The organism is Streptomyces sp. NPDC001108, assembly GCF_053598535.1.
Genome location: NZ_JBSFKL010000002.1, coordinates 741,465 through 799,135 on the forward strand (window position 1 = coordinate 741,465; position 57,671 = coordinate 799,135).

Consider the following 57,671-nt stretch of genomic DNA (forward strand, 5'->3'; position numbering starts at 1 on the left):
ACGCTGCTCTACGAGTGGCTGATGATCTCGCTGCTCGGCCAGACGCTCGGCAAGATGGCCCTCGGCCTGAAGGTCGTCAAGGAGAACACCGGCATGAACCCGGGCCTCGGCTCCGGCTTCATCCGCTGGATCATCCCGATCGTCGGTGTCTTCCTCTGCTACATCGGCGCGCTGCTGGTCTACCTCTCGCCGTTCTTCGACAACTCCGGCAAGCTCCAGGGCTGGCACGACCGTGCCGCCGGCACGCTGGTGGTCAAGAAGTAACGCACCCCGCGCACGACACGAAGGGCCGGAACTCCTCGCGGAGTTCCGGCCCTTCGTGCGTGGGACTCAGTGGAAGAAGTGGCGCGTGCCGGTGAAGTACATCGTCACGCCGGCCTTCTTCGCGGCCTCGACGACCAGCTCGTCACGGACCGAACCGCCCGGCTGGGCCACCGCCCTGACGCCCGCGGCGGTCAGGATCTCCAGCCCGTCGGGGAACGGGAAGAACGCGTCGGAGGCGGCGTACGCACCGCGCGCCCGCTCCTCGCCCGCCCGCTCCACGGCCAGCTTCGCGGAGTCGACCCGGTTGACCTGGCCCATGCCGACGCCGACCGAGGCACCGTCCTTGGCCAGCAGGATCGCGTTGGACTTGACCGCGCGGCACGCCTTCCACGCGAAGGCCAGCTCCCTCAGCTCGGCCTCGCCCAGCGCCTCGCCGGTGGCCAGCGTCCAGTTGGCCGGGTCGTCGCCCTCGGCCTGGAGGCGGTCGGTGACCTGGAGCAGCGCACCGCCGTCGATCGGCTTGACCTCGACCGGGGCGGCCGGGGCGTCCGGGCAGCGCAGCACCCGGATGTTCTTCTTGCGGGCCAGGATCTCGACGGCGCCGTCCTCGTAGGCCGGGGCGACGATGACCTCGGTGAAGATCTCCGCGACCTGCTCGGCCATCGCGGTGGTCACCGGACGGTTGACGGCGATGACGCCGCCGAAGGCCGACAGCGGGTCGCAGGCATGGGCCTTGCGGTGCGCCTCGGCGACGTCGTCGGCGATCGCGATGCCGCACGGGTTGGCGTGCTTGATGATCGCGACGCACGGCTCGGTGTGGTCGTACGCGGCCCGGCGCGCGGCGTCGGTGTCCGTGTAGTTGTTGTACGACATCTCCTTGCCGTGCAGCTGCTCCGCCTCGGCCAGGCCGCCGGCGCCCGAGGTGTAGAGCGCGGCGGGCTGGTGCGGGTTCTCGCCGTAGCGCAGGACGTTCTCGCGCTGGTACGTCGTACCGAAGAAGTCGGGGAAGCCCGAGTCGTCGGCGGCGGCGTAGTCGTCCGCGAACCAGGAGGCCACGGCGACGTCGTACGCGGCGGTGTGCTGGAACGCCTCGGCGGCCAGCCGCTTGCGGGCGGTCAGGTCGAAGCCGCCCGCCTTGACGGCGGACAGGACGTCGGCGTACCGCTCGGGGCTGGTGACGACGGCCACGGACGGGTGGTTCTTGGCGGCGGCGCGGACCATGGACGGGCCGCCGATGTCGATCTGCTCCACGCACTCGTCGGCCGAGGCGCCGGAGGCGACGGTCTCCTTGAACGGGTAGAGGTTGACGACCACCAGGTCGAACGGCTCCACACCGAGCTCGGCGAGCTGCTCGCGGTGGGTGTCCAGGCGGAGGTCGGCCAGGATGCCGGCGTGGACGCGCGGGTGCAGCGTCTTCACGCGGCCGTCGAGGCACTCGGGGAAGCCCGTGAGCTCCTCGACCTTGGTGACCGGGACGCCGGCGGCGGCGATCCGGCCGGCGGTGGAGCCGGTGGAGACCAGCTCGACACCCGCCTCGTGCAGACCGCGTGCGAGGTCTTCGAGCCCCGTCTTGTCGTAGACACTGACCAGGGCGCGACGGATGGGCTTATTCACCGACATGACCGAGATGAACCTTTCGTCCCTCAATGCGATAGCCGTCGCGGGCGAGCCGCCCCACGGCCTCGACGAGCAGCTTGCGCTCGATTTGCTTGATGCGTTCATGGAGAGCGGCTTCGCCCTCCGGCGAGTCCTCCTCGGTCACCTCGACCACGCCCTGCGCGATGATCGGACCGGTGTCGACGCCGTCGTCGACGAAGTGGACGGTGCAGCCGGTGACCTTCACGCCGTACGCGAGCGCGTCGCGCACCCCGTGGGCACCGGGAAAACTGGGGAGCAGGGCGGGGTGGGTGTTGACGAACCGGCCGCCGAAGCGGGCGAGGAACTCCCGCCCCACGATCTTCATGAACCCCGCGGACACCACGAGGTCCGGGCGGTGCTCGGCCGTCGCGGCGGCGAGCGCGGCGTCCCACTCCTCCCGGGTGGCGTGGTCCTTGACCCGGCGGACGAACGTCGGGATGCCGGCGCGCTCCGCCCGTTCGAGACCGGCGATGCCGTCGCGGTCGGCGCCGACCGCGACGACCCGCGCGCCGAAGCCCTCGGGATCGTCACCGATGGCGTCGAGCAGGGCTTGGAGATTCGTACCCGAACCGGAGACCAGCACGACCAGGCGTGCCGGGGCGGCGGAGGGGGGCGGGGAGGCCACGGCTGGGCCCTTTCTCGCGTGGTGTTCCGGCGCGCTCCGCCCACGTCGGGAGCGGCGCGACGCTGATTTGTACGGTCGTACGAAAGAACCGAGCCCCTCGATACGGGGAACTCTACGAACCGGCCGACCGCCAGCAACGATACCGGCACCGCGGCGGGCCCCCGTGGGACGGGGGTCGGCGGCCCCGGGCGGCGGTGGCCGGTCCGGCGCCGCGGCCACCGGCGTTCCGGCCGCGCTCCCAGCTTTCGGCGGCTCCCGGCCGGGAGGTAGCGTCAGGGGACAGCGAACCGTCCACGGGGCGGAAATGACGAGATGGGGAAGACGTTCACCACATGCCGGACCGACGCCGCCGCACCGCCTTCCGCCAGCCGCTGCCCGAGCGGGACGCCTCTTCCCAGGGCGGGAGGGGTCCGGGCGGGAGCGACGACAACCCCTTCGCCCCGCCGCCGGAGAACCGGCCCGACCAGCCCTGGCAGCCCCGCCGCCCGGTGAACGTCGCGAAGGGCGACGGCAACGACGACAACGGCCGGAAGGACGGCTCCGGGAACGGTGAGGACTCCTCCGGGGACCGGCCCGCCTGGGGCCAGTGGAGCAGCCGCCAGCCCGGCCGGCAGAGCGGCGGCTTCGGCGGACGCCCGGGCCAGGGCGGGACGGGCGGCAACCAGAGCGGCCCCGAGGGCACCCTGGGCGGGCTGCGCTGGGACCCCACCGACCCCGCACAGCGCCGGGCGCGCTACGCGCTGCTCTGCGGCATGTGGGCCTTCTTCTTCGCGCTCTTCGACCTCCCGGAGATCGCCCTGCTGCTCGGCTCGCTCGCGGTGTACTGGGCGATCAGCTCGCTCCGGTCGAAGCCGAAGAGCCCGGCCGCGGGCGGTGCGGCGACCCCGGCACCGGGAGCCGCGCCGGGCGCCCCGGCGGCCCCGGTCGGCGGCAGGCAGCAGACCACGGCGGCGGTCAGCGGCCTGGTGACGGCGCTGATCGCGCTCTCGATCGTCGCCATGACCTTCACCGTGCAGCTCGTCTACCGCGACTACTACACCTGTGTGAACGACGCCCTGACCAAGGCGGGTCAGCTGTCCTGCAACGACCAGCTGCCGAAGCCGCTGGAGCCGCTCTTCGGCGTCAGGGACTGAGCCCAGCCCCTCCCGTGCTCCCGGACGGTCCGGCCTCCTCGGGCCGGGCCGTCCGCCCGTACCAGGGGTCGGCCGGCAGGAAGTCGTACGGCGCGAGGCCCGGGTCCGCGACGGGGGCGGACGGCGTCCCGGCGTTGCCGGAGCGGGCCGCGGCGGACGCGTACGCCGCGGCCCGCTCCCGCGCCCGCGCCTTCTCCCACGCCCGCGCCCGCTCCCGCTCGCGCGCCGGCACCGCGCCGGTCAGCCACCACCAGCCGCTGCGGACCGGCCCCCGCAGCCGCCAGAACCGCAGCAGCAGCGCGCCGGGCACGCCCAGCACCACCACCCAGGCCGCCGCCGCCGCGCCGGTCAGCCACCACACCGGGCCGAACTCCGCCAGCGCCCGGCTCCCCAGCGGCCCCCCGGCCGCCGCGGCCAGCACCGCCGTACCGATCCCGCACCCGATCCCGGCGACCGCGGCCACCAGCGCGGTCGCCCCCGGGCCCCACGCCTCCTCACGTTCGCAGTACGGCGGCGCGGCCCGCCGCACCGTGAACCAGGCGACGGTCACCCCGGCGGCGACCGGCACCCCGAGCGCCGCCCAGTTCGGGAGCGTCCCGGGGCCCTCGGCGGGCACCGCGGCCAGCAGCGGGAAACGGGGCAGCGCCGGGCGGCCGGAGAAGGCCAGCGGGGTGACCGTGGACGCCGTACCGAGGGCGAAGCCGGGGCCGAGCCCGTACGCCGCACCCCACACCGCCGCGTTCGGCACCAGCACCACCGCGAGCAGCAGCACCGCGACCCGGCCCGACCAGTCGCCCGAGAGCTGGACGAACGCCTGCCGGGCCGGGTGCGCGTGCCACACCAGCCCGACCGCGACGAGCAGCGCGCCGCCGCCGACCAGCATCGCCACCCCGGCCGCCGCCGCGCGCCACACCGTCCCCGCGCGCTCCCGGAGCCGGCCGCCCGCCAGCGCCCGGTGCAGGGCCGCCGGGGCTCCGGCGGGCAGCGCGACCGGATGCCCGGCCGCCGTCCAGACCCCGGCCGCCGCCGCGCCCGCCACCACGGCGACCGCCGGGAAGAGCGCCGCGAGCGGCCGCACGGACAGCGCACCGCCCCGCGCGTAGTACGCGACCGCCGCGCCGACCAGCAGATATCCGCCGACGACCGCCGCCAGGCCGACCGGCGCCGAGAGGGCGGGCCGCTCCTCGTCCGGCACCAGGACATCGCGCGCCGCGCGGTGCACCAGCCACACCGGCACCACGGCGAGCAGCAGCGGAACCACCCCCACCGGGGCGGGCACCCCGCTCGGCGTACCGGCCCTGACCAGCTCGGCGCCATGGGCGAGCAGCCAGAGCGCGGCCGCCGTGTGGAGGGCGCTCCCGGAACTCTCCCCGGAGTCCGGCGAGCTGATCCACAACGCCAGGACGAGAACGGTGACCGCGCCCAGCCCGAGCCCGGCCGCGACCGCTCCCCGCAGCAGGGCCAGGGGGAACGCGGCGGACCTGCCCTGATCCGCCGACAACATCGGGGCGCTTTCGGTTACTTGGCTCACACGGCCATGCTGCCAACGACACGCGCCTAATGCGCGTAACAGTCGAATACCCGCTGTGTCGCCCAATATATGTTTATGTGCTTTATTCCGTGGTGTAGCCCATTGGAGGGACCCGCATGACGCGGCGTCCGACGAACACTCCCTCTGACCGCCCCTCCCCCACCGGAACCCCCGACACCGAGCCCACCGCTGTCACCACCACCGCCCCCGGTGCCCCCGGAGCCCAGGACACCGAGGTCCCCGCCCCCGCCGATCCCCCCGGCGCCGGGGCTCGGGCCGCCGAGGCGTTCGACGCGCTGTACGCGCACTGCGCCACCGCTCTCTTCCACCAGACGTTCCTGCTGACCGGGCGCCGGGCCCTCGCCCGGGAGTCCGTCGCCCGCGCCTTCGCCCTGGCCTGGGAGCACTGGCCCGAGGTCGCGGTGGACCCGGACCCGGTCGGGTGGGTACGGGCGGCCGGGTACGAGTACGCCCTGTCGCCCTGGCACCGGCTGCGCCGCGCGCACCGCAGGCCCGACCCGCCCCCGCCCGAACCCGCCGCCCATGCCCTGCTCGACGCGCTGCTCGCGCTGCCGCCCTGCTACCGCCGCACCCTGGTGCTCCACGACGGCCTGGGCCTGGGGCTGCCGGAGACGGCGGCGGAGACGGAGGCGAGCACCCCGGCGGCGGCGAACCGGCTGCTGAACGCGCGGGCCGCGATCGACGCGCTGGTGCCCGCGCCGGCCGGCGGCGACGGGGCCGCCGAGCACCCGGCGCCGCTGGCCGAACGGCTCGGCGCGCTCGCCCTGACCCCGTCCCCCGGCCCGCTCCCCACGCCCGTCCGGGTCCGTACGGACAGCGAGCGCAGGGCCAGCCGGTGGACCCGGGCGACCTTCTGGTTCACCCTCCTGCTCGCCGGGCTGACGCTGTTCACCCTGGCGACGGCCCCGACCCGGCACGAGACCCCGGCGGCGCCCGCCCAGCGGATCGGCGGGGTGCCGCCGCGCGGCGGCCCCCGCGAGCCGGAGCCCCGGGAACTGAGCCTGGAGAAGAAGCTCCGCGGCGAACTCTTCCGTGGCCCGGCGCGGCTGGTCCCCGGCACCGGCTGACCGGGACGCCGGGACGCCCGGAGACGGAAAAACGGCGCGGGCCCGTACCCCTTCGATCCGAGGGGTACGGGCCCGCGCCGTCTGTGCGGTGACGCTCCGAGCGGTGCGGGAGCGGTCAGGCGCCGAGGATCTCGCGGGCGAGCTTGGCGGTCTCGGTCGGCGTCTTGCCGACCTTGACGCCGGCGGCCTCGAGGGCCTCCTTCTTCGCCTGGGCGGTGCCGGAGGAGCCGGAGACGATGGCGCCGGCGTGGCCCATGGTCTTGCCCTCGGGGGCGGTGAAGCCCGCGACGTAACCGACGACCGGCTTGGTGACGTTGGCCTTGATGAAGTCGGCCGCACGCTCCTCGGCGTCGCCGCCGATCTCGCCGATCATCACGATCAGGTCGGTCTCGGGGTCGGCCTCGAACGCCGCGAGGGCGTCGATGTGCGTCGTACCGATGACCGGGTCGCCACCGATGCCGACGGCGGACGAGAAGCCGATGTCACGGAGCTCGTACATCATCTGGTAGGTCAGCGTGCCCGACTTGGACACCAGACCGATGCGGCCGGGCTTGGTGATGTCGCCCGGGATGATGCCGGCGTTGGACTGGCCGGGGGTGATCAGGCCGGGGCAGTTCGGGCCGATGATCCGGGTCTTGTTGCCCTTCGACGTGGCGTACGCCCAGAAGGCGGCCGAGTCGTGGACGGCGATGCCCTCGGTGATGACGACCGCGAGCGGGATCCCGGCGTCGATCGCCTCGATGACGGCGGCCTTGGCGAAGGCCGGCGGCACGAAGAGGACGGACACGTCGGCGCCGGTCTTCTCCATCGCCTCGGCGACGGTCCCGAAGACGGGGACCTCGGTGCCGTCGAAGTCGACGGAGGTGCCGGCCTTGCGCGGGTTCACGCCACCGACGATGTTGGTGCCGTCACCGAGCATGAGCCTGGTGTGCTTCATACCGGTGGCGCCGGTCATCCCCTGGACGATGACCTTGCTGTCCTTGGTGAGGAAGATAGCCATGGTGTTGGAGTCCCTCGTCCCTTACTTCGCAGCCGCGGCGAGCTCGGCGGCCTTGTCGGCCGCGCCGTCCATGGTGTCCACGCGCTGAACGAGCGGGTGGTTGGCGTCGGAGAGGATCTTGCGACCCAGCTCCGCGTTGTTGCCGTCGAGGCGCACGACCAGCGGCTTGTTGACGTCCTCGCCCTTGGACTTGAGCAGCTCGAGCGCCTGGACGATGCCGTTGGCGACCTCGTCGCAGGCGGTGATGCCACCGAAGACGTTGACGAAGACGGACTTGACGTCCGGGTCGCCGAGGATGATCTCCAGGCCGTTCGCCATGACCTCGGCGGAGGCGCCGCCACCGATGTCGAGGAAGTTGGCGGGCTTCACGTTGCCGTGGTTCTCACCGGCGTACGCGACGACGTCCAGGGTCGACATGACCAGGCCGGCGCCGTTGCCGATGATGCCGACCTCGCCGTCCAGCTTGACGTAGTTGAGGTTCTTGGCCTTGGCGGCGGCCTCGAGCGGGTTGGCCGCGGCCTTGTCCTCGAGGGCCTCGTGCTCGGGCTGGCGGAAGTCGGCGTTCTCGTCGAGCGAGACCTTGCCGTCCAGGGCCAGGATGCGGCCGTCCTTGGTCTTGACCAGCGGGTTGACCTCGACGAGGAGGGCGTCCTCGGCGACGAAGGTGTCCCAGAGCGTCACCAGGACCTCGGCGACCTTCTCGGCCACCTCCGCCGGGAACGCGGCCTGGGCGACGATCTCGCGGGCCTTCTCGATCGTGACGCCCTCGACGGCGTTGACCGGGACCTTCGCGAGGGCCTCGGGGGTCTTCTCCGCGACCTCCTCGATGTCCATGCCGCCCTGCACCGAGGCCATGGCCAGGAAGGTGCGGTTCGTGCGGTCGAGGAGGTACGAGACGTAGTACTCCGCCTCGATCTCCGGAGACAGCTCGGCGATCATCACCTTGTGGACCGTGTGGCCCTTGATGTCCATGCCGAGGATGTCGGTCGCGCGGGCGACCGCCTCGTCGGGGGTGGCGGCCAGCTTGACGCCACCGGCCTTGCCACGGCCGCCGACCTTCACCTGCGCCTTGACGACCGACTTGCCGCCCAGCCGCTCGGTCGCCTCGCGGGCTGCCTCAGGCGTGTCGATGACTTCACCGGCCAGCACCGGTACACCGTGCTTGGCGAAGAGGTCCCTCGCCTGGTACTCGAACAGGTCCACGCGCGTCCGTCCCTTAATCAATGGTCTCGCGGTTGGTTTTCTGCGTGGGCGTGCCGCGAGGGGCAAAACGTGACTGCACGGTCACCAGGAAGGCGCACACGGTGAGCCCGGCACGCGGCATGTCCATCTCGCAGGTTATCCCCGAGGCCCGCAGGACCCTAAATCACAGATAGCGCCCGAGCGGTGATTACGGTCACAGACCCTGCTGGGCCCCGGGGAGCGGCGGGGCCGGACGCCCCCGCACCGGGCGGTGCGCCGCGCGGTGCCATTGGGGTGACGGCGGCGGTCCGGCGCGGGCCCGCGGACGCGGGTGTGGGCTCGGGCTCGCGTGTCTCTCAGTGGCCGGCCTCCTCGTCCGGCGCGAGGGCCGGTACGGGCAGCGGCCGTTTCTCGATGGCCGCCGCCATCACCTCGGGGAAGAGGTCCGGGGTACAGGCGAAGGCGGGCACGCCCAGGGCGGCGAGCGCCGCCGCGTGGTCGCGGTCGTAGGCGGGCGCGCCCTCGTCGGAGAGCGCGAGCAGGGCCACGAACTGCACCCCGGACGCCTTCATCGCGGCGACCCGCTTCAGCATCCCGTCGCGTATCCCGCCCTCGTAGAGGTCGCTGATCAGCACGACCACGGTGTCGGCGGGGCGGGTGATCCTCGACTGGCAGTAGGCCAACGCGCGGTTGATGTCGGTACCGCCGCCGAGCCGGGTCCCGAAGAGCACGTCGACGGGGTCGTCGAGCTGGTCGGTGAGGTCGACGACCGCCGTGTCGAAGACGACGAGGCTGGTCCGGAGGGTCCGCATGGAGGCGAGGACCGCGCCGAAGACGGAGGCGTGGACCACGGAGGCGGCCATCGAACCCGACTGGTCCACGCAGAGGACGACGTCCTTCTTCACCGACCGGGCGGCCCGCCCGTAGCCGATGAGCCGTTCGGGGACGACGGTGCCGTACTCGGGGAGGTAGTTCTTCAGGTTGGCCCGGACGGTGCGGTTCCAGTCGATGTCGTGGTGGCGGGGCCGGTCGGTCCTGGCCGAGCGGTCGAGCGCGCCGGTGAGCGTGGCCCGGGTGCGGGAGGCGAGCCGCTTCTCCAGGTCCTCGACGACCTTGCGGACCACCGCTCTCGCGGTCTCCTTCGTCGTCTCGGGGATGGCCCTGCCGAGCGAGAGGAGCGTGCCCACGAGGTGGACGTCGGGCTCGACCGCCTCCAGCATCTCCGGCTCCAGCAGCAGCGCCGCGAGGCCGAGCCGGTCGAACGCGTCGCGCTGCATGACCTGGACGACGGTGCTCGGGAAGTACGTACGGATGTCGCCGAGCCAGCGGGCCACGGAGGGGGCGGACGCCCCGAGCCCGGCCGCGCGGCCGGTCCTGTTCCGGGCGCCGGTGGCTCCCCCGTCGCCGTAGAGCGCACTCAGCGCGGCGTCCATCGCGGCGTCGCGGCCGGTGAGGGCGCGGCCGGTGCCCTCGGCGTCGTCCCCGCCCAGGACCAGCCGCCAGCGGCGCAGCCGTTCGTCGTTCGCGGTGTTCGTGGCGTCAGGGGTGTTCGTGGTCGTCGTCATGCCGTCGCCCCCCACTGTTCCTCGGTGTCGGTGCCGGAAGCGGTCCCGGCGGGGGTGTCGGAGGGGGTGGCCGTGCCGGTGCCGGTGCCGAGCAGCAGGAGGACCACGTCCTCGGCCGCGTCGGCCCTGGCCGCGTCCGTCTCCGGCCCGAATCCGGGCACCGTCGCCCCGGCACGGGCGCCCGGCGGTCCCCCGGCGCGGGGGCCGCGCGCCACCAGCTCGCCCAGGGTGCGGCGGACGCCCGGTTCGTACGCGGAGAAGGTGCGGCGCAGCAGGGGCAGCACATCGGCGAAGAGGTCGGCGGGCACGCCGGTGAGCCAGGCATCGACCAGGCCGAGCAGCCGTTCGTCGTGGACGAGCAGCATGCCGCCGCCCGCCGCCCCGCCGACGAAGCCCTCGATCCACGCCGCGGCGTCGGCCGGGGGCGTGCCGGGCGAGAGGACGAGCCCCATGAGCCGGGCCGCTTCGTCCTCCGCGAGCCGTCCCTCGTCGAGGAGCAGGCGGGCGGCGCGGCCCCGGACGGTTCCGGCGACCGTGTCCCGGGCGGCGAGCCGGTGCAGCACGGCCGTCCAGCGCTCGCGCAGCCCGTTCTCCCCCGCGCCTTCCGCCGTGTCCGGCTTCGCGTCCGTGCGGGTGTCGGCGGCGCCGGTGAGCAGGCCGATCGCGGCGTGGACGCCGTCGAGCCGGTCCCGCATGGTGGCGGCGCCCTCGATGTCCAGGCCGGTGCAGGCCGGGGGCAGCCCGACGCAGATCCGCTCGGCGAGCCCGGCCGCGACCTCGGCGAGCGCCGCGGTGCCGGTGGACCGTACGTCGCCGTAGCGCAGGGTCCGGGCGAGCGCGGGCAGGGCCTCGGCGAGGCGGCCGACGTCGGCGTCGAGCGCGGCGCGGTCGGCGAGGGCCCGCATCACGCCGGGCAGCGCGTCCGGAACCCCGGCGAGCAGGCACTGCTCGGCGAGCGCGGTGATCTCGGCGAGCGCGGTCGCCCCGGCGGCCCTGGCCCCGGCCCTCGCGGTGGCGGCCGTGAGCACGGTGGTGCCCCAGATGCCCGCCTCCGCCACCCGTACGTACAGCTCGGGCTCCCAGCGCAGCCGCCAGCTCTCCCGGAAGGTGCCGGTGGCGCCCCGGCCGGTGGCGGGCTCGCCCCAGTCGACGCCGAGGAGGCGGAGCCGGTGCAGCAGTCGGCTGCGGGCCGCGTCGTTGTCCTTGCGGAGGTCGAGCTCCAGCTCCCGCTCCGGCGCCTCCGGTTTGAGCCGGAGGGTGCGCTGCTGGCGGGTGAGGTCGCGCTGGAGGGGGACGACGGGGGCGTCGTCCGGCACCTCGCCGAGGGCCTCGCCGACGACCAGCCGGTCGTGGACGAGCGCGAGCGGTACGTCGGAGCCGTCGCACATCACGGACCGGACCGCGTCGGTCGTCTCGGTCAGCCCGGCGAGCGGGCGGCCGCGGAGCGCGGCCAGGGCGGCGGCGAGCCGGACGGCCTCGATGACATGGGCGGACGACACGAACCGGTCCTCCCCGCGCAGGAGGCCGGCGACCTTGGTCATCCATCGCTCGACCGGGCGGTCCCCGGCCTCGAAGAGGTGCCCGTACCAGCCGGGCGAGTCGATGCCCGCCCCGTAGCCGCTCCTGCGGGCGAGCCTGCGGTGCGACCAGGGCACCCAGGTCAGCTCGGCCCGGACTCTGGGCAGGCCCTTGAGCAGGGCGCGGTCGGCGGTGAGCGTGGTCCGCGCGGCGAGCGCGGGGACGTGCCAGGCGCCGCAGACGACCACGGTGTCCTCGCCGAACTCCTTGGTCGCCTTGCGCAGTTGGATGCGCATGTACGCCTCGCGCACGGCGTCGCGGGGGTGGCCGCCGTCGCCGTACGCCTCGCGCAGGGCGGTCATCGCCTCGGCGAGGACCGTGAACGGGGCCCAGGGGTCCGCCGTTCCGCCGCCCCCGGTGCGGTGCTCGACGACGTCCTCCCACCAGCGCTCGGGGTCGTCGTAGCCCGCCGCCTCGGCGAGCACCGCGAGGGGGTCGACGGGGACGCGCCCGGTCCCGTCACCCTCCCCGGCGGCGCCGCCGGGGCCGTCCGCCGCCTCCACCTCGGCTTGGTTCATGGCCAGGGAGTGTGCCGCCGGAAGGTCGATGAACCGGACCTCGGCGCCGTGGTCGAGGGCCCAGCGCAGGGCGACCCACTCGGGCGAGAACGCGGCCATCGGCCAGAACGCCGCCTCCCCCGGGTCGCCGACGACATGGGCGAGCAGGGCGACCGGTGGCCGCATCCGTTCGTCGGCGGCGAGCGGCAGCAGCGTGTCGGCCTCCGGGGGGCCTTCGATCAGCACGGCCCGCGGGCGGGCGGCGTCCAGCGCCGCCCGGACGGCCCGCGCCGATCCGGGACCGTGGTGCCGGACGCCCAACAGCAGCGGCCCCGGAGGGCGTTCCGCAGGGCGCACGGTCCCCGTCGCGGCGTGCCCGGTCCCGGTCATGCGGAGACCTCTCGGCAGGCGCGGTAGAAGTCCTTCCACCCGTCCCGCTCCCGGACCACCGTCTCCAGGTACTCCTGCCAGATCATCCGGTCGGCCGCCGGGTCGCGGACGACCGCGCCGAGGATGCCCGCCGCGACGTCCCCGGGGCGCAGCACCCCGTCCCCGAAGTGGGCGGCGAGGGCGAGGCCGTTGGTGACGACGGAGATCGCCTCGGCCGTGGACAGCGTTCCCGAGGGGGACTTGAGCTTGGTGCGCCCGTCCGTGGTGACCCCGTCGCGCAGTTCGCGGAAGACCGTGACGACGCGGCGGATCTCGGCCGCGCCGTCGGGGGCGGACGGGAGGTCGAGCGAGCGGCCTATCTGGTCGACCCGGCGGGAGACGATGTCGACCTCGGCGTCGGGCGTGGCGGGCAGCGGGAGCACGACGGTGTTGAACCGGCGGCGCAGGGCGCTGGACAGTTCGTTGACCCCGCGGTCGCGGTCGTTGGCGGTGGCGATGACGTTGAATCCGCGGACCGCCTGGACCTCCTGGCCCAGTTCGGGCACGGGGAGCGTCTTCTCGGACAGGATCGTGATGAGCGAGTCCTGCACGTCGGCGGGGATGCGGGTCAGCTCCTCGACGCGCGCCGTCATCCCCTCGGACATGGCGCGCATGAGCGGGCTGGGCACCAGGGCGTCGCGACTGGGGCCGTGCGCGAGGAGCCGGGCGTAGTTCCACCCGTAGCGGAGGGCTTCCTCGGGGGTGCCCGCGGTGCCCTGGACGAGCAGGGTCGAGTCGCCGCTGACGGCGGCGGCCAGGTGCTCCGACACCCAGGTCTTGGCCGTTCCGGGAACGCCGAGGAGCAGCAGGGCGCGGTCGGTGGCGAGGGTGGTGACGGCGACCTCGACGAGGCGGCGCGGGCCCACGTACTTCGGGGTGATCACGGTGCCGTCGGACAGGGTGCCGCCGAGGAGGTAGGTGGCGACAGCCCACGGGGAGAGCCGCCAACGGGCCGGGCGCGGGCGGTCGTCGGCTGCGGCGAGGGCCTTGAGCTCGTCGGCGAAGGCGTCCTCGGCATGCGGTCGGAGAGCCTGTGCGCCGGCGGTGGCAGTGGATTCGGACACGGTCGTGGATCCCCCCTCCGGGTCGGTCGACCCGATGCGTTCTCCACCGTGCACCACGGCACTGACAATCGCCCCCGACCGGCCGCCGGAGCGGATCGGGGCCGGCCGGGGCGCTGCTGACCCGCGGTCAGCCGACGACCGGCGACACGGCCACACAGCCGCCGGCGGCGAGCATGTCCTTCCCCTTCCCCTCCTCGATCACCTTGCCCTTGTACGTGATCGAGCAGGTGACCCCGGCCCCGTCCGCGTCGAGGACGATCGGGGTGACGCCGGGCGGCGTGATCCCGCGCAGGGTGACGGTCTTGTGCCAGGGCAGCGTGGGCGATGCGACCTTCTCGATCTTCGGGTCCATGGCCTTGCCGCCGCCGACGTGGAACTGGATCTCGTCGACGCCCGATCCGGTGACCTCGTAGGTGACTTCGTACTTCTCGTCGACCACCTCGTCCACGGCGTCGCCCACGGCCTTGTCGACGGACCTGTCGACCTTCTCGGCCGTGTCAGAGCAGGCGGTGAGGCCGATTCCGAGACCGAGGACGACGGCCGCGCAGGCGGCGGCGCGGACCGTGGTGCGGGCCGTGGTGCGGATGGGGCGAATGGTGCGGCTCATGGCTGGATCCCCCCGGATCGATGGGTCTGATACCCGCAGAGAATCGCAAAGGAAAGGTCAAGTCAAGTGGCGTGCATGACGGTGAATCAGCAGGTCAGGGGGATTGTCAGTGGGGCGCTCTACCGTCGTTGCCATGCTGCTATCTCACGGGGGAGAAACCACGCGCACCGCCGGGCCGGTGCCGCGCTGGACGGTGGAGCAGGTACTGACCCTCGCTCCTGACGACGCGTCGCGCCGGGCGGGGACGAAGCTCGGTGCGGCCGGTCCGTGGTCGGGTCACGGCTGCGACGGGTCGGGGGCGGTGTGGGGGCTGTGCGAGGGAAGCGGGGGCACGCCGTACCGGACGGTGGTGGACACCACGGGCCCGGCGTACGCGTGCAGTTGCCCGAGCCGGAAGTTCCCGTGCAAGCACGCGCTGGGTCTGCTGCTGGTCTGGGCGTCGGACGGATCGGTGCCGCCCGGGGGTGAGGTGCCGGACTGGGCGGCCGAGTGGCTGGCCGGGCGCCGGGACCGGTCGGCCGGGCGGCCGGAGCGGAGCGCGGCGGGCACCGCCCCGGCCACGGGCCCGGCCGACCCGGAGGCCGCCGGGCGGCGGGCCGAGCGCCGGGCCGCGCGGATCACCGGCGGCGCCCGGGAGTTGGAGGAGCGGCTGGCGGATCTGCTGCGGACCGGCCTGGCGGGGGCCGGTCGGCCGGGCTACGCGTTCTGGGAGGAGACGGCGGCCCGGATGGTCGACGCCCAGGCCCCGGGGCTGGCGGCCCGGGTGCGGGAGCTGGGGGCCGTCCCGGCCTCCGGCCCGGACTGGCCGGTGCGCCTGCTGGAGGAGTGCGCGCTGCTGCATCTGCTGGACAGAGCCTGGCTGGGTGTCGACCGGCTGCCCGGACCGCTGGCCGCCACGGTCCGTACGCGCGTGGGGCTGACGGCTCCCGCCGAGGGCCCGCCGGTCCGGGACGAGTGGCTGGTCCTCGCCCAGTACGACACCTCCGACGGCAGGATCGTCACGCGTCGCGTCTGGCTGCACGGAAGGGGCACGGGCCGCACGGCACTGCTGCTCTCCTTCGGGGCGGCCGGCCGCTCCCCCGGTCTGACCCTGCCGGTGGGCGCCACGGTCGACGCCGGGCTGATGTTCCGCCCGGGCACCGGCCGGCTCCGGGCCGAGCCGGCCGGGGAGTTCACGGTGGTGGAGCGGGCAGCCACGCCCCCGCCGGGCGGCACGGCGGCCGAGGCGGTCGGCGCGTACGGCGAGGCGCTGCGGGAGGATCCCTGGCTGGACGCCTGGCCGGTGACGCTGCGCGCGGTCATACCCGTGCCGTCCGGGGACGGCTGGCAACTGCTGGACGCGGCGGGCGGCGGGGGGCTGCCGGTCGCCCCGGCCGCCCTGTCGCGGCCCGGGCTGTGGAAGCTCGCCGCGCTCTCCGGCGGCTCCCCGGTCACGGTCTTCGGCGAGTGCGGCCACCGCGGCTTCGACCCGTACGCGGCCTGGCCCAAAGGGGTCGATGACGACGGTACGGGCGGGCCCGTACCGCTCGTCTGACCCGACCGGTCGAACACGACCGAGTGACCACGACCGAATGAACACGAACGAGGACGAGGACGAGAAGGGGGACCATCCATGCCCGGCACCATCGCATCCGCCCCGTGGGAGGAGCTCGTCACCACGGCGCTCCTCGGTACCGACCGCCGCCCGCCCACCGGGGGCTGCGGGCCCGCCGGACTGCTCGACGCGGCGGCGGCCCACACCGTGCGGCGGCGGGCGGGGCTGCTGCCCGCCCCGGCCGCCGACCGGCCCGGAACGGCGCCCGCCGACCCACGGCCCACACCGCCCCCGGCCGCGCGGCGCAGACTCGCCCAGCTGCTGGCCGACCGATCGGCACCGGGCGGCTCGGGCGGGCGGCGCGGCGCGGCCCCCGATCTCACGGAGCTGATCCCGCAGTGGCTGGCCGCCGCCAACCGCCGGGGTTTCCGGGCCCCGGCCGAACTGCTCCCGGCCCTGCTCGACGCGGCCCGGGCCCGGACCGACCTGCGTCCGCAGGTGCTGGCCTTCGCGGGCCCGCGCGGGCTGTGGCTGGCCCGGTTGAATCCCGAGTGGCGATTCGCCCTGCGCGGCGCGTCCGCCGGAGCGCCGCGCCCCCTCCCGGCGGATTCCGGGGCGGTCGTCCGGATGTGGGAGGAGGGACTGTTCGCCGAGCGGGTCGCGCTGCTCGCGGCCCTGAGGGCGCGCGACCCCGCCGGAGCGCTGACGCTGCTCACCTCCACCTGGGCCACCGAGCGGGCCGAGGACCGGCTGATGTTCGTCGACTCGCTGCGCACCGGGCTGTCCCCCGTGGACGAGCCCTTCCTGGAGCAGGCGCTCTCCGACCGCAGCCGCAATGTCCGCTCCACCGCCGCCGAGCTGCTCTCCGCCCTGCCGGAGTCGGCGTTCGGGGCCCGGATGGCGTCCCGGGCGCTGTCCTGCGTGAGCCCGGATCTCACCGGCGACGAACCATCGGTCGCCGTGGAGGCCCCGCACGAGTGCGACGGGGCGATGGAGCGCGACGGCGTGGTGGCGGCGCCGCCGTCCGGCCGGGGGGAACGGTCGTGGTGGCTCGGCCAGCTCGTCGAGGCGACGCCGCTCGCCACCTGGTCCGCGCGGTTCGGCCACCGCACCGCCCGGGAGATCGTCGCCCTCCCGGTCGCCGACGGCTGGGCCGAGGAGCTGCACGCGGCGTGGTGCCGGGCGGCGATACGGCAACGGGACGCCGCATGGGCCCGCGCGCTGCTCGGCGCCCCCGCCGCCCCGCCGTCGAGCGGCCCGGGAACGTCGTCGCTGGCCGAGCGCTCGAAGCTCCTCGGCATACTCCCGGCGGCCGAGCGGGGAGACTGGGTCGCCGGGTTCATCGCCGCGCACGGACTGTCCGAGGCGTTCCAGCTCCTGGGCGTCTGCCCGACCCCCTGGGCCGGTCCGCTGGGCCGCGCGGTCGTGGACGCGCTGGACATCGCCCGGGACGCGGGCAGCTACCCGTGGAGCTTCAGCGGTGTGATGGGCCTGGCCGAGCGCTGTCTGAACCCGGCGGAGGCGGACCGCCTGGAGGTCCTGACGACCACGCCCGACGAGTCGGCGGACGCCTCACCTGGCGCGGGCGGCTACTGGTCCGAGGCCTTCCAGCGGCTCGTCTCCACGCTGCGACTGCGCGCCGAGATGGTGGCGGAGCTGACCCCGCCCTGACGATCTCGCCCGGCCCTTGGTCTGCCGGTACCGGTACGGCCAGACCAAGGACCGGGCGAGACAGGCACCAGGCGGAACAGGCATCGGGCGGGACGGACTAATGGCCGACGCGAGGGCCCAAGCACGCCGAGGCGAACCAGATCCGGCCAGGCCCGATCAGGCCGGGCCGGACCGACGGGAACAGCCCGAGGACTGATCCCGCCGGGCACACGACCGAGGCCGAGGACGTACCCCACCGGGAACCAGGACCGGACGGGTCCGACAGGGGCCGACCGGGACCGTCCAGTAACGGACCGGACGAGCCATGAGCGGGCCCCGGGACCGGGCCGGGCCGGGCCAGGGAAACGCCCCGGCAAGGGCCCGGCCCGGGGAGGTCAGGCTTCCGCGTGGTGGCGGATGTTCGCGTTGATCCACTCGACGATCGCGGTCGTCGTGGCGCCCGGGGTGAAGATCTCCGCGACACCCTGCTCCTTCAGCGGGGCGATGTCGTCCTCCGGGATGATGCCGCCGCCGAAGACCTTGATGTCCTCCGCCTCGCGCTCCTTCAGCAGCTCGATGACCTTGGCGAACAGCGTGTTGTGCGCGCCGGAGAGGATCGAGAGACCGATCGCGTCGGCGTCCTCCTGGATCGCGGTGTCCACGATCTGCTCGGGCGTCTGGTGCAGCCCGGTGTAGATGACCTCCATACCCGCGTCGCGCAGCGCCCTAGCGATCACCTTGGCCCCGCGATCATGGCCGTCCAGCCCCGGCTTCGCCACCACCACACGGATCGGACCGGTCACACCCATCACTGCCTCCACATGCCTCTCCCGCGCCTGAAGGGCCGGGGATGTGAACGAACGTTATCTACAGCATCCCGCAAGCCGTCGTTTCGCGGTGGACGGGGAGGGGGAAATCACACAGTGGGACATGTTCACCGGGCACCGCCCCCCCGTACGCACACGGCACGCCGGCCGCGCGGGGACCGGTCGCCAGGGGAGCCGCGACGAGGTCGCCCGTACCAGCGTGCCGTCAGCCGCACGGCGCGGTGGTACGGCCGGCCCGGTCCGCCGGTCCGTCCGTACCGCGCGCCGGTGACCGCACAGCCGCCTCCCCCGCTCGTCGAAGCCGGAGGTCGGCCATGAAGGTCCTGCCTTTTCTTCCGTCACTGCCGCTCCCCCCGCCGCTCGGCCCGGGGCCGCGTCCCACCGGGCCGTCCGGCGCGCTGCTGAAGGCCACCGCCCTGGAGCTGGTGGCCCTCACGGCTCATGTACTCCTCTACCCGACCGGCATCACCGGTGAACGGCGGAACGCACCGTGCCCGGCCGAACCCCCCACCGCCACCACCGGCCCCGCCGCCACCGGCCGCGCCTCCGCCAGGACGCCCGCGCGGGCCCCCGCCCCGCCCGCCGGCGAGGAGCCTCCCCCGGTCGTCCTGGTGCACGGTTTCATCGACAACCGCTCGGTCTTCGTCCTGCTGCGCCGGGCCCTCGCCCAGCGCGGCCACCGCCATGTGGAATCGCTCAACTACTCCCCGCTGACCTGCGACATCCGGACCGCGGCCGAGCTGTTCGGGCGGCATGTCGAGGAGATCTGCGCCCGGACCGGGCACCAGGAGATCGACATCGTCGGGCACAGCCTCGGCGGGCTGATCGCCCGCTACTACGTCCAGCGGCTCGGCGGCGACCAGCGGGTCCGCACGCTGGTCACGCTCGGCACCCCGCACAGCGGCACCGCCGTCGCCCCCTTGGCGAGCGCCCACCCCATCGTGCGGCAGATGCGCACCGGGTCCGCACCGATCGAGGAGCTGCGCCTGCCCGCACCCGGCTGCCGCACCCGCTTCGTGAGCTTCTGGGGCGAGCTGGACCGGGTGATCGTCCCGCCCGAGGCCGCCCGCATCGACCACCCCGACCTGGACGCGGAGAACGTACGCGTCACCGGCATCGGCCACCTCGCACTGCCGGTGCACCCGACCGTGGTCGCCGCGATCCGCGAGGCGCTGGAGGAATCCGGCGGCCCGGCGACCGGCCCCGCCAAGGACGCGGGAGCAGCCTGAGCCGCACGGACCCCAACAGACCCACAGGCCCCACCAGTCCCAAGAACCACACAGGCCACACAGGCCACAGGAACGCACGAACCCCGTCGCCGACCCGGCCTTCGCAACCGACAGTGACGCCGCAAATAGAACAGCCTTCGAACATAGAGCCAAGGGTCTGTGCGCGGGCCGCCGAAAGGCGGCCGATTGCCCGTTTCCTGAGCCGCCGGGACCCGTGGAAGATTGTCGACGCCAGGTAGCGGCGGGTACAGTCGCGGCCACTGCTCCCCCTGGGATTCCCCCACCGGACCCCAGAGCACAGGTCCTGCTGCCGAGGCGAGAGAGAAGTTGGTGAACGACCAGCACCCCGACGCCGGGTACGCCGGGCACGACGGCGGAGCGACCGGCGGCTTCCACGGCGATCCGCTCTTCGGCTCGTTCCAGGCCGGTCACGACAGCACGTACGGCGGCGGTTACGGCGTCGGCCATGTCGACGGGTACAGCGGCCAGTACGACTCCACCCAGTGGGACACGGGAGCGCACCCGACCGCCTCGTACGACAGCTACGCCCCGTACGCCACACAGCCCGAGGCGCAGCAGTACACGGAGCCGCACTACCCGGAGCAGCAGTACGCGGAGGCGCAGTACACGACGGGCCCGGCCTACGGCACCACGGCCGTCTGGACGACCGTCGACTACGGCACGGACGCCACCACCTCCACCGCGGTCTTCCCCGGCATCCCGGCCCAGGGCGGTTCCCCGGAGAACACCGGGCAGTGGGACACCGGCAGCTGGTCCACGGACGGCCACTGGGCCATGAACGACGCGGCGATGAACAGCACGGCCGCGTACGACACCGGCGCCTACGACGCCACCGCCTGGAACACCGGCGCCGCGACCGTGCCCGCGCCCGAGCCCGCCTTCGACCAGCAGCTCACGCAGACCATGGAGACCGCGCGGCTGCCGCACGAGGCACACTCCGCACCCGAGGCACACCCCGCGCACGGCGACGACTACGCCGAGTACGAGCCCTACGCCGACCGGACCGCCTCCTACGCGTACGACCCGTACGCCCCCTACGCCCCGGACGGCGCGAGCGACACCGACGCCACGGATCGCATCACGGACGGCACCAACGGGACGGACGGCGGCGCCGACGACCTCGACGCGGCGGACGGTCCCGACGGGCTGGAGAGCACCGAGCTCGCGTCCGGTCCGCGCCGCTCCCCCGACCGCCCCGCGACCCGGGGCGGTGGCCGCGGCCGTCGTCGTACGCCCGCGAAGCGTTCCGCGCTGCTGACCGTCGCCATTCCGTCCGCCTGCGTGATGAGCGTGGCCGGGATCGCCGCGGCCTCGGTCGGCGGGCTCGGCGGGGACGACAAGAAGGACGACACCACGGCGCTGGCGGCGGCCGACTCCGTCAAGCCCGCCGAGGCCAACAACAAGCTGGACACCCAGCTCGCCAAGCTCAGCGCCAACGCGGAGAACTTCGCCAACCGCGCCAGCCGCACCCAGGAGCGCATCGACCTGCGCGAACGGCAGGCCGCCGAGAAGAAGAAGCGCGAGGAGGAGGCCGCCCGCAAGGAGGCGCTGCGTCCCAAGTTCGTGCTGCCGGTCAAGCAGCACGGGCTCAGCGCGTACTTCGGTCAGGCGGGCATCAACTGGATGTCCGTGCACACCGGCATCGACTTCCCGGTGCTGGAGGGCACGCCCGTGATGGCCGCGACGGACGGCACCGTGCGCACCCAGCTGAACAGCGCGTACGGCAACATGGCGATCGTCACCATGGCCGACGGCACGGAGACCTGGTACTGCCACCTCAGCAGCACCCGGATCCGCTCGGGCCCGGTCAAGGCCGGTGACGTCATCGCGTACTCGGGCAACACCGGGAACTCGACCGGCCCGCATCTGCACTTCGAGGTACGGCCCGGCGGCGGCGCCGCGGTGAACCCGCTGCCGTGGCTGCGCAGCCACGGCGTCAACCCGACCTGAACCGCAAACACGGAGGGGGCCCGAGCGAATGTGCTCGGGCCCCCTCCGCGTTTTCTCCGCCTACAGCTTCTCGACCGGGGCGTAGCGCAGCAGCAGCTTCTTCGGGCGCTCGTCGCCGAAGTCGACCGTGGCCTTCGCCTGGTCGCCGACGCCCTCGACCGCGGTCACCGTGCCGAGCCCGAACTGGTCGTGCGTGACCCGGTCCCCGACGGCCAGCGTGATCGTCGGCTTGTCCGAGGTCCGCCGGGTCGCGAAGCCCGAGGGGCCGGAGCGGGCGCGGGAGGCGGAGAGCGAGGACGTGATCCCCGAGGTCGGCCCCGCCGAGGCGGCCATCGGGCCCTTCCGCCGCCAGTCCAGGTGCTGGTCCGGGATCTCCTCCAGGAAGCGGGACGGCGGGTTGTACGACGGCTGGCCCCACGCGCTGCGCATCGCCGCCCGGGTCAGGTAGAGGCGCTCGCGGGCCCGGGTGATGCCCACGTAGGCGAGGCGCCGCTCCTCCTCCAGCTCCTTCGTCTGCCCCAGGGCCCGCATGTGCGGGAAGACGCCGTCCTCCATGCCGGTCAGGAAGACGACCGGGAATTCGAGGCCCTTCGCCGTGTGCAGGGTCATCAGCGTGATGACGCCGGAGCCGTCCTCGTCCTCGTCGGGGATCTGGTCGGAGTCGGCGACGAGCGCGACCTTCTCCAGGAAGTCGGCGAGCGTACCGGCGCCCTCCTCGCCCGCCTCGCCCCGCTCCTGCTCGAATTCGAGGGCGACCGCGGCGAGTTCCTGGAGGTTCTCGATCCGGGTCTCGTCCTGCGGGTCGGTGGACGCCTGGAGTTCGGCGAGGTAGCCGGTACGCTCCAGGACCGCTTCCAGGACCACCGCGGGACCCGCGCCCGACTCGACGATCGTGCGCAGCTCCTCCATCAGCGTGTTGAACCGCTTGACGGCGTTGGCGGAGCGGGCGGCCATGCCGTACGCCTCGTCGACCCGGCGCAGCGCCTGCGGGAAGGTGATCTTCTCGCGCAGGGAGAGCGCGTCGATCATCGCCTCGGCGCGGTCGCCGATGCCGCGCTTGGGCACGTTGAGGATGCGGCGCAGCGGGACGGTGTCCTCGGGGTTGGCGAGGACGCGCAGGTAGGCCAGGATGTCGCGGACCTCCTTGCGCTCGTAGAAGCGCACTCCGCCGACGACCTTGTAGGGCAGGCCGACGCGGATGAAGATCTCCTCGAAGACCCGGGACTGCGCGTTGGTGCGGTAGAAGACCGCCACGTCACCGGCCTTGGCGTCGCCCGCGTCGGTCAGCCGGTCGATCTCGTCAGCGACGAACTGCGCCTCGTCGTGCTCGGTGTCGGCGACGTAGCCGGTGATCCGGGCGCCGGTGCCGGCGTTGGTCCAGAGGTTCTTGGGGCGGCGGCTCTCGTTGCGTTCGATGACGGCGTTGGCGGCGGAGAGGATCGTCTGCGTGGAGCGGTAGTTCTGCTCCAGGAGGATCGTCGTCGCGTCGGGGTAGTCCTCCTCGAACTGGAGGATGTTGCGGATGGTCGCGCCGCGGAAGGCGTAGATCGACTGGTCCGCGTCACCGACGACGCACAGCTCGGCCGGGGCGTCGTTCTCGCCCGCCGGGCCGACCAGCTCGCGGACCAGGGTGTACTGGGCGTGGTTGGTGTCCTGGTACTCGTCGACCAGGACGTGGCGGAAGCGGCGGCGGTAGTGCTCGGCGACGTCGGGGAACGCCTGGAGCAGGTGGACCGTCGTCATGATGATGTCGTCGAAGTCCAGCGCGTTGGCCTCGCGCAGCCGGGACTGGTACATCGCGTACGCCTGGGCGAGGGTCTTCTCGAAGCCGTCGGCGGCCTGGCCGGCGAAGGTCTCCTCGTCGATCAGCTCGTTCTTCAGGTTGGAGACCTTGGCCGTGAACGACTTCGGCGGGAAGCGCTTCGGGTCGAGGTCGAGATCGCGGCAGACCAGGGCCATCAGCCGCTTGGAGTCGGCCGCGTCGTAGATCGAGAACGACGAGGTGAAGCCGAGCCGCTTGGACTCGCGGCGCAGGATGCGGACGCAGGCGCTGTGGAAGGTCATGACCCACATGGCGTTGGCGCGCGGTCCGACGAGCTGCTCGACGCGCTCCTTCATCTCGCCGGCGGCCTTGTTGGTGAAGGTGATCGCCAAAATCTGGCCGGGGTGCACCCCGCGCTCGGCGAGGAGGTGGGCGATCCGGTGGGTCAGCACCCGGGTCTTGCCCGAGCCGGCACCGGCGACGATGAGCAGCGGGGAGCCGGCGTGGACGACCGCGGCGCGCTGCTCGGTGTTCAGCCCGTCGAGGAGCGCCTCCGGGTCGATGACGGGGCGGGGGGCGCCGTCGCGGTAGTAGGCGTCCCGGGGCGGCGGACCGTCGAACACGCCCTCGAACAGCCCCTCCGGCACCACCTCGGGCGCGGTGTCCTCGGGGGGCGGCGGGGGCTCTTCCTCCGAGTGCTGGAGGCCGGCCAGGAAACTGTCGTCAAAGAGGCTGCTCATCGCTTGTCGAGTCTACGGGCTGGGCCCCGGCGCCCGGCGGGCGTTCCGGGAGACGGTACGGAGCGGCAGCGGGTGCCCACGCGGGGTGAGCGTCCGGGCCCCCGTCGCACAGGTCACGAAAATGTATCGGGCATTTCGAACATCAACCTTCCCAGTGGCACCACGGGTTGGCTAGCGTGCTCGACCGGGCGGCCCGACCCCCTTGCGGCGACCCACGCCGAACGGGCGCCCGCGCCGAATCCGGGCTGCCCGTACGGGAGTCCGGAGCCGGGGACCCACCATGCACTATCGGGGTGAATCGGTCCTTCCCCCACACATGGACCGTAGGGCAGCCTTCCGTTCGCCCGAACCCGACAGCCGGGGCGTTTCGTTTGGATCAGGCCGGATCAGGGAGCGGGGTCCGGTGCTGTGGATCGCAAGGCGGAGGAGGGAGTCGACGCGGAGCGTCGGCGAGTGACGACAACGCGGCGAGGCGCAGCACCGGGGCACGCGAGCCCGGCCTGATCCAAACGAAACGCCCTGTCCCGGTAGGCGGTTCACGGAAGGAGATGCCCCTCTTGGCATCGCACCGCAAACCGCGCGCCCGGGTGCGTTCCACCGCACCGGCCGTCGGGCTCACCACAGCGGCCCTGGCATCAGTGACTCTGCTCTCCACGCAGAGCGCGGTGGCCGCGCCGGATCCGAGGCCGAGCGTCGAGGACGTCCAGAAGCAGGTGGACGACCTCTACCGGCAGGCGGGCACCGCGACCCAGAAGTACAACCAGGCGAAGGAGGCGTCCTCCGCCCAGCGCGCCAGGGTCGACGCCCTGCTGGAGGACGTCGCCCGGCGCACCGACAAGCTCAACGAGGCCCGCAGGACGCTGGGCGCCTTCGCGGCCGCGCAGTACCGCAACGGCTCCATCGCGCCGACCGCCACGTTCTTCCTGGCCGACGACCCTCAGTCGTACTTCGACCAGAGCCAGCTGATGCAGCGGATGACCGATCGCCAGCAGAAGGCGGTCACGGACTTCCGCGTCCAGCAGGAGAAGACCGCGAAGAAGCGGGCCGAGGCGGTACGGAGCCTGGAGACGCTGACGACGGCCCAGGCCGATCTGCGCACCAGCAAGCAGAACGTCCGGACGAAGCTGTCCGAGGCGCGCACGCTGCTGTCGAAGCTGACCGCCGAGGAGAAGGCGCGGCTCGCGGAGATCGAGCGGAAGAAGGAGGCGGAGGCGGCGCGGAAGGCCGAGGAGCTGGCGAAGCGGCAGGCCGCCGCCAAGGCCGAGGCCGACCGCAAGGCCGCCGAGGACGCGAAGAAGTCCGGCGGCACGGGGACCGGAACGGGCACCGGATCCGGCACGGGCAGCGGCACCAGCAGCAAGGCGGAGCAGGTCCTCGCCTTCGCCCGCGCCCAGATCGGCAAGCCGTACGTGTGGGGCGCGACGGGCCCGGCTTCGTACGACTGCTCCGGGCTCACCCAGGCTGCCTGGAAGGCCGCCGGCGTGGACATCCCGCGCACCACCTGGGACCAGGTCAAGATCGGCACCCGGGTCGCGACGGCGGATCTGCGCCCCGGTGACCTGGTCTTCTTCTACGACGACATCAGCCACGTCGGCATCTACAAGGGCGACGGGATGATGATCCACGCGCCGAAGCCCGGGGCGAACGTGCGCGAGGAGTCGATCTACTACATGCCGATCTACGGCAGCGTGCGCCCGGCGTAGACCACCGCGGGGCCCACGACGGGCTCCAAGGCGGCTTCCATGACGGAGGCGCGCGCACCGTGCACCGGCTGCCGGGTCCGCCCGGCAGCCGGGAGCGGGGTCAGACCCAGAGCGTGGCGATGAAGATGTTGGCGAGCGTCAGCCCGCCGACCGCCGCGAAGGCGCCCTTGTCGACCTTCTCCTCGTCCCGCTTGATGTAGACGAGCGCGAGGATGACGACCAGGATCAGCAGCTTCACGCCAATCTTGATGTTGTTCACGTGGCCGCCGTCGGCCTCGCGCATCCCGACCAACGCGATACCGGTGACCAGCATGGTCAGCGCACCATGCAGCATCGCCGGGACGAATCGGGCCGCGCCCGTGCCCATCGCCTTCATCTGGGTGAGGAATCCACCCAGCAGGGAGGCGATGCCGATGATGTGCAGGGCGACGAAGACATGAATGAGTACGTCCATGAGGCCGCAGCCTAGCCAGGGCCATACCACCCCCCGACAGGCAGGTCCACCTTCACCGGGCAAACACGCCTCCGTGTCGCTTGACTCACACCTGTACCAATTGCGTTACTCTGGCGTAATTTTTCCGATCAATCGACGGCATTGCCACGCCAAAAACGAGCAATATGCGTCATTACGACTCCGGCCCGTGTCCCGGGTTTAGCGTCACTGGCGGACCGGGCGCCCCGCCCCGACGGGACCGGCCACTCCGCCGAACGTACCGGCGGGCCCGCCGGTACCCCCCGTCGGGCAGTCGTCAGGAAGGACGCACGCCCCCGTGGCAGCGCATCGGAAACCCAAGCAGCGCCTGTACACCGGCCCTGCTGCCCGCACCGCGGCGACCCTCGCCCTCACCGGGGCCGCCACCGCCGCCGCACTGCCCGGCCCCGCGGCCCACGCCGAACCGCAGCGCACCCCCGCCCAGGTCAAGTCCGAGGTGGACCGGCTGTACCACGAGGCCGAGATCGCCACCGAGCGGTACAACGGGGCGAAGGAGAAGGCCACCGCCGCGGAGAAGGCCCTCGACGACCTGCGCGACGAGGCCGCCCGCCGCACCGAGCGCCTCAACGCCTCCCGCGACGCGCTGGGCGCCTTCGCCGCCGCGCAGTACCGCACCAGCGGCCTCGGCCCGTCCGTGCAGCTGGCGCTCTCCTCCGACCCCGACCAGTACCTGGAACGCGCCTCCTACCTGGACCGGATCGCCGACCGCCAGTCCGTCGCGCTCGACCGGGTCCGCCAACAGGTCGCCCGGATCGCCACGCTCCGCGCCGAGGCCAAGGGCCGGCTCGCCGACCTGACCGCCCGCCGCGCCGAGCTGAGGAAGAGCAAGGCGACGATCACCACCCGGCTGACCGAGGCCCGCCGGCTCCTCGACCGCCTGACCCCGACCGAGCGCTCCTCGTACGAGAACAGCGACCACGGCTCGGCGGGCCGCGCCTCCCGCTCCCTGCCGCGCGGCTCCGTCCAGGCGCCCAGCGCCCGCGCCGCCGCGGCCGTCGCCTTCGCGTACGGGGCGCTCGGCAAGCCGTACGTATGGGGCGCCACCGGCCCCTCCTCCTTCGACTGCTCCGGGCTCACCCAGGCCGCCTGGCGCTCCGCCGGGGTCTCGCTGCCCCGGACGACGTACACCCAGATCAATGCCGGGCGGCGGGTCTCCCGCTCCGAACTCGCCCCCGGGGACCTGGTGTTCTTCTTCTCCGGCATCAGCCATGTCGGGCTCTACATCGGCAACGGGCAGATGATCCACGCCCCGCGCCCCGGCACCCCGGTCCGGATCGCCCCGATCGACCAGATGCCCTTCGCCGGGGCGACCCGGGTGGCATAGGCTCCCGACGCCGGTCCGGGCCGTCCGCCGCCACGGCGGCGGCCCACCACCGATCAACCGGCCCGAGGACGAACCGACATGCCCGTGGACGCCGACGTCCAGACCCACGCCCGCACGCTCGCCCAGCGCTCCCCGGACCACCTCCGGATCGGGCCGTTCACCGTGCGGTACAACCCCGACTGGTCCCTCAAGTACGCCAATTACGCCATACCCGACCAGGACGCGAAGCCGACCGCCGAGGACATCGACGCGCTGATCGCCGCCTTCCGGGCGCACGACCGGCTGCCCCGGCTGGAGTTCCTGCCCGGCTCGGCGCCCGCGGTCGAACCCGCGCTGCTGGCCGCCGGGTTCACCGTCGAGAACCGGGCCCCGATCATGGCCTGCGTCCCGGGCGGGCTGCGGACACCGAAGCCGGTGCCGGAGCTCGCGATCGACGAGCCGTCCACCGACGACGGGTTCGCCACCGCCGCGCTCGTCCAGCACCACGGCTACGGCGGCACCGGCGAGCCCGAGGAGGGCACGGCGCGGTGGCTGCGCACGGCGGCCGAGGGCGGCGGCGTCGCGGCCCTCGCCACGCTCGACGGCGTACCGGTCGGCGCGGGCGGCTGCTCCGTACCGGTCGACGGGCTCACCGAGCTGGCCGGGCTGGCCGTCGCCGACGCCTACCGCCGCCGGGGCATCGGCGCCGCGCTCTCCGCCCACCTGACGGCCACCGCGTTCGAGCGCGGCTGCCGGGTGGTCTGGCTGGAGCCGGCCGACGACGCCGTGGAGCGGATCTACGCGGGCATCGGCTTCGACCGGATCGGCGAGAAGCTGAACATCTCGCTCGACCCGGCCTGATGTCGCGGTGGGGTCCGGCGGCTCAGACCAGCCGCCGGGCCGTCGCCCACCGGGTCAGCTCGTGCCGGTTGGAGAGCTGGAGCTTGCGCAGCACCGCCGAGACGTGCGACTCGACCGTCTTCACCGAGATGAACAGCTGCTTGGCGATCTCCTTGTACGCGTAGCCCCGGGCGATCAGCCGCAGCACCTCGCGCTCGCGCTGGGTCAGCCGGTCCAGGTCCTCGTCGACCGGCGGCGCGTCCGTGGAGGCGAAGGCGTCCAGGACGAAGCCGGCCAGCCGGGGCGAGAACACCGCGTCGCCCTCCTGGACCCGGAAGACCGAGTCGACCAGGTCGGCGCCGGTGATGGTCTTGGTGACGTAGCCCCGGGCACCGCCCCGGATGACCCCGATGACGTCCTCGGCGGCGTCCGACACGGACAGCGCCAGGAACCGCACCGGGTTGTCGACGGCCCCCATCAGCGAGGAGCAGCGGCGCAGCACCTCGACGCCGCCGCCGCCCGGCAGGTGGACGTCGAGGAGGACGACCTCGGGGCGGGTCGCCGTGATGACGGTGACCGCCTGGTCGACGTCGGCGGCCTCGCCGACCACCTCGACGCCGGTCTCCTCCGTGCGGCCGATCTCGGCCTGGACGCCGGTGCGGAACATCCGGTGGTCGTCGACGAGCACGACCCGTACCCGGCGCTCCGGGCCGCCGGCCGCCCCCTCAGTGGTCATGGTCATCGCTCGCCCTCTCCATCTCCAGCTCGACCTCCGTGCCCCCGCCGGGCACCGAACGCAGCCGCGCCGTGCCCCCGTTGCGCTGCATCCGGCCGATGATTGATTCTCGTACGCCCATTCTGTCCCCCGGTACGGCGTCCAGGTCGAAGCCCGGCCCCCGGTCGCGGACCGAGACGAAGACCGTGCGGCCCTCGACCTCCGCGTAGACCTGTACGGCACCGCCCTCGCCACCGTACTTGGCGGCGTTGACCATCGCCTCGCGCGCGGCCTGCATCTGCGCGACGAGCTTCTCGTCGAGCGGGCAGTCGCCGACCACGACCACCTCCAGCGGGACGCCGTGCTTGTCCTCGACCTCGGCGGCGGCGCGCTTGACCGCCTCGGCGAGGGTCTCGGGCTCGTCGTCCTCGTCCTTGCCGGTGCCCTCGGGGTTGTACAGCCAGTTGCGCAGCTCCCGTTCCTGGGCGCGGGCGAGCCTGCGGACCTCCCCGGCGTCCTCCGCGCGGCGCTGGATCAGGGTGAGGGTGTGCAGCACCGAGTCGTGGACGTGGGCGGCGACCTCGGCACGTTCCTGGGCCCGGATGCGCATCAGGCGTTCCTCGGAGAGGTCCTGGGTCATCCGGACGAGATAGGGGCCGGCCAGCAGCGCGATGCCGGTGAGCACGGCGATCGCGGCGGTCAGGACATTGCCGAGCTGGGCGGCGGAGCCGCGGACGACGACGAAGACGGCCAGGCCCACCCCGACCAGGGCGACCCCGGCGAGCCCCCGGGCCAGGTGCAGGACCCGGCGGCGGCGGCCGACCTCCATCCAGCGGGCGCGGCGGGCGTTGTCGGCCTGCCGCCACACCAGGACGGAGCCGCCGCCGATCAGCACGGCGGGCCAGATGTAGCGGTTGGCGCCGCTGCTCATGTCGACGTTGCCGACGAAGACCAGACCGCCGAAGAACAGCGCGATCAGTGCGAAGACCTGGCCCTTGTCGGGCTTGCGGAATCTGCGGCGGCCGTCCGGGCCGGTCTCGAGGACCGGGCGGGGCGCCTCGACCCCGCCGACCCCGAGCGGTACGACGATCCAGAACACGGCGTAGAGGACCGCGCCGAACCCGTCCGCGAAGAACAGGCCGACGAAGAAGAACCGCACCCAGACGACGGGCAGCCCGACATGTCCGGCCAGGCCGCGCGCGACCCCGCCCAGGAACCGCCCGTCGGCGCTGCGGTACAGCTTCCGCGGCGGCGGCTCCTCAAGGTCTGCGGGGCGGGAGCCGGGGGCTCGGGTGGTGGCGGGCATGCACCGATCGTCACATGCCCGCGGGGGCCGGGGCATCAGGGTCGGCCCCCTAAGGTCCTTGGCCCTCGGGGCTGGCGGGGCCCGGGACCAATATCAGGGATCGGCCAGGGTCGGTCCCGGTCCCGGTCGGGGCGGCGGGCGGTCACCATGGAGCCATGACCGTTCCCCAGGACGCCGCCCCCGGTGCCGCGCCACCGCCCCCCGCTCCTTCGCCCCTGCTGCGGCGTACCCCGCGGCAGAAGGTCGTGGCCGGGGTGTGCGGCGGGCTCGGGCGGTACTGCGACGTCGACCCGGTGATCTTCCGGATCGTGCTCGGCGTGCTCGCGGTGACCGGCGGCATCGGGCTGATCTTCTACGGCTTCGCCTGGCTGCTGATCCCGGCGGACGGCGAGGAGGAGAACGAGGCGCGCAGGCTGCTGTCCGGCCGGGTGGAGGGCGCCTCGCTGGTCGCGGTGCTCCTCGCGCTGATCGGCTGCGGCCTCTTCCTGTCGATGCTGGGCAACGGCGGCACCCTGTCGTTCTCCGCGCTGCTGTCGCTGGCGGTCGTCGGCTTCGCCGTGTGGACGCAGAACCGCAGGACCGCGGCGGCCGAGGATCCGCACCGGCCGGCGGCGGCCCAGGCGGTGCCGGACGCACCGCCGGAGGTGCGGGCCCCCCCGTCGCCGGGCAGCCCGTCGTGGTGGCGCGACCCGATCGTCAAGGACGGGACGACGGGGCCGGTCGGCGCCGGTTATCTGTGGGGGCCGGCCGACGCGGTGCTGCCGCCGCGCGCGGACCGCCCGGCGGGCACGCCGGACTCCCCGTTCCGCACGCCCCGGCCGGAGCGCGGCACCCGCGGCCCGGCCTCGATCGGCGGGGCGGTCTTCCTGTGCGCGCTGATCGCGGGCGGGCTGGGGACGGGGCTGACCTGGGAGGGCCGGCCGTTCGGTACGAGCCTGCAGTTCGGGCTGGCCGCCGCGCTGGCGGTGTTCGGCCTCGGGATGGTGGTCAGCTCGTTCCTGGGCCGGACCGGGTTCGGCACGGTGCTGCTCGCGATGGTCACCGCCGTCCTGCTGGTGGGCTCCGCAGCGCTGCCCAAGGACATCAGCACCCACTGGGTGCGCGAGACCTGGCGGCCCGCCTCGGTGGCGGCGGTCCAGCCGCAGTACCGGCTGGGCACCGGGGACGCCCGGCTGGACCTCACCGGGCTCACGGTCCCCGAGGGCGAGACGGTCACCACCGCCGTGAAGGTCGGGGCGGGCCGCGCGGTCGTCGTCGTACCGAAGGACGTGACGGTGAAGGTGGCGGCGCGGGTGGCCGTGGGCGACATCGCGCTGCCGGTGAACCGGTTCGGCGGGCTGGCGGACGGGATCGGCCACGAGGCGGGCATCAACCCCGCCCAGGAGGTGCACCGGACCCTGCCCCCGCCACCCGGCGGCAAACCGGCCGGTACGGTCGAGCTGCGGCTCGACATGAGCATCGGAGAGCTGGAGGTCACCCGTGCCGATTCATGAGATCCGCCCCGGACGGGCGGTGGCGGGCCTGGTCATGATCGCCCTGGCGGTGGGGTACGCGGCGGACGCCGCGGGCTACTGGGACGCCCCCTGGACGTTCTTCCTCCCGCTGTTCTTCGGCGGGCTCTGGCTGGCCACCCTGGTGACCTGGGTGAGCTACCTGATCCGTCGCCGCCGCGCCGCCAGGACGGCGTCCAGGGAGAACGCCCCGGACCCGGCGAGCACCAGCGGCAGCCAGCCCATGAGATAGGCCAGGTCGTTGCCGAAGTAGTACGGGGTGATCGCCCAGCTGACGGTCAGCCACAGGCTCAGCGAGATCAGCGCACCGCCGAGCGCGGCGAGCCGCCCCCACAGCCCGAAGAAGGTGCCGAGGCCGACGAGGAGTTCCCCGATGGCGATGGCGTAGCCGAAGGTGCCGGGGCTCTTCAGCGCGAGGTCGACCAGGGCCGGGATCGCGGACGAGTCGCGCACCGCGTGCATGGTCTCGCCGATGGAGCCGGGGCCGGTGGCCCGGAAGAAGGAACGGTCGGTCAGCTTGTCGAGCCCGGCGTAGACGAAGGTGATGCCGAGGAAGAACCGCAGCGGCAGCAGGGCGTGCTCCCGTGCCGTCTCCCTGAGCCCCCGCCGCTCACCGAGGCCGCGTACGCCCGCTCCGTATCCCTGCATGTGCCTGCTCCGCCTTCCCCGGGGCCTGTCCCCGCACCCCCGACCTTACGCAGCGTGCGCGGGGAACGCGTCGTCGGAGGCGGTGTCAGTCCGTCACCTCGATCTCGACCGCGTTGGTCTCCACCCCGGCGGCGGTGACCACCTGCACCTCCACCACGCCCGGCTCGACCTCGACCGGGACCGGCACGGTGAGGACCCCGTCCGTCGGGTTGGCGAAGCCGCCGGTGACCGGGATCAGCGGCACGTGGACATGGACCCGGCCGATCCGGACGACCATCCGGGCCAGCCGGTCCGGTGTGCCGGCGCCGGGCGGTACGAAGCCCGCGCCCCGGATCTCGATGTCGTCGCCGGTGCGCACCGGCGCGTCCAGGTCCCCGGCCTCCCGGGCCCGGACCACCGAGAGGATCACCGGCCGGCCGCCCTCCACGTACTTCCCGGCGAAGTAGGCGAGCGCCGAGACGGTCACCAGGAGCGCCAGGCCCCAGGGCAGGTCCGGCAGTTGCTCGGGCCGCCGGGCCAGCCGGACCGCGGCGAACACCACGGCGACGGTGCTGATCAGCAGGTACTGCACATCGGTGAAGCTGGCCCGCCCCGAGTCGTCGGTGAACGGGTCGGCGGCGCGCGGCCGGTCCGCCCGCAGCTTCTGCAGCCGACCGGACAGCGTCCGTACCGTCACCACCCGGCGGACGACGACGGCGACGGCGCAGACCAGCGCCAGCACGGTCACCACCCCCGCGCTCCGGGCCAGGTCCAGCCCCTCGATCAGCGCGTCGCGCTCGGCGTGCCCGGAGGCACCGGCCAGCTGGAGCGCCAGGACGAGCACGGAGAAGACGGCGAGCAGCACCCAGGAGACGGCGACGGCCCGGGAGGTGGAGAGCCGGTTGTCCTCGCCGATCAGCGGGGCGAGGAGGCCGCCGCGGGCGCGGTGGAGGTGGGCGGCGCCGGTGAGCAGGGCGGCGGTGACGAGCCCGGCGAGCAGCCCCGCCGTACGGGCGTTGGTCCAGCCCGCGCCGATGGCGGTGACCGACTCCCCGACGAGGAGGAGGACGAGGGCGCCCCAGACCGTGATCAGGGTGCGCCGCCAGACCCGGTACAGCCAGGCGTCGCCCTCCTCGCGGCCGCGTTCGGCGACGGTCCTGGCCGACTGGGTCAGCTCGTCCGAGACCCACTGGCGGGTCGCGGAGACGGACTGCGCGACGCCGGGCGGCAGCCCCTGACCGGCGGCGAACCCGTCCCGTTTGGCCAGGAAGGCGGCCACCGCGCGCCGGTGGCCCTCGCGCGCCCCGTGCGGGCAGTCGCCGCAGGTGCAGCCGCCCCGGTGGGCGCCGCCCGCCCTCGCCTCGTCCAACACCACTGGGAACGCCGCCCTCTCCAGCCCGGTGCAGCCAACTCGGCTGCTATTGCAGCGAATTGTGCCGTACGGCGGGACTCCGGGCCGCATCGGGGCACGCTCGGGGGGCGTACCGTCAGAATGTGCGACTGATCCGCTGCCAGAGGGGCTGGTAGTTGATCCACCCGACCAGGTCGCTGCCCAGTTGGTCCCGGGTGGCGAGCGCCTCCCGGTGGCCGATCCGCACCGGCTTCCCGGCGGCCCGCGCGGCCAGTTGGACCTGGCAGGCGCGCTCCAGGGAGATGAACCACCAGGCGGCCGCGTCCACCGAGTCGCCGACGGTGAGCAGTCCGTGGTTGCGCAGCACGATCGCCTTGTGCCCGGCGAGCGCGGCGGCGATCCGGCGTCCCTCCTCCTCGTCGACGACGACCCCGGTGTAGGCGTCGTACAGGACGTGGTCCTCGTAGAAGGCGCAGGACTCCTGGGTGATCGGCTCGATCAGCTCGCCGAGGGCGGCCAGCGCCCGGCCGTGCACGGAGTGGGTGTGCGCGACGGCGACGGTGTCCGGGCGGGCCCGGTGCACGGCGGCGTGGACGGCGAACGCCGCCTGGTTGACGTGGCGGCGGCCCTCGACGACCTGCCCGTCGCCGTTGACCAGGATCAGCTCGTCCGGCGCGAGTCCGTCGAACGGGGCCCCGAAGGGGTTGACCCAGAAGCAGTCGGGGAACTCCGGGTCGCGCGCGGTGATGTGCCCGGAGACGCCGTCCTCGTAGCCGTACTGCCCGAACAGCCTCAGCGCCCCGGCCAGCCGCTCCTTGCGGTACGCGCGCTCCTCGGCCGGGGAGCCGTGCACGGGCGGCATCGCGAAGTGGAGCCGGTCCACGGGTACGGGGGCGGGGGCGGGTGCGGACTCGGTCATGGCGGCTCCTCGGAATCCCGGTCGTGGGAAACCGGAAGGTACCGCCGGTCTCCCCAAGTGACCAGGGATACGGAGGCGGGTGGCCGGGCGGGGGCACGGGTCGTCGCGCTTCCCGCCCCGCTCGGAGCCGGGTGCGCCGTCCATGGCCGCCGCGCGAACGCCGATGCCGCCGCCCAGGGAGATGGGCGACGGCATCGGCGTTGACCTGGAGGAACGACCTCAGGCGGAGGTCACTCCCACTCGATGGTCCCCGGCGGCTTGCTCGTCACGTCGAGCACGACGCGGTTGACGTCGGCGACCTCGTTGGTGATGCGGGTCGAGATCCGGGCGAGGGTCTCGTACGGCAGGCGCGACCAGTCGGCGGTCATGGCGTCCTCGGAGGAGACCGGGCGCAGCACGATGGGGTGGCCGTAGGTGCGGCCGTCGCCCTGGACGCCGACCGAGCGGACGTCGGCGAGCAGGACCACCGGGCACTGCCAGATGTCGCGGTCCAGACCGGCCGCGGTCAGCTCCTCGCGGGCGATGGCGTCGGCCTCGCGGAGGAGGTCGAGCCGGTCCTTGGTGACCTCGCCGACGATCCGGATGCCCAGGCCGGGGCCGGGGAACGGCTGGCGCTGGACGATCTCGTCGGGCAGGCCGAGCTCCTGGCCGACCATCCGGACCTCGTCCTTGAACAGCTGGCGCAGCGGCTCGACGAGCTGGAACTCGATGTCGTCGGGGAGGCCGCCCACGTTGTGGTGCGACTTGATGTTGGCGGTGCCGGTGCCGCCGCCGGACTCGACGATGTCCGGGTAGAGGGTGCCCTGCACGAGGAAGGCGACCTCGGGGCCGTCCTCCTGGAGGATCTCCAGCTGCGCCTGTTCGAAGACGCGGATGAACTCCCGGCCGATGATCTTGCGCTTGGTCTCCGGGTCGGAGACCCCGGCGAGGGCCTTCAGGAAGCGCTCGCTGGCGTCGACGACCTTCAGGTTGGCGCCGGTGGCGGCCACGAAGTCCTTCTCGACCTGCTCGGTCTCGCCCTTGCGCATCAGGCCGTGGTCGACGTACACGCAGGTGAGCTGGGAGCCGATGGCCTTCTGGACGAGGGCCGCGGCGACCGCGGAGTCGACGCCGCCGGAGAGGCCGCAGATGGCGCGCTTGTCGCCGACCTGGGCGCGGATCGCGGCGACCTGCTCCTCGATGACGTTGCCGGTGGTCCAGCTCGGCTCGATGCCGGCGCCCCGGTAGAGGAAGTGCTCCAGGACCTGCTGGCCGTGGGTGGAGTGCAGGACCTCGGGGTGGTACTGGACGCCGTAGAGCTTCTTCTCGTCGTTCTCGAAGGCGGCGACCGGGACCACGTCGGTGGACGCGGTGACGGTGAAGCCCTCGGGGGCGGCGGAGCAGGCGTCGCCGTGCGACATCCAGACCGACTGTTCGGCGGGGGTGCCCTCGAAGAGGGTGGAGCCGCTCTTGGAGACGGTGAGCGGGGTGCGGCCGTACTCGCGGGCACCGTTGTCGTCGACGGTGCCGCCGAGCGTGGTGGCCATCAGCTGGAAGCCGTAGCACATGCCGAAGACCGGGACGCCGGCCTCGAAGATCGCGCGGTCGAGCGAAGGGGCGCCCTCGGCGTACACCGAGGAGGGGCCGCCGGAGAGGATGATCGCCCGGGGGTTCTTGGCCAGCATCTCGGCCACCGGCATGGTGGACGGGACGATCTCGCTGTAGACCCGGGCCTCACGGACACGGCGGGCGATGAGCTGGGCGTACTGCGCGCCGAAGTCGACGACCAGGACCACGTCGGTGGCGGTGTCGGGGGCGGCGGGGGGTGCTGCTGGCACGGGCGGCCTTCCGGCGGTGAAGGGGGGTCTGTATAGGACGATTCTACCGGGGTCGCCGGGTCCGGCTTCTTCCCGCCCGTCCGGGACCGCCCCCGGCCGCGCCCCGGACGGGGCGTCTCAGCATCCGGGCGCCGTGTTGGTCCGGCCGCGCCGGGCGGGCCATACTGGTCGCATGCTTCAGCACACGACCTTCGTCTTTACCTATGGCACCCGGCCCGCCGGCTGCCATGGTCGTGTTGCTTGATCCCAGCAACGTTCCAGGCGCCCCGGGCCGAAAGGCCCGGGGCGTCTTGGCGTTACGGACCGTTCGGCTCGGGGCCCGCACCCATCGAGGAGCCACCACCATGAGCAGCATCACCACCACCGCCGCCACCGCCGCCGGCGAGAAGACGGCCTCCGGGAAGGCCACTGCCGAGAAGACCGGCGCGCACACCGAGGAGGCCGCCGCGCTGATCGACGACGCGCGGGCCCGGATCGACATCCTCGACGACCGGATCATCGGGCTCGTCCAGGAGCGGATGGCCGTCTCGGCCGTGATCCAGGAGGCCCGGATCACCTCGGGCGGCCGCCGGATCAACCTCTCCCGCGAGATGGAGATCCTCGGCTCGTACCGGAACGCGCTCGGCAAGCCCGGCACCTCGCTCGCCATGACGCTGCTGGAGCTGTGCCGCGGCCGGGCCTGACCGTCCGAGGGTTCGGGCGGGCGTTCGGACGGGCTCTCACCCGTACGGCGCGTGACCGGTTCCGGCGCGGATTCGTTGGTCCCGGTGTGTGACGGTGCCGACCGGGGACAGCCCCGGGAGGCGCACCACGCGTGACTCCGCCGGAGCGTGTGGCGCATTCGAAGGGTGCGCCGTGGGACCGCGCCCCGGCGTGCGTGACCGGTCGGCAGGGGACAGCAGTCCGGTCACCCCAGGAAACGGCCGGCTCCGGGGACGCCCGGGGCCGGCCGTTTCCGCATGAGCGGGGGCCATGGCCTCATCCGCAGGGCCGTACGGAACGGGCTACGGCTTCTTCTTCGGCGGCACGGCCGGGATTCCGAGGAACGGCAGCCGCAGCGCGCCGAAGGCGTCCTTCGGCACGGCCGGGGAGCGCGGTTCGACGGCGGTCAGCCGGGTGTACGCCTCGCCCTGGGCCGGGCGCTGGTCGGCCTCGCCCTTGTTGGGCCAGAAGGACATGGCGCGCTCGGCCTGGGCGGTGATGGTGAGCGAGGGGTTGACCCCGAGGTTCGCGGAGACCGCGGAGCCGTCGACGACGGAGATGCCGGGGTGCCCGTAGAGCCGGTGGTACGGGTCGATGACCCCGTCCTCGGCGCTGGCGCCGATCGGGCAGCCGCCGAGGAAGTGCGCGGTGAGCGGGGTGCCCATCAGTTCGCCGACGTTGGACCCGGCGAAGCCGTTGATCTCCTGGGCGATCAGGGTGGCGCCGCGGGTCGCCGCCTCGATCTGCGTCGGGTTGGGGGCGCCGTGTCCCTGCCGGGCGGTGAGCAGCCCCTTCCCGAGGCCGCGGGGCTTGCGGTAGGTCGTCAGGGAGTTGTCGAGCGACTGCATGACGAGCCCGATGATGGTCCGCTCCGACCAGCGGCGGTTGGAGAGCGACCGGGCGGCGAGCGTGGGGTGCTTGACCAGTTCGAGCAGCCAGCGGCGGACCCGGTGCGCGCCGTACGGCACCTGGAGGACGGTCAGCGCGCCCATCGAGTTGGAGCCCTTGCCGTACCGGACGGGTTCGATGTGGGTGTTCTCGTCCGGGTGGACCGAGGAGGTGATGGCGACGCCCTTGGTGAAGTCGGCCCGGGCGGTCCCGTGCTTCTTCCGGTAGCGGCGGTCGGTGGTCTGCGCGCCGACCAGGCCCTCGGAGTTGGTACGGGTCAGCTCGCCGAGCCGGGGCGAGATCAGGGGCAGCAGCCCGGTGTCCCTCATCCGGTGCAGCAGGGTCTGGGTGCCGTACGTGCCCGCGGCGACGACGACCTTGCGGGCGGTGAACGTCCGCCCCTTCCCCTTCTTCCGGTTGTCGGTGGGGAGGGTCCTGACGGCGTAGCCGCCCCGGGTGTTCTCGGTGACGGCGACGACCGAGGTCATCGGGTGGACGACCGCGCCCGCCCGCTCGGCGAGGTGGAGGTAGTTCTCGTTGAGGGTGTTCTTCGCGCCGTGCCGGCAGCCGGTCATGCACTCGCCGCACTCGGTGCAGGCCTTGCGGGAGGGGCCGGCGCCGCCGAAGAACGGGTCGGGGACCTCGCCGCCGGGCTTCGCCCGCGCCGTGCCGTCGCCGTCCTCGCCGTCCCCGAAGAAGACGCCCACCGGTGCCAGGTGGAAGGTGTCGCCGATGCCCATGGTCTGCGCGGCGGCCTTCAGATGGACGTCGGAGGGGGTCATGGTCGGGTTGATCCGAACCCCCAGCATCCGCTTGGCCTGGTCGTAGTACGGGGCCAGCTCCTCGCGCCAGTCGGTGATGTCCTTCCACTGCGGGTCGTCGAAGAACGGGGCGAGCGGCTCGTAGAGGGTGTTGGCGTAGTTCAGCGAGCCGCCGCCGACGCCCGCGCCCGCCAGCACCATGACGTTGCCCAGCAGGTGGATGCGCTGGATGCCGTACAGGCCGAGCGTGGGGGCCCACAGGAAGTTCTTCAGGTCCCAGGAGTTCCTGGGCAGTTCGGAGCGGGTGAAGCGGCGGCCCGCCTCCAGCACGCCGACGCGGTACCCCTTCTCGGTCAGCCGGAGGGCCGACACCGCGCCGCCGAAGCCCGAGCCGATCACGACCACGTCGTAGTCGTAGGCGGCGTCGTCACCGCCCGCCTCCGGAGCGGCGGACCGGTTCTGGGCAGGGCTGTCCTGGGACATGGCTCTCCTCGGTGCGGAACGGGCGGGCGGTGCGGCGGGGAGGGGCGCGGGCTCAGCGCAGACGGAACGCCTTCATCACCTTGAGGCTGGTGCTCATGAACGCGGCGTACTTCTCGTCGTCCATGCCGAAGGACGGGGCGAGCGGCATCAGCCGCTGCTGGGCGACGGTCTGCGCCTCGGTGTACTTGAGGATGCCCTCGGAGCCGTGCCGCCGGCCGAGACCGGAGTCCTTCATCCCGCCCATCGGCGACTGGACGCTGCCGTACGCGGGGGCGTAGCCCTCGTTGATGTTGACGGTGCCGGTCCGCAGCCGGGCGGCGACCCGGTGGCCGCGCCGGGAGTCCTTCGTCCAGACGCTGGAGTTCAGGCCGTACGGGGTGGCGTTGGCCTGCGCGACAACCTCGTCCTCGTCGGTGAAGCGGTAGACGGAGACGACCGGGCCGAAGGTCTCCTCGCCGCAGACGGCCATCGGCGCCTCGACGCCGTCGAGGATGGTCGGCTCGTAGAACAGCGGGCCGATGTCGGGGCGGGCGACGCCGCCCGCGACGAGCGTGGCGCCCTTCTCGACGGCCTCCTCGACATGCCGGGTGACGGTCTCCAGCTGGCGCTCGCCGACCAGCGAGCCCATGTCGGCCCCGTAGGCGAGGGAGCTGCCGAGCCGCATGGCCCTGGTGCGGGCGGCGAAGCGGGCCACGAAGTCGTCGGCGATCGACTCGTGGACGTAGAGCCGCTCGATGGAGATGCAGAGCTGCCCGGCGGAGGAGAAGCAGGCGCGGACGGCGCCCGCGGCGGCCTTCTCCACGTCGGCGTCCTCCAGGACCAGCATGGCGTTCTTGCCGCCGAGCTCCAGCGAGACGCCGACCAGCCGGGCCGCCGCGCCCTGCGCGACCTCGCGGCCGGTGCGGGTGGAACCGGTGAACGAGACGTAGTCGGCGTGCTTGACGACCTCGGGTCCGACCACCGGTCCCTCGCCGATGACCACCTGGAAGACCTCGGCGGGCAGCCCGGCCTCGATCAGCAGGTCACGGGCCCACAGCGCGGTCAGCGCGGTCTCGGTGTCCGGCTTCATCACGACGGCGTTGCCGGAGACGAACGCGGGCAGCGCGTCGCCCACGGACAGCTCCAGCGGGTAGTTCCACGGCGCGATCTGGCCGACGACGCCGCGCGGCTGGCGCAGCTCGGTGACCTTGGTGAGGGTCGGGACGACCCCGGTGTGCCGCTTCGGCTTCAGATAGGCGGCGGCCCGGCGCCCGTAGTGGCGGGCAGCGACGGCGACGGCCTGCACCTCCTCGTGGGCGTGCAGCCGGGCCTTGCCGGTCTCCAGCTGGATCAGGTCGAGCACCTCGGCCTGGCGGCTGATCACGAGGTCGTGGAAGCGGAGCAGTACGGCGGCGCGGGCGCGGACCGGCGTCGCGGCCCAGGCGGGCTGGGCGGCGCGGGCCCGCGCGAAGGCGTCCGCCACGTCCTCGGGAGTGGACTCCGGGAGGTCTGCCAGCTTCTCCCCGGTGAAGGGGGTGTGGTTGGCGGTGCGGCCCGAACCGGCCACCCCCCGGGTCAGCTGGGCGACCACCTCCGGGGTCACCACATCGGCGGCGGTGCGCGCGCCCTTGGGGGCGGCGGCCACCGGGTTGGTGCCGAGCGGGGCGGCGGAGGTGGACGTAGGGGCCTGCGAGTCCGTCATGAGGGCGAGAGTACGTCCAGCCGCACGCTTTGGGTACCCGTGGGTAACGGGTTTTCACACTCCCCACAAACGAGCCAGCGATCACTGGCAACAAAGCCCCTGATCAGCGGGATCTCAGCCGGATCCCTCCGGGGCGCGCCAGCTGCGCAGGATCGTGTCGAACTGCTCCCGCGTCGTCTCCCAGTCCTCCTCCGGACCCGTCATGTACAGCCCGTACTCCGGACCGCCGTTCTCGCCGAAGTAGAGCTGGTCGATCGCGTGGCGCGGACCGGAGTGGTTCTTGGTCTCGGTCCAGGAGAACTCCCAGACCGCCCCCGGCTGGTCCCGGTAGATGTTGGACTCCAGGGCCCGCCGCTGATAGCTGGGGAGCCGTTCGGCGAGCTGCCGCTCCAGGCTCTGCGCGTGCGCGTACGGGTTGTCGAAGTCGGGCGACGGGTCGACGCTGATCCGGATGTAGTGCAGGCCGCCGTCCGGGGTGTAGTCGATCTGGTTGCCCTCCGTCCGGCGCTCCCAGCCGTCGGGCACGGCCAGGCTGAAGCCCTCCGGGTCGTCCACCCGGTGCCAGCCGTCGGGTACGGCCTTGGGCTTCTTCGTGCCTTCCGGGCTCTTGCCGGGCTCGGGCGACTGGGACTTCGGCGGTGCGGGGTCCCCGATGTCGACGGGGCCGGCGGCCGCCGCGCCCCGCTCGGTGCTCCTGTCCGTACGGTCCGAGAGCTTCATCGCTGCGAGCCCCGCCCCGCCGCCGACCAGCGCCGCGGCCAGCACGACCAGGACGGCGGTGCGCCAGCGGCCGCGCCGGGGTGCCTGGGCCGGTGCCGCGTCCGGGCCGACGGCGGTCGGCGTGGGGACGGCGGGCGGGGCCTCGGCCGCCTGCTGCGGCAGCCGCGCGGTGCCGGAGCCGTCCGGCCCCAGGGAGCGCAGCATCTCGTCCGGGACGACCTGCGTCGGCACGTACGCCTGCGCCGCCACGGGCTCGCGCCCCTCCATGGCGTCCAGCAGCATCCGCTCCGTCTCGGCGGCCGACGGGCGCTCGTCCGGTTCCTTGCGCAGCAGTGCGGTGATCACCGGGCCCAGCGCGCCCGCCCGGCGGGGCGGCGGGGGCTCTTCGGCGACGACCGCCTGCATGGTGGAGATCGGGGACGTACGGCGGAACGGCGAGCCGCCCTCGACCGCGGTGTAGAGCGTGGCGCCCAGCGACCACAGGTCGGAGGCGGGGCCGGGGTCGGCGCCGCGGACCCGCTCGGGCGCCAGGTAGTCGATGGAGCCGACCAGTTCGCCGGTCCGGGTGATGGTGGAGTCGCCCTCGATGGCGGCGATCCCGAAGTCGGTGAGCAGCACCTGGCCGTCCTTGGCGAGGAGCACGTTCCCCGGCTTCACATCGCGGTGCAGGACCCCCGCCGCGTGCGCGGCGCGCAGGGCGCTCAGGACGTGGAGACCTATCCGGGCGGCCTCGCGCGGCTCGACCTCGCCGCTCTCCTTGGCGGCGTCGGCGAGCGAGGGACCGTCCACGTACTGCATGACGATCCAGGGCCGCTGGTCGTACTCCAGGACGTCGTGCACGGTCACCACGCCCGGGTGGGTGATCCGGGCGGCCGCGCGCGCCTCCTTCTGCGTACGGGCGTGCAGCACGGCCCGGTCGGCCTCGGCGGCGTAGAGCGCCGCGGTCAGTTCCTTGACCGCGACCGTACGGTGCAGGAGCTCGTCGTGCGCGCGCCAGACCTTCCCCATGCCGCCGCGCCCGAGAACCTCGCCCAGCCGGTACCTCCCGGCCAGCAGCAGTCCCGCTTCCGTGCTCTGTGATCGGTCCACGTCATCCCCGCCCCGCCCCGTTTACTCGGCTGCCAGATTACGGAGCGGACCAGCGGCCACGGAACCTCGCACCACCCAAGAGACCGCACTGTGATGCTTGTCGCTCCGCCGGTGGCCCGGATCGGGGCGCGAGGTGTACGCAGAGGCGTCAGCCCGTCACCCGGTAGGAGGCGATGGCCTGTTCGTAGATCTCCGACACCTTGTCGCGCTCGCCCTCCGGCCCGATGACCTGGACGACGTGGTAGCGGCCGTTGACCACCATCACCAGATTGCGGGCGTACACCGACCGGCCGGCCGCGTCGCGCCAGGTGAACTGGCCCTCCGCCATCGCCTGTCGGCCCACGTCGATCCGGCGCAGGCCGCTCGACCCGGACCATTCGGAGTCGCGGAACTGCTGCAACTCCCGCTCCTTGTCCGCCTGGTACGCCAACGGGTCGCCGCCCGCGGCCTCGACGGCGTCCCGGCCGGGGACGACGAGCAGGCTGAAGCCGCCGCTGCCGTAGCGGATCTGACGGTCCGCGTTGGCCGGGGTGCGCTGCCAGCCCTTGAGGACGCCGACCTCGAACCCCTCGGGGTCCTTGCGGAGGGTGTAGCCGGAGGCGAGGGCGGCGGCGGAGCGGCTGGTCTGCGGCTGCTGCTCGCCGGGCGTGGCCGGGGAGGTGTCGCCGTCCTGCCCGCCGGTGCCCGGCTCCGGCGTACCGGAGACCCCCGGGGCGGCCGCGCCGGGACCGGACTCGCCCGCCTTCGGCATGAACACCACGGCGTACGCGACGGCGGCGACGAGCACCAGCAGGATCAGCACCAGGAGCAGCCGCCCGAGCCGCCGGGGCGAGCGCCCGCCGTCGTCGTCCCCGGAACGGGAGCGGGACGGGGTGCGCGGCGCCTTCGAGGGCCTGGGCTCGCGCGGTTCGTACGAGGGGTGGGGCGGCTCGGGGGGCCGGGCGGGCTGGTCGAGCAGTTCGCTGAGCGGCGTCTCCTGCCGCTCGGCCCTCCCCCGGGCGTGCCGGTGGCGGCCGTGGGCGGCGCCCTTGCCGCGCCGCCGGCGGACCAGCTCGCCCCGGCGCCGCACGACGGGGAGCCGGCCGGTGTCGGCGGAGGGCAGCGGTACGACGTCCAGCCCGGCCTCCGGCTCGGGCGCCGAGCGCACCAGGGAGCGCAGCCAGCCGCTCAGCTCCTCGACGTCGGGCCGCTCGGTGGGGTCCTGGCGCAGCAGGGACTCGACGACGGGGCGCAGCGGACCGCACTCCTCGGCGAAGGCCGGCGGCTCGCCGCAGACCATCTGGACGAGCTCGGCGGCGCTCTCCTCGGGGTACGGGGCATGGCCCTGGACCGCGCGGTAGAGCAGGGCGCCCAGCGCCCAGAGATCGGTGGCGGGGCCGATCGGCGGGGCCAGCCGCCAGTTCTCGTGGACCGGGCCGCCCTGCTCGGGCGCCCAGCGCTCGGTGACCGCGCCGACCACGGCGATCCTGGTCTGCCGGGCGCGCTCGGCCGCGAGCGGGGTGGCGGGGCCCCGGTAGCCGGAGCCGGTACGGCCGCCCGTGCCGTCCTCGTCCCAGCCGCCCGCCCGCTCCGGCTGTACGGAAGGCGGGGCGGCGGGCCGGGCGGGAGGCTGCGCGGTCCGCTGCACGGGCAGGGCCTGGGAGCCACCCGCGGGGATCTTCCGGAACTGGTCGGTCCGGTCCGCCTCCGCCGGTCGCACGGAGCGCTGCACCGGCAGGTTGCCGGTCTCCTCCGACTCGGCGCGCCGCCGGTCTTCGCTGACCCGGGCGGCGGCGAGGGCACCGGCCCGGTACGCGGCGATGGCTCCGGGGCGCCCGGCCCGGGCGGGCGCGGCCCCGTCCTCGGGCGCGCCCCGGTCCGGCTCCGGCCGGGACGGCTCTATCGCCGCCGGGCCGCGCGGGGCGGGCATCTCGGCCGGCGGAGCGGGGGCGGGCGGCACCAGCGGCCTGGGCGGGGCGAAGATCCCGGCCGGCCCGGCGTCGGGCGCCGGGCGGGCGAACCCGCTCCCGTCGCGGAGCCCGCCGTCCCGCTCGTCGAACCCGCCGCCGTCGTCACCGTCGGCGCCTTCGCCCTCGGCGTCGTACGCGTCGCCGTACTCGTCGTACGTGCCGTACGCGCCGTATCCGTCGTCCTCGTCGTCCTCGGTGGCCGGGGTCGACACGTATCCGCAGAGCGCCTCCTCGGCAGCCCCGGCCGCCAGCCCGGTCAGCACCACCCGGCCGTCGTCGCAGATCAGCACCGTACGGACGGTGATGTTCCGGTGGGTCCAGCCGTGGGCGTGGAGCACCCGCAGGGCGGCCAGCACGTCGGAGCCGATCTCGGCGGCCCGGAAGGGGGTGAGCGGGCGCTCGGCGAGCAGGGCGGCGAGCGGGCGGGCCTCGACGAGCTCGCTCACGATCCAGAGCGAGCCCTCCTGGGCGAACACGTCGAAGACCTGGTCGAGCCGGGGGTGGTCGGGGACCCGGGCCGCCTCCCGCGCCGCCTCCACCGCACGCCGGACGGCCGGATCGACGGGGCCGCCCGCGCCCCGGGCACCGGGCCGACCGGCGGCCGGGGCCGGGCCGTCGGCGTCGAGCACCTCGGCGTCCACCACCTCGGGCAACGGCACCTGCCGGACCAGGACTTCCTGCCCGCTGTAGGTGTCGAACGCCCGGGTCTCGACCGTTTCGTACAGGTCGTCCGAAGACAGCGGAAGGCGGTAGCGGTCGGCGAGCACCCGACCCGCGTAGTCGTCCACGACGCCTCCCCAGAGCGCGCTGTCCCCCAGCCACGAAGACCGTGCCGGTCCCTGGCCGCGGTCTACCCGTCAACAGGGGCGGCACACCCCGCGGTTGACTTGTCGTTACGGCCGGCCGGCCGCAAGCGGCCCTCGGCCCCCACGATACGGGGCGAGCGGCGGCCGTGCCGCCGGGTCACCGTATCCCGGCCGCCGCCACCCCGCCCGTTGCGGGCGGGCCCCGGTCAGTCGAGGGGCTTGAAGGTGTCGAACGCGGTCCTGCGCAGCGTCCGGCACTCCTCGTCGTTCCACTTGTCGGCCTTGCAGCTGATCATGATCGCGTAGCCGTGGGAGGAGTCGACCTTGAAGCCCCGATTGAGCACCCGGATGCGGTGGCCCTGCTGGTTGCGCTCGAACTGCCAGTCCGCGACGGTCGGGTAGCCGTTGTAGTCGACCTTCTTTATGCCCAGGTGGCGGTAGCCGTTGCTGGTGGCGGCGACACCGGCCCGCGCGGCGTTCCAGGCCCCGGCCGCGTCGCCGCCGGGGGAACGGGTGAAGTCGATCTGGATGCGGGGGTAGCCGCCGTCCTCGTTGTAGATGGCGCCGGAGTTGGCTCCCGCGATCTTGTCGAACCGGAATTCCTCGGGCATGGCCAGGCTGAAGTGGAACTTCTTGCTGGTGACCTTGCGGTAGTCGTCCGGCAGCGCGTCGCCCTGCTTGCCGTCCTCCTTGCCGTTCCCGTCGCCCTTCTGGCCCTGGTTCTGGTCCTGACCGCCGTTGCCGCCCTGGCCCTGGTCGCCCTTCTGGTCCTGGCCCTTGCCGCCGCCGGTGCCGCTGTCGGGCTCGGCGGCGCCGTCGGCCGTCTTCGAGGGACCGGTGGAGACGGGCGCGTCGCTCCCGCTCTTGGCTCCGTCGTTCTTGTCGTCCCCGCCGGACGAGAGGGCGACGACGGTACCGATCACGGCGAGCACGATCACCGCCGCGATGATCGCCAGGGTGCGGCGCGGGACCACGTCCGTGAGGGAGGCGCGCGGCGGGGCCGGCGGCGCGGACGACGCCGGGGCCGGGCGGGGCGGGGCGGCGGGCTTGGCGGGGGTGGCCGCGCCTGCCCCGTTACCGGCCTTCGCCGCCGGGGCGGGAGCCGTCGAGGGCGTGGCGGTGGTCGCCGCCGCCCCGGCCGCCGCGGCCGGCTTCGCGTTCCGTACCGAGCGCAGGGCGCCGCGCAGCCGGTCCCGCGTGCCCTCCCCCTGCTCCGCCGCGTTCGGCGCGGCCTTGGGCCGGGACTCGGGCGGGGCCGTGGGCAGCGCCATGATCCGGGTGGCCTCGGCCGACGGCGGGGCCGGCTCCGACTTCTCCGGCGCGTGGATCACGTCGTTGAGGAGGGCACGGGCGCCCTCGTCGTCGAGCCGCTGCTCGGGGTCCTTGGCGAGGAGCCCGTAGATGACGTCCGTCAGCGGACCGGCGTTCTTCGGCGGGTCGAGCGGCTCGGTCATCACCGCGGTCAGGGTGGCGATGGCCGACCCCTTGTCGTACGGCGGGGAACCCTCGACGCTCGCGTACAGCAGACCGCCGAGCGACCAGAGGTCGGCGGGCGGCCCCGGCTTGTGGCCCCGGGCGCGCTCGGGCGAGATGTACGACGGGGCGCCGACGAGCATGCCGGTCGAGGTGACCGAGGGGTCGCCCTCGACCTGGGCGATGCCGAAGTCGGTCAGCACGACCCGGCCGTCCTCGGCGATCAGTACGTTGGACGGCTTCACGTCGCGGTGCAGGATGCCCTCGCGGTGCGCCGATCTGAGCACGTCGAGTATCGCGAGGCCGACCTCGGCCGCCCGTCGCGGCGTCAGGACGCCGTCCTCGCGCACCGCTTCGGCGAGGGACTTGCCCTCGATGAGCTCCATCACGATCCACGGGCGGTCGTCCTCGTCGACCACGTCGTAGACCGTCACCGCGCCGTTGTTGCGGATCCGGGCGATCGCCTTCGCCTCACGCAGCGTGCGTGTGATCAGCCGTCGCTTCTCGTCGTCGTCGATGGCCGAGGGAAACCGCAGTTCCTTGACCGCGACCGTGCGGCCCAGCGTCTCGTCGACGGCACGCCAGACCGTGCCCATACCGCCCCGGCCGAGCACCTCCCCGAGCCGGTACCGCCCCGCGAGGAGACGTCCTTCCTTGTCCCGTTGGGGCTCCCGTGCCTGCTCCGCCTCCGACATGCGTCCCCTCTGCGATCAACCCGCCCTGGCAGAGCGTTCATTGTCCCTCACCCCGGCGCCGGTCGTGGTGCCGGGTCCGCGGGCGCGTCATGATGGGCCCGGAGAAAGGGAATCCCCGCCATGCCGATACCCCGAGCGCTGCTCGCCGCCCCGCTGGCGCTGGCGCTCCTCGGCCTGGGGACGACACGCCTGCCCAGCGAACCACACCTCACTCCCGCGGCCGCCCACCTTCCCCGGCTCGTCGCCGAGGGCGGTGCGCCCACCGCGGCGCTGCTGGCCCGCGGCTCCTCCCCCGCACGGTACGGCACCTACCGCTCGACGGGGCCCAACATCCGGGCGGCGGACCGGTTCCGGGCGGGCAGCATCACCAAGACCTTCGTCGCCACCGTCGTGCTCCAGCTCGTGCAGGAGGGGCGGCTGCGGCTGTCGGACCCGGTGGAACGGCTGCTGCCGGGGCTGATCCGCGGGCACGGCAACGACGGCCGCCGGATCTCCCTGCGCCGGCTGCTCGACCACACCAGCGGCCTCTACGACTACACCGCCGACCCCTCGGCCCGCCCCCGCTCCGGCGCCGAGGCGGTCCGCACCGCCCTGGCCCACCCTCCGACGGGCGCGCCCGGCCGCTACGCCTACTCCAACACCGACTACGCGGTCCTCGGACTCGTCGTCCAACGGGTCACCGGACACGACTACGCCACCGAGGTCCGCGACCGCGTCATCACCCCGCTCCGCCTCACCGGCACCTCCTTCCCGGGCGCCCGCACCGAACTGCCCGCCCCGCACGGCCGGGCCTACACCCGGGACCCGGACGACGGCGCCCTCCGCGACGTCACCACGCTCGACCCGCGCGCGGCGGGCGCGGCCGGCTCCCTCGTCTCCACGCTCGACGACCTGAACCGCTTCTACGCGGCCCTGCTGGGCGGCCGCCTCCTCGCCCCCGCCCAGCTCGCCCTGATGACGGACACCCGGGCCACGCAGGGCGTCTACGGCCTGGGCCTCTACCCGGAGAAGCTCTCCTGCGGCATCACCGTCTGGGGGCACAACGGACGCATCACGGGCAGTTACGTCCGTACCGCCACCACCCGGGACGGACGGCACACCCTGACCTACCGCATCGACACGGACACCCTCACCGACGCCGACACCCTCGAACCCGCACTGCTGGACGCGGAGTTCTGCCCGGAGGCCCCCGAGCCGGGAACTCCCCGGCCGGGAACCCCCCGGCCGGGGGCTCTCTAGATCGGGACGATGTCCGGGGCGCCGAGCCGGGCCGCGTCGGCCGTGAGGTCGTCGGGCTGGAGCTGCGACTCCCGTTCCGCCTCCACCCGCTTCTCGTAGTGCTCGACCTCGCGGTCGATCTGGCCCGCGTCCCAGCCCAGCACCGGAGCCATCAGCTCCGCGCAGAGTCTGGCGCTGTGCGTGCCCCGGTCGAAGGTCTCTATGGAGATCCGGGTGCGGCGGGTCAGCACGTCGTCGAGGTGGCGGGCGCCCTCGTGCGAGGCGGCGTAGACGATCTCCGCCTTCAGGTAGTCGTCCGCCGCGGGCAGCGGCTCGCCCAGTTCCGGATCGGCGACTATCAGCTCCAGGACCTGCTCGGTCATCGAGCCGTAGCGGTTGAGCAGATGCTCCAGCCGGGCGACGTGCAGTCCGGTGCGGGCCGCGATCCTGGCGCGGGCGTTCCACAGGGCCGGGTAGCCCTCCGCGCCCAGCAGCGGGATCTCCTCGGTGACGCAGGCCGCCACCCGCTGGTCCAGCCCGTGCACCGCCTCGTCCACGGCGTCCTTCGCCATCACCCGGTACGTGGTGTACTTCCCGCCCGCCACGACCACCAGGCCGGGCAGCGGATGGGCCACCGTGTGCTCGCGGGAGAGCTTGCTCGTGGCGTCGGACTCGCCGGCCAGCAGCGGTCGCAGCCCGGCATAGACCCCCTGCACGTCGTCCCTGGTCAGCGGCGTGGCGAGGACCGAGTTGACGTGTTCGAGGAGATAGTCGATGTCGGCGCTGGACGCCGCCGGGTGCGCCTTGTCCAGGTCCCAGTCGGTGTCCGTCGTGCCGATGATCCAGTGCCGCCCCCACGGGATCACGAAGAGGACGGACTTCTCGGTGCGCAGGATCAGGCCCGACGAGGAGTGGATGCGGTCCTTGGGAACGACCAGGTGGATCCCCTTGGAGGCCCGGACGTGGAACTGCCCGCGCTCGCCGATCAGCGCCTGGGTGTCGTCCGTCCAGACCCCGGTGGCGTTGACCACCTGTTTGGCCCTGACCTCGTACTCCCCACCCGCCTCGACGTCCTGCACCCGGGCACCGACCACCCGCTCGCCCTCCCGGAGGAAGCCGATCACCCGCGCCCGGTTGGCCACCCGCGCGCCGTACCCGGCGGCGGTGCGCACCAGGGTGGCCACGTAACGGGCGTCGTCCATCTGGGCGTCGTAGTACTGCAGGGCCCCGACCAGCGCGTCCTTCCGCAGCGCCGGGGCGACCCGCAGCGCGTGGCGGCGGGAGAGGTGCCGGTGGACGGGAAGGCCGCGGCCATGGCCCGACGACACCGACATCGCGTCGTAGAGCGCCACGCCGGAGCCCGCGTAGAACCGCTCCCACCCCTTGTGCTGCAAGGGGTACAGGAAGGGCACCGGCTTCACCAGGTGCGGGGCCAGCCGTTGCAGCAGCAGCCCGCGCTCCTTCAGCGCCTCCCGGACCAGCGCGAAGTCGAGCATCTCCAGATAGCGCAGCCCGCCGTGGATCAGCTTGCTCGATCTGCTCGACGTGCCGGAGGCCCAGTCCCGCGCCTCGACCAGGCCCGTGGCGAGCCCTCGCGTCGCCGCGTCCAACGCCGTGCCGGCGCCGACCACGCCCGCTCCCACGACCAGCACGTCCAGTTCGCGCTCGGCCATCGCGGCCAGCGCCTCGGCACGCTCCGCGGGTCCCAGTGTCGCTGTCCTCACTGCTGCCTCCCGGGTGGATCGGGGTGGTCCGGCACGCGGGCAGCCGCCGACCGGGCGGTCTGCGCGCCGTGCCCACCTCTCGATTCTGTCCGCCGTCCCCGACTTCGGCCACCGCCTGTGGAAAACACCAGGACGACAGGCGGTCAACAATGCGACATATAGGTCATATATAAGCCTAGTGTTACATTGCGCTGTCCACAGCGGTTGCGCTTTCTGCCCTCATGTCATAGACCGACCGGGAAGGACGGCCGTCCTCATGCCCGCAGACCTCGCAGTCATCGGACTCGGCCACCTCGGCCTGCCGCTCGCCCAGGCCGCCGTCACCGCGGGCGTGCAGACCGTCGGCTACGACATCGACCCGCGCGCCTGCACCGAACTCGCCGCGGGCCGCACCCCCGTCGAGGGGTCGCTCACCGCCTCCGAGATCCGCCGGATGCTCTCACGGGGCTTCCGGCCCACCACCGACCCCGCCGAGCTGGGCCGGGTCCGTACCGCGGTGATCTGCGCGCCCACCCCGCTCGGCGCCGACCACTCCCTCGACCTGACCGCCGTCGGCGACGCGGCCCGCGCGCTCGCCGCCCGGCTGCGCCCGCACACCACCGTCCTGCTGGAGTCGGCCGTGCCGCCGGGCACCACCGAGGACTACCTGCGCCCGCTGCTCGAAGAGGGCTCCGGGCTGCGGGCCGGCCGCGACTTCCACCTCGCCTGCTCCCCCGGCCGCCTCGACCCAGGCAGCCGGACCCACGGCTACGCCAACACCCCCAAGGTCATCGGCGGCCTCACCCCCGCCTGCACCGAATCGGCCGCCGCCTTCTACAACCGGCTCACCGACAAGGTCGTCCGCGCCCGCGGACCGCGCGAGGCCGAGATGACCAAGGTCCTGGAGACCAACTTCCGGCACGTCAACATCGCCCTGGTCAACGAGATGGCGGTGCTCTGCCACGACCTCGGGGTCGATCTGTGGGACGTCATCCGGTGCGCCGAGACCAAGCCCTTCGGCTTCCAGCCCTTCCGGCCCGGCCCCGGCGTCGGCGGCCACGGCGCCCCCGTGGACCCCGGCTACCTCCCGTACCACACCCGCACCCCCGGTCACCCGCTGCGGATGGTCTCGCTGGCCCAGGAGATCAACGACCGGATGCCCCGGTACGTGATCCAGCGCTGCGCCACCCTGCTGAACGAGCACGGCAAGTCCGTGCGCGGCGCCCGGGTGCTGCTGCTCGGGGTCACGTACAAGCCCGACCTGGCCGACCAGGAGGGCGCCCCGGCCCGGGAGATCGCGAACCGGCTGATGGACATGGGCGCCCAGATCGGTTACCACGACCCGTACGTCCACGACTGGCGGGTCCGCGAGCTGCCGGTCCCGCGCGCCGACTCGCTGTACGAGGCGGCGGCCGGCGCCGACCTCACGGTGCTGCTCCAGCACCACCGGACCTACGACCTCCAGGGGCTCGCGGTGAAGGCCCAGCTCCTCCTGGACACCCGCGGCGCGACCCCGGCGGGGGCGGCACACCGGCTCTGAGGGATCCCGCTCCCCCGATTTCGGTGGGCGATGTCACAGACGGCTGCTAGCCTGCGGCGTCACTCATCGCACACAGGTGCGTTTCAGCCAGGGGGGATCCCACCATGAGCCAGTCCGTGCCGCCGCCTCAGCAGCCCCACGACGCCCAGCCCGGCGGCGGCAACCCGTTCGCCGGCCAGCAGGGCCAGCAGGGTCAGCCGCCGGCCGCCCCGTCCGGCAACCCGTTCGCGGGCGGCCAGCAGGGCGCCCCGTTCGGCGGCGCCCCGTACGCCCCGCCGCCGGCCCCGGTCCGCGACAACGTCGGCCTCGGCCTGGCCGCCGCGGTCGTCGCGGCCGTGGTCGCCGGTGCCCTCTACGGCGTCCTGATCGGCGCCATCGAGCGCGAGATCGGCTACGCGGCCGTGGGCGTCGGCTTCCTCGTCGGCTTCGCCTCCGGCAAGGTCGGCGGGCGCAACCCCGCCCTGCCGGTCGTCAGCGCCGTGCTGTCGCTGGTCGCCGTCTACTTCGGCCAGCTCCTCGGCGAGGCGACGATCGCCGCCAAGAAGCTCCCGGTCACCGTCTCCGAGCTGTTCTTCGACCACTTCGGCCTGCTGAACGAGGCGTGGAAGGCCGACTCGAACTTCCTGACATACGTCTTCTTCGCCATCGCGGCCGTCGCCGCGTTCTCCGGCAGCAAGAAGGCCGCGGGCTGACCGCACAGCGAACGGGAGGGCCCGGACCGCACGTCGTGCGCGGTCCGGGCCCTCCCGTCGTACGTGAAGGAATCAGCGGCGGTGCTGCGAGTCCGCCACCGTGACCTCGACGCGCTGGAACTCCTTGAGGTCGCTGTAGCCCGTCGTCGCCATCGCCCGGCGCAGCGCGCCGAAGATGTTCATCGAGCCGTCGGGGGTGTGCGAGGGACCGGTCAGGACCTCCTCGGTGGTGCCGACCGAGCCCAGGTCCACCAGCTTGCCGCGCGGCACGTCCTCGTGGACGGCCTCCATGCCCCAGTGGCGGCCCCGGCCCGGCGCGTCCGTGGCACGGGCCAGCGGGGAGCCCATCATCACGGCGTCCGCGCCGCAGGCGATGGCCTTGGGCAGGTCGCCCGACCAGCCGACGCCGCCGTCCGCGATCACGTGCACGTACCGGCCGCCGGACTCGTCCATGTAGTCGCGGCGGGCACCGGCCACGTCGGCGACCGCGGTCGCCATCGGGACCTGGATGCCGAAGACGTTGCGCGTGGTGTGCGCGGCGCCGCCGCCGAAGCCGACGAGCACCCCGGCCGCGCCGGTCCGCATCAGGTGCAGGGCCGCGGTGTACGTGGCGCAGCCGCCGACGATCACCGGGACGTCCAGCTCGTAGATGAACTGCTTCAGGTTGAGCGGCTCGGCGGCGCCCGAGACGTGCTCGGCGGAGACCGTCGTACCGCGGATCACGAAGATGTCCACGCCCGCGTCGACGACGGCCTTGGAGAACTGCGCGGTGCGCTGCGGGGAGAGCGCGGCGGCGGTGACCACACCGGCGTCGCGCACCTCCTTGATGCGCTGCCCGATCAGCTCCTCCTGGATCGGCGCGGAGTAGATCTCCTGGAGGCGGCGGGTGGCCGACTCGACGGGCATCTCGGCGATCTCGTCGAGCAGCGGCTGCGGGTCGGCGTGCCGGGTCCACAGCCCTTCCAGGTTGAGGACGCCGAGGCCGCCCATCTCGCCGATGCGGATCGCGGTCTGCGGGGAGACCACCGAGTCCATGGGAGCGGCCAGGAACGGAAGCTCGAAGCGGTAGGCGTCGATCTGCCAGGCGATCGAGACCTCCTTCGGGTCGCGGGTGCGACGGCTCGGCACGACGGCGATGTCGTCGAATGCGTACGCCCGGCGGCCGCGCTTGCCGCGCCCGATCTCGATCTCAGTCACGATGGTGTGGCCTTTCCCTCTACGTCTGCGCTGTCCAGTATCCCCGACACACGACTGAGGGGCGGTCCGGGGAGAACCCCGGCCGCCCCTCGGCTGCGTCGGCGCGTTACTTCCTGCTGTAGTTCGGCGCCTCGACCGTCATCTGGATGTCGTGCGGGTGGCTCTCCTTGAGACCCGCGGACGTGATCCGGACGAAGCGGCCCTTGGTCTCCATCTCGTCGACGGAGGCGGCGCCCACGTAGCCCATGGTCTGGCGCAGACCGCCGACGAGCTGGTGCAGCACGTTGGCGAGCGGACCCCGGTAGGGCACCTGGCCCTCGATGCCCTCGGGCACGAGCTTGTCGTCCGAGGCCACGTCGGCCTGGAAGTAGCGGTCCTTGGAGTACGAGCGGCCCTGGCCGCGGCTCTGCATCGCGCCGAGCGAGCCCATCCCCCGGTACGACTTGAACTGCTTGCCGTTGATGAAGAGCAGCTCGCCCGGGGACTCCTCGCAGCCCGCGAGGAGGCTGCCCAGCATGACCGTGTCGGCACCGGCGGCGAGCGCCTTGCCGATGTCGCCGGAGTACTGCAGGCCGCCGTCGCCGATGACCGGGACGCCGGCCGCGCGGGCGGCGAGGGCGGCCTCGTAGATCGCGGTGACCTGCGGGACGCCGATGCCGGCTACCACGCGGGTGGTGCAGATCGAGCCGGGGCCCACGCCGACCTTCACGCCGTCGACACCGGCGTCGATCAGGGCCTGGGCGCCGTCGCGCGTCGCGACGTTGCCGCCGATGACGTCGACGCCGACGCTGGACTTGATCTTCGCCATCCAGTTCAGCGCGTTGCTGTTGTGGCCGTGCGAGGTGTCGACGATGAGGAAGTCGACGCCCGCCCCGGCCAGCGCCTGGGCGCGCTCCAGAGCCTCGGGGCTGGCACCGACGGCCGCGCCGACGAGGAGGCGGCCCTCGGAGTCCTTGGCCGCGTTCGGGTACTGCTCGGCCTTCACGAAGTCCTTGACCGTGATGAGGCCCTTGAGCACGCCCGTGTCGTCGACCAGCGGAAGCTTCTCGATCTTGTGGCGGCGCAGCAGCTCCATGGCGTCCACGCCGGAGATGCCCACCTTGCCGGTGACCAGCGGCATCGGCGTCATGACCTCGCGCACCTGGCGGCCGCGGTCGGTCTCGAAGGCCATGTCGCGGTTGGTGACGATGCCGAGCAGCTTGCCCGCGGGGTCGGTGACCGGGACGCCGCTGATGCGGAACTTGGCGCACAGCGCGTCGGCCTCGGCCAGCGTCGCGTCCGGGTGGACGGTGATCGGGTCGGTCACCATGCCGGACTCGGAGCGCTTCACGAGGTCGACCTGGTTGACCTGGTCCTCGATGGACAGGTTGCGGTGCAGCACGCCGACGCCGCCCTGCCGCGCCATGGCGATCGCCATGCGGGACTCGGTGACCTTGTCCATCGCCGCCGAGAGCAGCGGGATGTTCACCCGCACGTTGCGGGAGATCCGGGACGAGGTGTCGACCGCGTTGGGCAGCACTTCGGATGCGCCGGGCAGCAGCAGCACGTCGTCGTATGTCAGCCCGAGCGTCGCGAATTTCTCGGGCACTCCGTCGACGTTTGCAGTCATGACACCTTCCCCAAATGGCCTTGATCGGTGCGGATGTCCATGCTAACGGCCTTCGGACGCGTCTCATTCCACGAACAAGATCACCTGGAGGTTCTGTAGCTTCGTACGGGGTCGCCACGGCCCCGCACCGCGAACCCCCGTACCGGCCCGGACCCGGCTCGGCCGCTTCCGCTACTGCTCGGCGAGGGCCCGCAGTCTGCTCAGGGCCCGGTGCTGGGCGACCCGGACCGCGCCCGGGGACATGCCCAGCATCTGCCCGGTCTCCTCGGCGGTCAGCCCCACGGCGACCCGGAGGACGAGCAGCTCGCGCTGGTTGTCCGGAAGGTTGGCGAGGAGCTTCTTGGCCCAGGCCGCGTCGCTGCTGAGCAGGGCGCGCTCCTCGGGCCCGAGCGAGTCGTCCGGCCGCTCGGGCATCTCGTCGGACGGCACGGCCGTCGACCCCGGGTGCCGCATGGCGGCCCGTTGGAGGTCGGCGACCTTGTGGCCCGCGATGGCGAACACGAACGCCTCGAAGGGCCTGCCGGTGTCCTTGTAGCGGGGCAGCGCCATCAGCACCGCCACACAGACCTCCTGCGCCAGGTCCTCGACGAAGTGGCGGGCGTCACCGGGCAGCCGGTTCAGCCGCGACCGGCAGTAGCGCAGCGCGAGCGGGTGGACATGGGCCAGCAGGTCGTGCGTGGCCTGCGCGTCGCCCTCGACGGCGCGGTGCACCAGGGCGCCGATCCCCGTCGTCTCGTCGTCGCGCATCGGACCATGGTGCCTCGGAGCCGCGTCGTCCGTGCCGCCGCGTCCGGAGTTGTGCACCGAAGCGTTATGAGCGGGTGCGCCGGAAGTCATGTCCTGCGCCCTCCCCTTCCGCTCGACCGAATCGTTCCCGAGGAACTCCACGTCTCAAGGATGCGGCATCGGCCGGGAAGCGTCACATACCGGCGGCGCGACGGGCTCCGCGGCCGGCGCGGAACCCGTGCGGCGCCGACCGGTCGCGTCGCCCCGCCCGCCGGTACGCGGACGGGGACACGGCCGGCCGCCGGCCGCGGCCGGACCTCAGCGGACCAGGCCCCAGCGGAAGCCGAGGGCCACCGCGTGCGCCCGGTCCGAGGCGCCGAGCTTCTTGAACAGCCGCCTGGCATGCGTCTTCACCGTGTCCTCCGAGAGGAACAGCTCGCGGCCGATCTCCGCGTTGGAGCGGCCGTGGCTCATGCCTTCGAGCACCTGGATCTCCCGCGCGGTGAGCGTGGGCGCGGCACCCATCTCGGCCGACCGCAGCCGGCGCGGGGCGAGCCGCCACGTCGGATCGGCCAGCGCCTGGGTGACCGTGGCACGCAGCTCCGCCCGGGAGGCGTCCTTGTGCAGATAGCCGCGGGCACCGGCGGCGACCGCGAGCGCGACCCCGTCCAGGTCCTCGGCGACGGTCAGCATGATGATCCTGGCGCCGGGGTCGGCGGAGAGCAGCCGCCGCACCGTCTCCACACCCCCGAGACCGGGCATGCGTACGTCCATCAGAATCAGATCCGAACGGTCGGCGCCCCAGCGGCGGAGGACTTCCTCGCCGTTGGCCGCCGTCGTGACCCGCTCGACCCCGGGCACGGTCGCGACCGCGCGACGGAGCGCTTCTCGGGCAAGCGGGGAGTCGTCGCAGACGAGGACGGATGTCATGACCGTCCTCCGCAGCTGATGCGCGTCACCTTGAGCCTCCAGGCTGTAACAAGTCGTCACCTGTGCGGTCGACACTCTCGGACACCTGCCCGATCGCTTTTCCGTCAACCGCCTCAGCCTTCTCAACGACGGTCACTCGAAAGAGTTACGGGGTGGGCAACCGAGTTCGGCACTCTACGTGAGGGCGCGTACACGGAGGAGAGCGACGCGGTTCATTCAACCCGCAACCGAAACTTCATGGCTAGGTATGCCCCATTTAGCGGGTTTTCTTCCCTTTTGCTGGTGTCTGTGGATAGATTCGCAATCAGTC

The 57,671-nt window shown here is 73.3% G+C and carries 44 protein-coding genes (1 of these 44 only partly in view); 16 read left to right on the forward strand and 28 right to left on the reverse strand.

The window, feature by feature from the left end:
* On the forward strand, nucleotides 1-264 hold the 3' end of the coding sequence (locus ACWC97_RS08085; protein ID WP_392279122.1) for an RDD family protein. 468 nt of this gene lie to the left of the window's left edge; 264 of the gene's 732 nt are visible here — the last part of the coding sequence; its start codon lies off the left edge, out of view; its stop codon occupies nucleotides 262-264.
* A gap of 66 nt (nucleotides 265-330) precedes the next feature.
* Here ACWC97_RS08085 and purH read toward each other — a convergent pair whose 3' ends face one another.
* Complete coding sequence (gene purH / locus ACWC97_RS08090) at nucleotides 331-1,884, reverse strand: bifunctional phosphoribosylaminoimidazolecarboxamide formyltransferase/IMP cyclohydrolase (protein ID WP_352273553.1); 1,554 nt, start codon at nucleotides 1,882-1,884, stop codon at nucleotides 331-333.
* Nucleotides 1,871-2,527 (reverse strand): phosphoribosylglycinamide formyltransferase, encoded by a 657-nt coding sequence (gene purN, locus ACWC97_RS08095; protein ID WP_352273554.1) that lies wholly within the window; start codon nucleotides 2,525-2,527, stop codon nucleotides 1,871-1,873. Before purN ends, purH begins: the two co-directional genes overlap by 14 nt.
* A gap of 332 nt (nucleotides 2,528-2,859) precedes the next feature.
* Here purN and ACWC97_RS08100 point away from each other — a divergent pair, with 332 nt between their 5' ends.
* Nucleotides 2,860-3,660 carry a hypothetical protein gene (locus tag ACWC97_RS08100; protein ID WP_450648097.1) on the forward strand — a complete coding sequence of 267 codons (801 nt, stop codon included), beginning with the start codon at nucleotides 2,860-2,862 and terminating at the stop codon, nucleotides 3,658-3,660.
* Here the strand turns inward: ACWC97_RS08100 and ACWC97_RS08105 are convergent.
* Nucleotides 3,650-5,191 carry a cell division protein PerM gene (locus ACWC97_RS08105; RefSeq protein ID WP_352273556.1) on the reverse strand — a complete coding sequence of 514 codons (1,542 nt, stop codon included), beginning with the start codon at nucleotides 5,189-5,191 and terminating at the stop codon, nucleotides 3,650-3,652. The genes ACWC97_RS08100 and ACWC97_RS08105 overlap by 11 nt on opposite strands.
* Before the next feature lie 116 nt (nucleotides 5,192-5,307).
* Between ACWC97_RS08105 and ACWC97_RS08110 the strand changes: the two genes are divergently transcribed.
* Nucleotides 5,308-6,279, forward strand: a complete 972-nt coding sequence (locus ACWC97_RS08110) for a sigma factor-like helix-turn-helix DNA-binding protein (RefSeq protein WP_450648099.1) — start codon at nucleotides 5,308-5,310, stop codon at nucleotides 6,277-6,279.
* A gap of 115 nt (nucleotides 6,280-6,394) precedes the next feature.
* Here ACWC97_RS08110 and sucD read toward each other — a convergent pair whose 3' ends face one another.
* From sucD to ACWC97_RS08140, 6 genes are all read right to left on the reverse strand, one after another.
* Complete coding sequence (sucD, locus tag ACWC97_RS08115) at nucleotides 6,395-7,279, reverse strand: succinate--CoA ligase subunit alpha (protein ID WP_352273558.1); 885 nt, start codon at nucleotides 7,277-7,279, stop codon at nucleotides 6,395-6,397.
* 21 nt (nucleotides 7,280-7,300) lie between these two features.
* Entirely contained in the window at nucleotides 7,301-8,482 is a 1,182-nt protein-coding gene (gene sucC / locus ACWC97_RS08120) for an ADP-forming succinate--CoA ligase subunit beta (RefSeq protein ID WP_352273559.1), read from the reverse strand.
* 335 nt (nucleotides 8,483-8,817) lie between these two features.
* Nucleotides 8,818-10,026, reverse strand: a complete 1,209-nt coding sequence (locus tag ACWC97_RS08125; protein WP_450648101.1) for a vWA domain-containing protein — start codon at nucleotides 10,024-10,026, stop codon at nucleotides 8,818-8,820.
* Nucleotides 10,023-12,491, reverse strand: coding sequence for a DUF5682 family protein (locus ACWC97_RS08130; protein WP_450648103.1), 2,469 nt, complete (start codon nucleotides 12,489-12,491; stop codon nucleotides 10,023-10,025). The genes ACWC97_RS08125 and ACWC97_RS08130 overlap by 4 nt, the downstream gene beginning before the upstream one ends.
* A complete protein-coding gene (locus ACWC97_RS08135) occupies nucleotides 12,488-13,594 on the reverse strand; it encodes an ATP-binding protein (protein WP_392279115.1) in 1,107 nt (368 codons plus the stop codon). Before ACWC97_RS08135 ends, ACWC97_RS08130 begins: the two co-directional genes overlap by 4 nt.
* Nucleotides 13,595-13,721: 127 nt before the next feature.
* A complete protein-coding gene (locus ACWC97_RS08140; protein ID WP_450648105.1) occupies nucleotides 13,722-14,201 on the reverse strand; it encodes an MmpS family transport accessory protein in 480 nt (159 codons plus the stop codon).
* Between the two features lie 133 nt (nucleotides 14,202-14,334).
* Here ACWC97_RS08140 and ACWC97_RS08145 point away from each other — a divergent pair, with 133 nt between their 5' ends.
* Nucleotides 14,335-15,735, forward strand: a complete 1,401-nt coding sequence (locus ACWC97_RS08145; protein ID WP_450648107.1) for an SWIM zinc finger family protein — start codon at nucleotides 14,335-14,337, stop codon at nucleotides 15,733-15,735.
* Nucleotides 15,736-15,813: 78 nt separating this feature from the next.
* Nucleotides 15,814-17,406, forward strand: coding sequence for a DUF5691 domain-containing protein (locus tag ACWC97_RS08150; RefSeq protein ID WP_450648109.1), 1,593 nt, complete (start codon nucleotides 15,814-15,816; stop codon nucleotides 17,404-17,406).
* Between the two features lie 374 nt (nucleotides 17,407-17,780).
* On the opposite strand, the gene ACWC97_RS08155 is transcribed toward ACWC97_RS08150, so the two are convergent.
* The gene (locus ACWC97_RS08155) at nucleotides 17,781-18,194 is read right to left on the reverse strand and encodes a cobalamin B12-binding domain-containing protein (protein WP_352273566.1); all 414 of its coding nucleotides are present in this window, start codon (nucleotides 18,192-18,194) and stop codon (nucleotides 17,781-17,783) included.
* A 332-nt stretch (nucleotides 18,195-18,526) separates the two neighbouring features.
* On the opposite strand from ACWC97_RS08155, the gene ACWC97_RS08160 reads away from it, so the two are divergent.
* Together ACWC97_RS08160 and ACWC97_RS08165 are read left to right on the forward strand one after the other, a co-directional pair.
* Nucleotides 18,527-19,441, forward strand: coding sequence for a lipase family alpha/beta hydrolase (locus ACWC97_RS08160; RefSeq protein ID WP_450648111.1), 915 nt, complete (start codon nucleotides 18,527-18,529; stop codon nucleotides 19,439-19,441).
* A gap of 330 nt (nucleotides 19,442-19,771) precedes the next feature.
* Complete coding sequence (locus ACWC97_RS08165; RefSeq protein WP_450648113.1) at nucleotides 19,772-21,412, forward strand: M23 family metallopeptidase; 1,641 nt, start codon at nucleotides 19,772-19,774, stop codon at nucleotides 21,410-21,412.
* A 60-nt stretch (nucleotides 21,413-21,472) separates the two neighbouring features.
* Here ACWC97_RS08165 and pcrA read toward each other — a convergent pair whose 3' ends face one another.
* Nucleotides 21,473-23,914, reverse strand: a complete 2,442-nt coding sequence (gene pcrA, locus ACWC97_RS08170; protein ID WP_352273569.1) for a DNA helicase PcrA — start codon at nucleotides 23,912-23,914, stop codon at nucleotides 21,473-21,475.
* 548 nt (nucleotides 23,915-24,462) lie between these two features.
* Between pcrA and ACWC97_RS08175 the strand changes: the two genes are divergently transcribed.
* Nucleotides 24,463-25,617, forward strand: coding sequence for an NlpC/P60 family protein (locus ACWC97_RS08175; RefSeq protein WP_450648116.1), 1,155 nt, complete (start codon nucleotides 24,463-24,465; stop codon nucleotides 25,615-25,617).
* 100 nt (nucleotides 25,618-25,717) lie between these two features.
* Here ACWC97_RS08175 and ACWC97_RS08180 read toward each other — a convergent pair whose 3' ends face one another.
* Entirely contained in the window at nucleotides 25,718-26,071 is a 354-nt protein-coding gene (locus ACWC97_RS08180; RefSeq protein WP_352273571.1) for a hypothetical protein, read from the reverse strand.
* A gap of 316 nt (nucleotides 26,072-26,387) precedes the next feature.
* On the opposite strand from ACWC97_RS08180, the gene ACWC97_RS08185 reads away from it, so the two are divergent.
* Both ACWC97_RS08185 and ACWC97_RS08190 read left to right on the forward strand, forming a co-directional pair.
* Nucleotides 26,388-27,434 (forward strand): NlpC/P60 family protein, encoded by a 1,047-nt coding sequence (locus ACWC97_RS08185; RefSeq protein WP_450648118.1) that lies wholly within the window; start codon nucleotides 26,388-26,390, stop codon nucleotides 27,432-27,434.
* A 78-nt stretch (nucleotides 27,435-27,512) separates the two neighbouring features.
* Nucleotides 27,513-28,274: a GNAT family N-acetyltransferase gene (locus ACWC97_RS08190; RefSeq protein ID WP_352273573.1), complete on the forward strand. Its 762-nt coding sequence runs from the start codon at nucleotides 27,513-27,515 to the stop codon at nucleotides 28,272-28,274.
* A 22-nt stretch (nucleotides 28,275-28,296) separates the two neighbouring features.
* On the opposite strand, the gene ACWC97_RS08195 is transcribed toward ACWC97_RS08190, so the two are convergent.
* Together ACWC97_RS08195 and ACWC97_RS08200 are read right to left on the reverse strand one after the other, a co-directional pair.
* Nucleotides 28,297-28,995, reverse strand: a complete 699-nt coding sequence (locus tag ACWC97_RS08195; protein ID WP_352273574.1) for a response regulator transcription factor — start codon at nucleotides 28,993-28,995, stop codon at nucleotides 28,297-28,299.
* Entirely contained in the window at nucleotides 28,979-30,274 is a 1,296-nt protein-coding gene (locus ACWC97_RS08200; protein ID WP_450648121.1) for an ATP-binding protein, read from the reverse strand. The genes ACWC97_RS08195 and ACWC97_RS08200 overlap by 17 nt, the downstream gene beginning before the upstream one ends.
* Nucleotides 30,275-30,429: 155 nt before the next feature.
* Here ACWC97_RS08200 and ACWC97_RS08205 point away from each other — a divergent pair, with 155 nt between their 5' ends.
* The gene (locus tag ACWC97_RS08205) at nucleotides 30,430-31,767 is read left to right on the forward strand and encodes a PspC domain-containing protein (RefSeq protein WP_450648123.1); all 1,338 of its coding nucleotides are present in this window, start codon (nucleotides 30,430-30,432) and stop codon (nucleotides 31,765-31,767) included.
* Entirely contained in the window at nucleotides 31,754-32,017 is a 264-nt protein-coding gene (locus tag ACWC97_RS08210; RefSeq protein ID WP_385208386.1) for a hypothetical protein, read from the forward strand. Before ACWC97_RS08205 ends, ACWC97_RS08210 begins: the two co-directional genes overlap by 14 nt.
* Here ACWC97_RS08210 and ACWC97_RS08215 read toward each other — a convergent pair.
* The 4 genes from ACWC97_RS08215 to guaA all read right to left on the reverse strand — a co-directional run bounded on the left by ACWC97_RS08215 (nucleotide 31,924) and on the right by guaA (nucleotide 36,499).
* Entirely contained in the window at nucleotides 31,924-32,433 is a 510-nt protein-coding gene (locus ACWC97_RS08215) for a DoxX family protein (RefSeq protein WP_352273578.1), read from the reverse strand. The genes ACWC97_RS08210 and ACWC97_RS08215 overlap by 94 nt on opposite strands.
* An 85-nt stretch (nucleotides 32,434-32,518) precedes the next feature.
* Nucleotides 32,519-33,787 (reverse strand): hypothetical protein, encoded by a 1,269-nt coding sequence (locus ACWC97_RS08220; protein ID WP_352273579.1) that lies wholly within the window; start codon nucleotides 33,785-33,787, stop codon nucleotides 32,519-32,521.
* Nucleotides 33,788-33,899: 112 nt separating this feature from the next.
* Entirely contained in the window at nucleotides 33,900-34,682 is a 783-nt protein-coding gene (locus ACWC97_RS08225) for a class II aldolase/adducin family protein (RefSeq protein WP_352273580.1), read from the reverse strand.
* Nucleotides 34,683-34,912: 230 nt separating this feature from the next.
* Nucleotides 34,913-36,499, reverse strand: a complete 1,587-nt coding sequence (gene guaA, locus ACWC97_RS08230; RefSeq protein ID WP_352273581.1) for a glutamine-hydrolyzing GMP synthase — start codon at nucleotides 36,497-36,499, stop codon at nucleotides 34,913-34,915.
* A gap of 344 nt (nucleotides 36,500-36,843) precedes the next feature.
* On the opposite strand from guaA, the gene ACWC97_RS08235 reads away from it, so the two are divergent.
* Nucleotides 36,844-37,182 carry a chorismate mutase gene (locus tag ACWC97_RS08235; RefSeq protein WP_450648126.1) on the forward strand — a complete coding sequence of 113 codons (339 nt, stop codon included), beginning with the start codon at nucleotides 36,844-36,846 and terminating at the stop codon, nucleotides 37,180-37,182.
* A gap of 321 nt (nucleotides 37,183-37,503) precedes the next feature.
* Here ACWC97_RS08235 and ACWC97_RS08240 read toward each other — a convergent pair whose 3' ends face one another.
* From ACWC97_RS08240 to ACWC97_RS08260, 5 genes are all read right to left on the reverse strand, one after another.
* Nucleotides 37,504-39,333 carry a GMC oxidoreductase gene (locus ACWC97_RS08240; RefSeq protein WP_392279101.1) on the reverse strand — a complete coding sequence of 610 codons (1,830 nt, stop codon included), beginning with the start codon at nucleotides 39,331-39,333 and terminating at the stop codon, nucleotides 37,504-37,506.
* 52 nt (nucleotides 39,334-39,385) lie between these two features.
* Nucleotides 39,386-41,014 carry a succinic semialdehyde dehydrogenase gene (locus ACWC97_RS08245; protein ID WP_352273584.1) on the reverse strand — a complete coding sequence of 543 codons (1,629 nt, stop codon included), beginning with the start codon at nucleotides 41,012-41,014 and terminating at the stop codon, nucleotides 39,386-39,388.
* Nucleotides 41,015-41,128: 114 nt separating this feature from the next.
* Nucleotides 41,129-42,823 carry a protein kinase domain-containing protein gene (locus ACWC97_RS08250; protein WP_450648127.1) on the reverse strand — a complete coding sequence of 565 codons (1,695 nt, stop codon included), beginning with the start codon at nucleotides 42,821-42,823 and terminating at the stop codon, nucleotides 41,129-41,131.
* A 148-nt stretch (nucleotides 42,824-42,971) separates the two neighbouring features.
* Nucleotides 42,972-45,560 (reverse strand): protein kinase, encoded by a 2,589-nt coding sequence (locus tag ACWC97_RS08255; protein ID WP_450648129.1) that lies wholly within the window; start codon nucleotides 45,558-45,560, stop codon nucleotides 42,972-42,974.
* A 224-nt stretch (nucleotides 45,561-45,784) separates the two neighbouring features.
* Nucleotides 45,785-47,746, reverse strand: coding sequence for a serine/threonine-protein kinase (locus ACWC97_RS08260; RefSeq protein ID WP_450648131.1), 1,962 nt, complete (start codon nucleotides 47,744-47,746; stop codon nucleotides 45,785-45,787).
* 120 nt (nucleotides 47,747-47,866) lie between these two features.
* Here ACWC97_RS08260 and ACWC97_RS08265 point away from each other — a divergent pair, with 120 nt between their 5' ends.
* Entirely contained in the window at nucleotides 47,867-48,985 is a 1,119-nt protein-coding gene (locus ACWC97_RS08265; RefSeq protein WP_450648133.1) for a serine hydrolase domain-containing protein, read from the forward strand.
* Here ACWC97_RS08265 and ACWC97_RS08270 read toward each other — a convergent pair.
* On the reverse strand, nucleotides 48,982-50,688 hold the full coding sequence (locus tag ACWC97_RS08270) for a glycerol-3-phosphate dehydrogenase/oxidase (RefSeq protein WP_352273589.1): 1,707 nt from the start codon (nucleotides 50,686-50,688) through the stop codon (nucleotides 48,982-48,984). The two genes, ACWC97_RS08265 and ACWC97_RS08270, sit on opposite strands and share 4 nt — an antisense overlap.
* Nucleotides 50,689-50,944: 256 nt before the next feature.
* Here ACWC97_RS08270 and ACWC97_RS08275 point away from each other — a divergent pair, with 256 nt between their 5' ends.
* Together ACWC97_RS08275 and ACWC97_RS08280 are read left to right on the forward strand one after the other, a co-directional pair.
* Nucleotides 50,945-52,207, forward strand: a complete 1,263-nt coding sequence (locus tag ACWC97_RS08275; RefSeq protein ID WP_352273590.1) for a nucleotide sugar dehydrogenase — start codon at nucleotides 50,945-50,947, stop codon at nucleotides 52,205-52,207.
* 104 nt (nucleotides 52,208-52,311) lie between these two features.
* Nucleotides 52,312-52,899: a hypothetical protein gene (locus ACWC97_RS08280; protein ID WP_450648136.1), complete on the forward strand. Its 588-nt coding sequence runs from the start codon at nucleotides 52,312-52,314 to the stop codon at nucleotides 52,897-52,899.
* A 72-nt stretch (nucleotides 52,900-52,971) separates the two neighbouring features.
* Here ACWC97_RS08280 and ACWC97_RS08285 read toward each other — a convergent pair whose 3' ends face one another.
* The 4 genes from ACWC97_RS08285 to ACWC97_RS08300 form a co-directional block, all read right to left on the reverse strand.
* Nucleotides 52,972-54,096 (reverse strand): GuaB3 family IMP dehydrogenase-related protein, encoded by a 1,125-nt coding sequence (locus tag ACWC97_RS08285; RefSeq protein WP_352273592.1) that lies wholly within the window; start codon nucleotides 54,094-54,096, stop codon nucleotides 52,972-52,974.
* 106 nt (nucleotides 54,097-54,202) lie between these two features.
* On the reverse strand, nucleotides 54,203-55,705 hold the full coding sequence (gene guaB / locus ACWC97_RS08290) for an IMP dehydrogenase (protein WP_352273593.1): 1,503 nt from the start codon (nucleotides 55,703-55,705) through the stop codon (nucleotides 54,203-54,205).
* Between the two features lie 171 nt (nucleotides 55,706-55,876).
* Nucleotides 55,877-56,452 carry a sigma-70 family RNA polymerase sigma factor gene (locus ACWC97_RS08295; protein ID WP_072486721.1) on the reverse strand — a complete coding sequence of 192 codons (576 nt, stop codon included), beginning with the start codon at nucleotides 56,450-56,452 and terminating at the stop codon, nucleotides 55,877-55,879.
* Nucleotides 56,453-56,749: 297 nt separating this feature from the next.
* Nucleotides 56,750-57,361 (reverse strand): response regulator transcription factor, encoded by a 612-nt coding sequence (locus ACWC97_RS08300; RefSeq protein ID WP_003948568.1) that lies wholly within the window; start codon nucleotides 57,359-57,361, stop codon nucleotides 56,750-56,752.
* Nucleotides 57,362-57,671: the final 310 nt, after the last annotated feature.

Bases quoted from the DNA above. Each gene is read 5' to 3' on its own strand.
- purH (WP_352273553.1), bottom strand. From the start codon at position 1,884: ATGTCGGTGAATAAGCCCATCCGTCGCGCCCTGGTCAGTGTCTACGAC.
- ACWC97_RS08100 (WP_450648097.1), top strand. From the start codon at position 2,860: ATGCCGGACCGACGCCGCCGCACCGCCTTCCGCCAGCCGCTGCCCGAG.
- ACWC97_RS08110 (WP_450648099.1), top strand. From the start codon at position 5,308: ATGACGCGGCGTCCGACGAACACTCCCTCTGACCGCCCCTCCCCCACC.
- sucD (WP_352273558.1), bottom strand. From the start codon at position 7,279: ATGGCTATCTTCCTCACCAAGGACAGCAAGGTCATCGTCCAGGGGATG.
- ACWC97_RS08125 (WP_450648101.1), bottom strand. From the start codon at position 10,026: ATGACGACGACCACGAACACCCCTGACGCCACGAACACCGCGAACGAC.
- ACWC97_RS08130 (WP_450648103.1), bottom strand. From the start codon at position 12,491: ATGACCGGGACCGGGCACGCCGCGACGGGGACCGTGCGCCCTGCGGAA.
- ACWC97_RS08140 (WP_450648105.1), bottom strand. From the start codon at position 14,201: ATGAGCCGCACCATTCGCCCCATCCGCACCACGGCCCGCACCACGGTC.
- ACWC97_RS08145 (WP_450648107.1), top strand. From the start codon at position 14,335: ATGCTGCTATCTCACGGGGGAGAAACCACGCGCACCGCCGGGCCGGTG.
- ACWC97_RS08150 (WP_450648109.1), top strand. From the start codon at position 15,814: ATGCCCGGCACCATCGCATCCGCCCCGTGGGAGGAGCTCGTCACCACG.
- ACWC97_RS08155 (WP_352273566.1), bottom strand. From the start codon at position 18,194: ATGGGTGTGACCGGTCCGATCCGTGTGGTGGTGGCGAAGCCGGGGCTG.
- ACWC97_RS08160 (WP_450648111.1), top strand. From the start codon at position 18,527: ATGAAGGTCCTGCCTTTTCTTCCGTCACTGCCGCTCCCCCCGCCGCTC.
- pcrA (WP_352273569.1), bottom strand. From the start codon at position 23,914: ATGAGCAGCCTCTTTGACGACAGTTTCCTGGCCGGCCTCCAGCACTCG.
- ACWC97_RS08175 (WP_450648116.1), top strand. From the start codon at position 24,463: ATGCCCCTCTTGGCATCGCACCGCAAACCGCGCGCCCGGGTGCGTTCC.
- ACWC97_RS08180 (WP_352273571.1), bottom strand. From the start codon at position 26,071: ATGGACGTACTCATTCATGTCTTCGTCGCCCTGCACATCATCGGCATC.
- ACWC97_RS08190 (WP_352273573.1), top strand. From the start codon at position 27,513: ATGCCCGTGGACGCCGACGTCCAGACCCACGCCCGCACGCTCGCCCAG.
- ACWC97_RS08195 (WP_352273574.1), bottom strand. From the start codon at position 28,995: ATGACCATGACCACTGAGGGGGCGGCCGGCGGCCCGGAGCGCCGGGTA.
- ACWC97_RS08200 (WP_450648121.1), bottom strand. From the start codon at position 30,274: ATGCCCGCCACCACCCGAGCCCCCGGCTCCCGCCCCGCAGACCTTGAG.
- ACWC97_RS08205 (WP_450648123.1), top strand. From the start codon at position 30,430: ATGACCGTTCCCCAGGACGCCGCCCCCGGTGCCGCGCCACCGCCCCCC.
- ACWC97_RS08215 (WP_352273578.1), bottom strand. From the start codon at position 32,433: ATGCAGGGATACGGAGCGGGCGTACGCGGCCTCGGTGAGCGGCGGGGG.
- ACWC97_RS08225 (WP_352273580.1), bottom strand. From the start codon at position 34,682: ATGACCGAGTCCGCACCCGCCCCCGCCCCCGTACCCGTGGACCGGCTC.
- ACWC97_RS08235 (WP_450648126.1), top strand. From the start codon at position 36,844: ATGAGCAGCATCACCACCACCGCCGCCACCGCCGCCGGCGAGAAGACG.
- ACWC97_RS08240 (WP_392279101.1), bottom strand. From the start codon at position 39,333: ATGTCCCAGGACAGCCCTGCCCAGAACCGGTCCGCCGCTCCGGAGGCG.
- ACWC97_RS08245 (WP_352273584.1), bottom strand. From the start codon at position 41,014: ATGACGGACTCGCAGGCCCCTACGTCCACCTCCGCCGCCCCGCTCGGC.
- ACWC97_RS08260 (WP_450648131.1), bottom strand. From the start codon at position 47,746: ATGTCGGAGGCGGAGCAGGCACGGGAGCCCCAACGGGACAAGGAAGGA.
- ACWC97_RS08265 (WP_450648133.1), top strand. From the start codon at position 47,867: ATGCCGATACCCCGAGCGCTGCTCGCCGCCCCGCTGGCGCTGGCGCTC.
- ACWC97_RS08275 (WP_352273590.1), top strand. From the start codon at position 50,945: ATGCCCGCAGACCTCGCAGTCATCGGACTCGGCCACCTCGGCCTGCCG.
- ACWC97_RS08280 (WP_450648136.1), top strand. From the start codon at position 52,312: ATGAGCCAGTCCGTGCCGCCGCCTCAGCAGCCCCACGACGCCCAGCCC.
- guaB (WP_352273593.1), bottom strand. From the start codon at position 55,705: ATGACTGCAAACGTCGACGGAGTGCCCGAGAAATTCGCGACGCTCGGG.
- ACWC97_RS08295 (WP_072486721.1), bottom strand. From the start codon at position 56,452: ATGCGCGACGACGAGACGACGGGGATCGGCGCCCTGGTGCACCGCGCC.
- ACWC97_RS08300 (WP_003948568.1), bottom strand. From the start codon at position 57,361: ATGACATCCGTCCTCGTCTGCGACGACTCCCCGCTTGCCCGAGAAGCG.